Consider the following 57671-nt stretch of genomic DNA (forward strand, 5'->3'; position numbering starts at 1 on the left):
GTACATGCGATATATTCTTTATTTAGCATGTAAATAATATTCTTTATAGCAAATAAATATCCTATTTATTAAAAAAACCGTTCATACTATTTTTTATACCGTTTATCGGTGGATGCTATTATTGAGAAATCTAAATATTTTATGACGATATATTTTATTAAAAGCATACTCAGTCAATCTTTGAATGCTCAATTTCTTAGAATATTTGACATTGATAGTGCAAATTTTTATGACGCTATTATTTATAGCTAGCCATAGTTGTGGTCACCGCTCTTGCCAGTGCAACCATAAACGCATATCTAATTCGAGCTGATGATACTCAGGCTCCATATGACAACACAGTTGATAAAACGCCTTGTTATGATCGTGCTCTTTAAAATGCGCGAGCTCATGCACCACAATCATCCGTAAAAACTCTGGCGGTGCGTCTTTAAATAGACTGGCCACCGTGATGCTGTTATGGGATTTAAGCTTGCTGCCTTGCACGCGAGATTGGGTGGTATGGATACCTAGCGCATGTTTTAAGACCTTTAATTTACTGCTGTAACTGACATGTGATAGCGGGCCAATCTTACGCATATACTGGTTTTTTATCTCATTGATATAGTGATAAAGCGCCTTATCACTTTGTACTTGATGCTGGGTGGGATATTTTTTATCCAAATACTCACCCATCCTACCGTCGCTTATCATTTGCGCGGCTTGCGTTTGAACCTGCTCTGAGTAATGCGCTATGTATTTTAACCTCGTCACAACAATATCCTTTGCTTGTGTAAAAACTTATCCGCTTGTTTGATAGATTTTACCTTATATTGGCTATATGTTATCTTTCACTTATGCTGTTTCTCGCTTGTTTTGTTCGTCATAAAAAACCCCATAAGCTGTAGCCAACTTATGGGGTCATTTCTTATAACATTTTCTTATAAAGACAGTCACTTGTCAGCTATCGTGCATATGGATTGATAGCTGATAAGTCTAAGCCATTAACGCTCTAAATGTAGATACTGCAAATGACGCTCATACTGATTTAAGATATCGACCAATACTTGCTCTTTGGTATAACCGACCAAGTCATACTCTTGCGAACCTTCACTTAAGAACACCTCAGCACGGTAGTAGTACTCGGCGTGCTTGGTTGACGTATTCAATGTAAAGTTAGGTCGTTCAGCTTTGATCAAATTGACTTCATAAATAAAATCATCTTCATCGCCATGACCAACGCGCAGTTTTAGGCCGTCTACCTGACCACTGTCTTTATCCATACCGGCATCGATATCTTCACCAATACTCGCAAGATTATGCGCATCTAACGAGGTTTTGAGACCGCCTGCTTTGAACTCTTTTTCGACCTCAGTCATCGCTGGCATCACAACCGTTTTCAAGAATTTTTCGACCTGCGCGTGTCCTGGGAAGCTAACAATGCGTTGCAAGCGTGCTTTCCAACCTTTGCCGCTATCAAGTACATTGGCGGTACCAATCGTGCTAGCTTTGCGCTTATTGCCCTCTTCTTTCAATGACTTCCACATGGACATCATGTAAAGCACTAGAATCAGAGAGAACGGCAAGCCTGCAATCACAGAGACGGATTGTAATGAGGCAAAACCGCCCGCAAACAATAAGCCTAACGTGATAAGACCTGTCGCCGCTGCCCAAAATAAACGTAACCAAACCGGTGCATCGGTGTCATTAGTCATGCCTCTTGAGCTTAGGTTCGCAAGTACCAACGCGCCTGAGTCAGCAGAAGTCACAAAGAACACTAAACCGATGATTACACCTGCAAATGATAGGACTTCGCTATAAGGGAAGTACTCAAATAGCGCAAACATACCCATCGCGGCATCATTGACAGCAGTTTCACCAAGCGCCGTTGCACCATTAGCGACCAGATCTATCGCAGTGTTACCAAAGATAGAAAACCATGCAAAAATAAAGCCCAATGGAATGAACATCACACCAAAGACAAACTCACGCAGCGTGCGACCACGGCTAATACGCGCGATAAATAGACCAACAAACGGTGCCCAAGCGACCCACCATGCCCAGAAAAATATCGTCCAACCTGATTTCCAGTCGGCACCAGCAGTACCGTCGTAAGCGTAAACATCAAAGGTTTTATAAATAATGGTTTGGAAGTATTGACCAATATTTTGGGTAAAAGTGTTTAATAAATATACGGTATTACCCATCACGAGTATGGCAAGCAATAGCAATATTGATGACAGCATATTGAATTCAGATAGACGACGTACGCCTTTTTCGACACCCGTCATCGCAGAGATCGCTGCGGCAATGACAACGCCTACAATGATAAGCGCTTGAACCATTTTGCTAGATTCAATACCAAACACATGGGTCAAGCCAGCATTGGCCTGTAAGACCCCGATACCCAGACTGGTCGCAATACCCATCAATGTACAGACGACACCAAAGGTATCAATACCATCACCCAACCAGCCTTTGATCAAGCGTTCACCAAATATCGGTGTTAGCGGTGAGCGTAGCGCGAGCGGCATGTTTTTGCGATAAGCGAAGTAAGCCAACGCCATACCAATCAGCGCATAGATACCCCAACCATGTAGACCCCAATGCAAGAAAGTCTGGGCGAGCGCTTGACGCATGGCCTCAGCACTCGCAGGTTCTAGTCCCGTATGCGGCGTTAAATAATGCATCAATGGCTCTGACGCACCAAAAAACAGTAAATCAATACCGATGCCCGCTGAAAACAGCATGGCCGCCCACGCTAAAAACGGAAACTGTGCTTTTTCGTGATCCTGACCTAGCTTGATATCACCATACTTAGAAAAACCGACAAACAAAGCAAAGATGCTATAAGCGGCAACCACCAACATATAGTACCAGCCAAACTTATCTGATACCCAAGCCATGCTTGAGCTAAGTAAGGTCTCACTATAATCTGGAAAAACAATGGTCCAGATTATCAATAAAATAGAAATAATAGCCGAACCTAAAAACACAGTTTTATTTAGGCTCAAAGGTTTCGTCACATCTTGTGATGGCGAACTGTACATAAAAGACCTCAAATAGGTAAATTAAACAGTGTCCGATATTGCTTTGTCCGGCATAGCATTATGACTTTTAACCACATAACGTATACATAACCGCATGACGCACAAAGCAGTACCAATGAATAAAAGCGAATAAAATGATAAACAGCGCCTATCGTAACGACTTGCATCGCTCTACTACATCAGCGCTGATAAAAAAGGCCTTTACGTGAAAGGCCATTACTTTGAAGTTATCTTATATCGTTATTTATTCAGCAGCGCATCTCGCCCTGCCTACCTGCCCAGCCGCTTAGCTTACATCGTTGAGAGGTAATCGCGCATTGGCTCAGAGCGTAGCGGTGCTCCATTGGCGACATAATAATCTGCTGTAGAGCGAGGCAGTTGTACGCCTTTCATTTTATCAACGATTTTTTCGGCCAGCATAATGGTGGTGGCATTGAGATTGCCGCTAATAATATTTGGCATAATAGATGCATCGACGACTCGCAAACCATCGATACCATGTACTAGCCCTTCGCCATTGACGACCGAATCATTATCTTCACCCATGGCACACGTACACGACGGATGATATGCCGTCTCGCCATGCTCGCGCACATAGTCATCTAGCTGCTGATCGGTGACCAAGTCTTCGGTTGGTGAGATGGCAGCACCGCGATAAGGGTCCAGCGCAGGTTGATGCATGATCTCACGCGTGATACGCATCGCCGCACGGAACTCCTGCCAATCCTGATCATGTGACATATAGTTAAATAAAATACTTGGATGCGCACTTGGGTCTTTTGAGGTCAGCTTGACGCGACCACGACTTGGTGAACGCAATGAGCCAACATGGGCTTGAAAACTGTGCGAATCACTGGCACTACGGCCATCATAACGCACGGCAAGCGGCAAGAAATGATACTGAATATTTGGGTGCGTGAATTTCTCATCCGTACGGATAAAACCGCCACCTTCAAACTGGTTGGAAGCTCCTAGACCTGTACCATTGAACAACCACTCTGCACCAATGGCAGGTTTATTCCACCATTTGTTGGCAGGCGCAATCGAGACTGGCAGCTTACATTCATACTGCATATACAGCTCTAAATGATCCTGCAAGTTATTACCAACGCCCGGTAAATCTAGTATTTCAGTCACACCAGCGTCTCTAAGCCATTGACCAGGGCCAATACCAGAGCGCTGCAATAGCTGCGGTGAGGCAATCGCACCAGAGGACACCACCACTTCACGAGAGGCATAAAACTTTTTGGTTTGGCCTCCATGCTCTACCTTGACACCGACGGCACGCTTACCATCAAATAAGATCACATCGGTCAGCGCACCAGTCAAGATCGTGATATTGCTACGCGGCTTGGCGCGATCCAGATAGCCTCGAGCCGTTGAAGCGCGGCGACCATTTGGCGTTACAAAGCGATCCATCGGACCGAAACCTTCTTGCTGATAGCCGTTTAGGTCTTCGGTACGCGGATATCCTGCTTGTACGCCCGCTTCAATCATGGCTTGGAACAGAGGATTGACGCCTGGCTTTGAGGTAGTCATCTCAACAGGGCCGCCCGCACCGTGGTAGTCATTTTCACCAACATCGCGGTTTTCTGACTTTTTAAAATACGGTAGGCAATCTAAATACGTCCAATCTTCCAGACCTTTGATTTTTGCCCAGTCATCATAATCCAGCGCATTACCGCGGATGTAGCACATACCGTTGATAAGCGATGAGCCGCCAAGCCCTTTACCGCGACCACAGTCCATGACACGGTTGTTCATATATGGCTCAGGATCTGTCTTGTAGCCCCAGTTATAAGTCGTACCTTGCAGCGGCATTGCAAGCGCCGCTGGCATTTGAGTACGAAAATCCAATCGATAATCTGGACGACCAGCTTCTAGTAGCAATACTTTGATATTGGCATCTTCGGTCAAACGCGTGGCCAGCACATTACCTGCTGACCCTGCACCAACAATAATATAATCGTACTCAGGGGTGGTTGATGTCATAACATACTCCATAATATTGAAAAATATAAATCGGTTGGTAGCAGTAAGGTCAAATGCACAGCGTCATCAGGCCCAAACTGCCCTCGTTTTTCTCAATACCAATCATTAAAAGACCGATTCAAACGCACCCAACTCTACTTGGATAGATTTGGTTTGAGTATAATGCTCAAGCGCCTCAACCCCGTTTTCGCGGCCAATACCTGAGTGCTTATAGCCACCGACTGGCATCTGTGCCGCTGACTCACCCCACGTGTTCAACCAGCAGATGCCCGCCTCGATCTGAGCGATGACGCGATGCGCGCGATTTAGATCCGCAGTCACCACCCCAGCTGCTAAGCCATAATCGGTATCATTGGCGCGGCGGATGACTTCCTCTTCGGTCTCGTAGGTCAATATTGACATAACTGGACCAAAGATTTCCTCACGCACGATGGTCATATCGTCGCTGCAATCTGTAAATACGGTCGGCTCAACAAAGGCACCATTTGCCAGTGCATCTGTTGTGACGCGTGCGCCGCCCGTTAGTAGACGTGCGCCGCCCTCTTTGCCTTGCTCGATATAGCCGAGCACTCTTTCCATATGTGGGAAGCTGACCAATGGACCCATGTTGATGTTCTCATCCACCGGATCGCCCAACTTAATACGCTCAACACGCGTTAAAATGGCTTGCTCAAACTTTTCTTGCATCGCCTTAGGGACAAACACTCGCGTGCCATTGGTACATACCTGACCGGTACTATAAAAATTCGCCATCATAGCGATGTCAGCCGCGGTATCGATATCGGCATCATCAAATATGATCAATGGTGATTTACCACCAAGCTCTAGCGTCACATCTTTTAGAGATGAGCTTGCTGCGCTCGACATGACCTTTTTACCAGTCGGTACGCCACCTGTGAATGATACTTTGGCGATATCTGGATGATTGGTCAGCGCTTGGCCTACTTCGTAGTTGCCTTGTACAACATTGAACACACCATCTGGCAGGCCCGCTTCTGTCAAAATCTCAGCCAGTTTTAAAGCGGTCAAAGGGGTGACTTCTGATGGCTTAAAGATCATCGCATTACCAGCAGCCAATGCAGGTGCTGCTTTCCACATGGCGATCTGAATAGGATAGTTCCATGCACCAATACCAGCGACTACGCCAAGTGGCTCGCGGCGAGTATAGACAAAGCTCGTATCACGCAGTGGAATCTGACGACCTTCAATCATGGGCGCAAGCCCTGCATAGTACTCAATGACATCGGCTCCAGTCACGATATCGACATACTTTGTCTCAGAGTAAGCTTTACCTGTGTCTTTGGTCTCAAGTAGTGCCAACACATCGTTGCGCGCACGCAATATTTCAACGGCTTTTGAGAGAATACGACCACGTTCAACAGTCGTCATCGCCGCCCAGATTTTTTGACCTTTATGTGCCGCTTTTACCGCGTCATCAATCTGCTCATTGCTCGTTTGCTGAATGGTTGCTAATACCTCACCAGTCGCAGGATTGATATCTTCAAAAGTGGCGAGCGTGTCATCGACCGCCAAGTAACGACCATTAATATAAGCGGTTTGCACTTTTTCTAAATCGATAATGTCTGTCAAATTGTTGATATCTGTCATAAATTCTCCTTAGGACGATGGGCAAAAGCCGCTACATAAAGGCTCTTACCATATAATGTCGTCATTATTTAATTTTGTGAATATAGTTTTCGTAGTTTTTCATTGGCTAAATGTTTATTAGTTCGAACTTGTATCAAAGTCACGGTGCGTCATTTTTATCAACCGATCGTGTAATGACTGCTTGTCCGCTATATGAATGCCTGAAAAGTCCGAGAGCCAAATCCCATCAGCCGTCAGACGAACCATGCTTAGTGTTTCAGTATCGTCAGTGGCTGCGTGTTTCTTTAGTTGAGCATTGGCCCATTTGGCCCACAACTCACGTAGCTCGCTATCACCTAACATCAATACATATAATGTTGCTTGATTATCGTATTCTGCTTGCGCTTTTTCGCCCAAGCTGATGGTTGCATCTATATAGGCACGGGTAAAAGAACCATAACTCACAGGGTCACTAGCCATGGCGGCATCTACTTCTGCCTCAAATTTCGCCATCGCATCATTAAACACTTCAAGCACAAGGGCGTTTTTGGTTGCGAAATGATGCATCACGCCACCCTTTGTCACGCCTACGGCATCAGCGACCGCCTGAAACGTTACCTTCGTCAGTCCTTGCTCAAGCGTTATCCGTGCTGCCTGATCAAGTAAGGCACGGCGAACCACTTCTGGCTGTTTTTTGCGCTTATGAGCATTTTCCACTTCTATATTCATATTAATGCACCACAGAGTTAGACAATAAATTCATCACAACAACACCGCCGACGATCATAGCGATGCCAACCACTGCTGCCGTATCTAGGTTTTGCTTGAATAGCACCAATCCTGCGAGCGATGTCAGCACAATGCCCAATCCACCCCATAATGCATAGGCAATACCTAAAGGGATGACCTTGAGTGTCTGTGCCAACAAGTAAAATGAGAGCGCGTAAAGCGCACCCATCATCAGCGTCGGCCCCAAACGGGTAAACTGCTCTGACTTTACTAAAAAAGTCGTGCCAATCACCTCGCATACAATAGCGATCGTCAGATAACCGTAAGCAATCGTCGTGGGACTCATCGTTAGCACACCGCCTTTATCCAAGCATTTGCTAATGAAGTATAGCAAAGAAACCATATGGTAGGTATTTTATAGCAATATTCCAGCAATGTGAAGGGCTGTCTTGCGTCTTTATTGTGTCAAACCGTGTAGTGATCGTCTTAGTAGCAAGATATTGCTACCTTTATAGTTAGTTCGATCCGGTTAGGTTGGTAAGCATGTAAATATTGCACCAATTACTCTTTTCAAAATCTGATGTTTTCTATAAATGTAGGTAGCGATTGGAGCAAATAAGTAACCTTGCATTATTCTTGGGTGAATAAAGAGGCTGAAATGCCCTATCTAGCAAGGGATAAGCGCCTATTTCTACTAATTGCGACAATATTTATAATTAATCGCATAATAAGGTTGACAGCCTCTAACGACTTGGCTAAAATGTGCCCCACATAACGCAAACAAGCCAAGTAATTACTGCTTTATAAAGCTTGAAACACTTGCAGTTATGACAGCTTATTCTCCAATAGCTCAGTTGGTAGAGCAACGGACTGTTAATCCGTGTGTCCCTGGTTCGAGCCCAGGTTGGAGAGCCATATACTAAAAACCTTCATCACTATTTGATGAAGGTTTTTTTATTGTTGCCGTTTTCGCATTTGTCTATAATAATATTCGCATGGCGGCTGTGTTCTTTTAGGCATTTTTGTTGTATGGTAAGATGAGTTCTGATTGGGTTCGTTTTTGTTTGAGTGTTTTACTCCTACTCACTAAAAATAATGGTTTATTATGATACCTGTACGTGTAAAAAATAAGTTTTCTGATCATCCGCAAAAAATCATGCGCCCGATCAGCATTCGTTTGTCTGAAGAAATGATTGGCCTATTGGAAGCGACAACGTCAGAATTGGGCTTTAAGCGCATTCAAGGCCTTATTCGTCTTTATATTCGTCAAGGCTTAGATCGTGACCATCAAGATTACACGCTCGCTCATGACGAGGTATTTATCGAAACGCTACGTAAGCGCGGCGTCAGTCAGCGTATCATCGATGAAGCAATCGTAGTAACGCACAATAACAACATCTCTCACTCTTTATCTGAGTTGCAAGACAACGATCAATAACCAATGTTGAACATGACAAACTAAAAGTCATTATGCGGCCAGATATATGCGACCAAATAGTAGCCGATAACGACATTTATAAAAAAGACCAAGTTTGCTAACGCAAGCTTGGTCTTTTTTTGTGGCTGTTATCCAGAGCTATTATTCAGAGTAAAACTTTATTAAAACTTTTTATCTTTATACATTTTTTTCATACTTCACAGCACTGATTTTTTGACACTATCGTCAGTTTGCTACGGTAGTTAGCCATAATTAAACAAAACCTCTCCTTAAACGAGGTATATTAAGAATAACAGTCGCGATTGTTCGTCAGGTTTTACCATAATAAAAATGTATAGGGAGGTGTACGATGATGAATTTACAAAATCGTTTTAATAAAACTTTGTGTTTGAGCATTACGGTGGCGATGCTAGCGATTGCACCTGGCTGCTCATCACCACAAACTGACCCCAGCAAAACAACCATACCGACTGATTCTGACCATTGGCAAAAAAAGCTAGGACAAACCTTTGAGCAATTGCCTGCGGCCGATCAGCAAGTGCTGAGCCGATATATGCTGCGAATGAAACTCAGCGAGGCTTATGAATCAGGCGCCATGCCGCGTACCACGATTGAGCAAGCCCTAATACAACAGCGTGAGTACGAGCGTTTGCATCCCAATAATCCAACGGGTAAAAAGAGCCCTATCGTGACTGGTCAGGCGGCAAATGCGACAGCACAGAAATACCCTGTCGCCCTATTACCAATTAAGACCAGTGACAGTGATAGCTTAAACCAAGTCAAAATGCAGTTCATGCTATCTAATCATGGCGATGTCGCTATACAGAGCTTCAAAGGCGTGCTCAGCATGAAAGATGCCAACCTTACGCAAGGTAAAAGCTTCAATGTTCCCTTGATACAATTCGATCCAGCTATCGAGCCAGAACAATCTGGCAAAATCATTATCGAGAGTAGTATTGAGGACATCAATGTCATGCGTGCAATCAAAAACCCCAACGGCATGACAATCGAGATTGAGGAAGGCAAACTGATATTAGCAGATGATCAAACCGTTGAGTTTGGCAGCTCACTGGCAAAATAGCCGTACAACGTACTATTTAAGATTTTGTAGAACATGTGACTCAGTCTTTATATCTCAGTCTTTCTTTATATATAGCAGCCCTATAAAAAAAGCCCCAATCATTGCTGATTGGGGCTTTTTCGAATTTGGCGGAGACGGAGAGATTCGAACTCTCGAAGGGCTATTAACCCTTGTCGGTTTTCAAGACCGGTGCATTCAACCGCTCTGCCACGTCTCCATTGGTGCATCATTATATAGATATCATTTTATAATGCAAGCCCCTAATCTAAAAAAACTCAATTAATTTTAAAATACTTTTAAATTGGTGCATTATCGCTTGCTGTACGCCAGATGTAAGCACATATCGAGCAGCCTGTTGGCATACCCCCATTCGTTATCATACCAAGCAAAGACCTTGTACTGCTCGCCTACTTGCATGAGCTGCTGACCATCAATGATCAGCGACTCGGTCTGATGAATAAAATCACTGGATACTAAGGGCTCGTCGGTATATGCCATGATGTCATGCAGATGCGCTTGACTGGCTGACTTGAGCGTCTCACGAATATCCTCAATACTGACATCTGGCGTGTCAAATACAAAAGTCACATCGATTGCTGCCACATCGATAGTAGGTACACGTATCGAGTGCCCATTTATCTTGCCTACCATGGCTGGTAGGACACGCTCCGTCGCAGCGATACTACTAGAAGTCGTTGGGATAATATTATAGCCAGAAGCACGCGCCCGTCTTGGGTCTCGATGCGCCTGATCGAGCACGGTTTGATCAGCGGTGACCGCATGAATCTCTGTCATCATGGCAGATTTAACACCAAACGCTTTATCAAGCGTATCAATCAGCGGCACCAATGCCTGCGTGGTACAAGAGACACTAGAGATAATCGGTAGATCAAGCGTGAGTGCATCGGTATTCACACCCATGACGATACAAGCGTCCACGTCATCGAATGGCGCTGCACCAATGATTACTTGCTGTGCGCCAGCCTCAATATGTAGAATGGCTTGCTCATACGAGCGAAAATGCCCCGTACACTCCAGCACCACATCGACGCCTAGCGACTGCCAAGGCAAATTTTGTGGATTGGGCTCTGATAGCATATTGATGCAATACGTCAAATTATTTTTGGTCAGACAGAGCTGAGTTCTACTATCCTCATCTGCCCCACTTTCTACAATTTCAGCATTGACGCCCAACCGACTCAGGCGACCATGCGTGCTATCAAACTTTAATAAGTGCAGCAAAATATCTGCTGGCGCCAAATCATTGATGGCGACCACATGAATGGCACGTCCTAACACCTCAAAGCGCTCTAGCAAGGCTCGCAGAACATTGCGCCCTATACGACCAAAGCCATTGATAGCGACTCTCAGTGGCTGTGAGTGTTCACCAGTAGTACGATACGTCGCCGCTATCGGGTCAGAGGTCAACTGGTAGGTGGCGCTAGAAAAATCAGGCATAAAAGATATCGCTATAAAGGGATATAAAGAATGAGCGTTGTCGCTTTAGACACGCTCTAATAGTTGGTTCAATATTAGTTTTTCAAAAAAATCTACAGGGTCATAAAAATTTATCATGTCATAACAAACTATCTTGTCATAAAAAATTACGGCGTGATAAAAATCAGTGCCAAACGAATGGTGTTGTAATCGATGCTTTGTTTAAGATGATCAAATATCGGACGCAGTTTGATACTACCATCATCATTAAAATCGTTTGGATTGTTCGCGACTTTGATGGCGACATAAGCATTGCCAACCGCTGTCATGACCTCATCCTCTGGACGTAGATGATCGCAGGCAAGGCTTGGGTCTTGCGATTTTAGCTCGCCGATATGGCGCATGATCGTCGATTGCGACAGCTGACGCGCTTGCGAGATTTCCGCTATGGTCAAACTTTCTTCCAATAGCACTCTGGTTGCACGCAAGGTGCTTTCTGACTTATCAGAGACCTGATTGCCTAGTTTTTGCTTTTTATCGATTTGCGCTTGCTGCTGCTCACGGCGCTTTTTTTGCAGCGCGGCATAGGCGTCAATCACGGATTTACTCAGTGTACCACCTGACTTTAGGACAAACTTCTCATGGGCCTGCTGCATGCTTTCTTCATCGAGCATCGCATAGTTGGCATCGGCTTCTTCAGACAATACCAAAAAACGCTTGTCTGCGCCGCGTGCCAGCGGATCAAGTTGCAAGCTCATGTCATTCATACCTAATAGCTGCAATCCTGCCAGTGATTTGAGGCGCGATAATGCCACGTAGCCTTGTCCTAGCTCAAAGGTACGTGACAGGTCGATTTCAGCGGCATCAAGGGTCATGCCTTGCGATTTATGAATCGTAATCGCCCATGCTAGACAGAGCGGCACTTGTAAATAACTTGCCAGCACATCACCCGTCTCATCTTCGATGATCCATTCTTCAGGCTCAGCAATGACTTCACGTCCTGAGTTTAGCCTGACCACAGGCATTTTTTGTGTCGTTGTTTTTTTTGCTTTTGGCTTCTCGGCTTCTTTTTTAGCAGCGCTCTTTTTGTCTTTGGTCGTCTTTTTATCAGTGGCTACGCTAGTATCTTCACTGTCACTACTGCTATCATCTTCAATTAGCGCATCACTACTGTCTTTACTGTCATCTATTTTGACCGCAGCAAACCCAATCAGCTCACCCATCGTCCCATTAGACACGCCAAGCTCGGCATTGTTTTTGATAAACATCACCTTTGCACCCACTTTGAGAATCAGCTCGTCTTGGGTACGTACGGTCTTTTTTAAGGTCTCAACCAGCTTACTGTCACCCGTGGTCGTCGCCTCAAAGCGCATCATCTCTCCGTCTAGCAATGCCAACTCTTTGTCATTAATTTTATTGACGTTAAGATTGTGCGTATAGAGACGAGTGCGTTTGATATCGACGCTTTGATCGTACGTACTCTCTAAGGCGGCAATCGCCTCAAAGGTCACTTCCTGACGACGGATTTGATTGAGAATATCATCCAAATCAAGCCCGCCATTTGCCGCTTCACTGACTTGTCTATGCTGCTCTGACAGATAGCAAATATGGAACTTGGCATCGAGCCACGCCTCAGACATAAACGCGAATTTATCACGATTCGTCTCACCTTTACTGCCAATCGGTGGTAACTGAAAGAAGTCTCCTGCGACAACGACTTGTATACCACCAAAGGCTTTGTTATTTTTGCGGACATGCTTGAGGACTTGGCTAACCAAGTTAAGCTGCTTGGCATGTAGCATTGATATCTCATCGATAACCAATACCGCTGTATCTTTTAGTCTGTCTGCTAAGAACTGCTTGCGTGATAAATTTGTCAAATCTCGATCAGACAGCTCATCTTTGATACCGATACCTGACCAACTATGAATCGTTGTGCCGTTCATGTGCGTGGCAGCAATACCGGTACTGGCAGTCACCGCAACAGGCACACGGCGAGCGCGTAGATAATCAATATATTGATTGAGCGTATAGGTCTTACCTGAGCCTGCTGAGCCCGTTAAAAAGACGTTTTGACCTGTTTTTAAGATATCGAGAGCAGAAGATTGACGCATAGATTCAAACCAGCCAGTAATGTGAAAAAAGAGAATAATAAAACCATCATCATAATGGAAAAAAACGCAACATTTGCCTAAAATCACCTAAAATTTGCGGGCTGTGCAACCTTGAGGTATCGACAATAAAATAAACAATTGTCAATAGAATATAGATAAAAAATGCTTTATTTTTTATAAATGCAAAAAATCAATAGCTTATCTTTTAATTTTGTCCGTAAAGTATCTGCTTTGATCATAAATACCAAGCCTATGCATTCTAGGCTTTACAGCAATAAAATCATGGCCATTAAAGCAAACTTCCTGTTATGTGTTAACTCATCAGTCATTATAAAATTTTAGTATGATTATCAGCAGAAGCCGAGTAGTATGGAACGCGTACAGAGAGCAATTGATGTTAATCAATCACAACATCAACTGATATTGTTTTGCGATAACAGATATTAGGATAGATAAAATTGCGCTTGTATTATCCGATAAAACAAACAACACAACAAGGAGTGTTTCATGCTGTATGCAAATCCCAATACGGAAGGTAGCCCTGTTCAGTTCCGCGAAAAATACGATAACTTTATTAATGGTGAGTGGACCGCTCCTATCGATGGAGAGTATTTTGATAACACAAGCCCCATCGACGGCAAGATTATTTGCCAAGTCGCCCGCTCAAAAGAAGCCGATATCGAAAAAGCCCTAGACGCGGCGCATGCTGCCAAAGACGCATGGGGCAAAACCAGTGTTACTGAACGTGCCAACTTGTTACTCAAAATAGCTGACAGCATGGAAGCCAATCTAGAAGCGATTGCGATTGCCGAATGTTACGAAAACGGCAAGCCTGTTCGTGAGACACTCGCAGCCGACATCCCTCTAGCCATTGATCACTTCCGTTATTTTGCCAGCGCCATTCGCGCACAAGAAGGCGGTATCAGTCAGATTGACGAAGACACTGTGGCTTATCATTTTCATGAGCCACTTGGTGTCGTCGGTCAAATCATTCCTTGGAACTTTCCTATCCTAATGGCCGTTTGGAAGCTAGCACCTGCCCTTGCTGCTGGTAACTGTGTCGTTCTAAAGCCAGCCGAACAAACGCCAGTTTCTATTCTGTTCATGTTAGAGACCATCGGTATCGCTGACATTTTGCCAAAGGGCGTGCTAAACGTCGTCAATGGCTTTGGTGTCGAAGCGGGTAAACCACTTGCCTCAAACCCTCGTATCAATAAAGTTGCCTTTACAGGTGAGACCACGACTGGCCGCCTCATTATGCAGTACGCGAGCGAAAACATCATTCCAGTGACGTTAGAGCTTGGTGGCAAAAGCCCTAACATCTTCTTTGCCGATGTTATGGATGAGGACGATGACTTCTTGGACAAAGCGGTCGAAGGTCTAGTGATGTTTGCACTGAACCAAGGTGAAATCTGCACCTGTCCATCGCGGGCACTCGTTCATGAGAGCATCTATGATGAGTTCATCAAACGCTGTATCGCCCGCGTTGAAGCCATCAAGATGGGTAACCCATTAGATACCGACACCATGATTGGCGCGCAAGCCAGCTCAGATCAATTAGAGAAAATTCTATCTTATCTTGATATCGGTAAAAAAGAAGGCGCAAAAGTGCTCGTCGGCGGCGAACAAGCCAAGCACGATGGCGACTTGACAGACGGTTACTACGTCAAACCAACTATCTTTGAGGGCACCAACGATATGCGCGTGTTCCAAGAAGAGATCTTTGGACCTGTCCTTGCCGTGACTACTTTTAAAGACGATGACGAAGCCATGCAGATTGCCAATGACACCTTGTATGGTTTAGGCGCTGGCGTATGGACACGTAGCGTACACAAGGCATATCGCTTCGGCCGTGGTATCCAAGCAGGCCGCGTATGGACCAACTGCTATCATATTTATCCATCACATTCGGCGTTCGGTGGTTACAAACAATCTGGTATCGGACGTGAAAACCATTTAATGATGCTCGACCACTATCAGCAAACCAAAAACATGCTGGTGTCGTACAGCCCTAAAAAAATGGGCTTCTTCTAAACCATCATTGCTAATCATGGAGCGGGTTATCACAAGTGTTACATAGCCCGCTCGCTACAACGATCTAAATAAAAAAACTGAGACGAATTTTTATATCCTCTAATGCGCTTAGGCGCACAGCTAATGCGCTTAGGCGCACAGCAGGAAAAATTTGTAGCAGTCTTGCGTTCAAAATAAGGTGTTTGCATGTTTTGAACGCAATATCGTAACAACTTTTTATATCGACATTTATCAATCACCCATAAAAGAGAGCTTATTATGACTAACAAAATGAAAGCCGCTGTATTACATGAGTTCGGTCAAGACTTAAAAATCGAAGAAGTCGACATTCCAACCGCAGGTGCTGGGCAAATAGTTGTCAAAATGCACGCCTCAGGCGTCTGTCATACTGATTTACATGCGGTTGAGGGGGACTGGCCTGTTAAGCCAAGCCCACCATTTATCCCAGGCCATGAAGGTGTTGGCGTGATCACGGCGGTCGGTGACGGCGTAACTCATGTCAAAGCAGGTGACCGCGTTGGTGTGCCATGGCTATACTCTGCTTGTGGTCACTGTACGCATTGCTTGGGTGGCTGGGAAACCTTATGTAAAAAGCAAGAAAACTCTGGTTACTCAGTGAACGGTAGCTTTGCAGAATACGTCCTTGCAGATGCCGACTATGTTGGCATTATTCCTGAGAGTGTCGACTCCATTGAGATTGCCCCTGTTTTATGTGCGGGCGTCACGGTATATAAAGGACTTAAAATGACCGACACCAAGCCAGGCGACTGGGTTGTTATTTCAGGTATCGGCGGCCTTGGTCACATGGCTGTACAATATGCCATTGCCATGGGGCTCAATGTCGCTGCTGTTGATATTGATGACGAAAAACTTGAATTCGCCAAAAAGCTGGGGGCAACAGTGACGGTAAATGCCAAAAATACAGACCCAGGCGAGTTGCTACAAGAAAAAATCGGTGGCGCTCATGGCGTGTTAGTCACTGCAGTATCATCAAAAGCTTTTGATCAAGCCTTAACCATGTTACGTCGCGGTGGTACTTTAGTATGTAACGGACTCCCCACTGGCGACTTCCCGGTGTCAATCTTTGATACTGTACTCAATGGTATCACCATACGCGGCTCTATCGTTGGCACACGTCTTGACTTACAAGAGTCGCTAGATATGGCAGCGGCTGGCAAAGTCAAAGCGACCGTCAAAGCTGAGCCGTTAGAGAACATCAATGATATTTTTGAGCGGATGCGTAATGGCAAAATCGAAGGTCGTATCGTCATCGACTATAATCAATAACGGATAGTAAAATGACAGTGTTATAAGCTTATTACATAGTTATTCCAACTGTCAATTATCAGCCGAAGGTCGTATCTTTTTAGTCATATGCCAGTTGTGATGTGTCTGAAGATGATGCGACCTTTTTGATTTGACTGTGGCATACTGATACTAGAGAGCAATTATATAAACCATGGATGGGCCATAAGAAGGAGTACGATATGAAACTGGCAGCAACAGAGTCGTGTAAGGCGTTGATTGAGCTACTAAAGTCCAAGCATGGTGATTTGATGTTTCATCAATCAGGCGGCTGCTGTGATGGCAGCTCGCCCATGTGCTATCCATTAGGAGAGTTCAAAGTGGGTGGTCAGGATGTGCTGGTTGGTGAGCTTGCTGGCTGTCCATTTTATATGGGACGCGCACAATACAATCTATGGCAGCATACCGATTTGACCATTGATGTCGTCAAAGGACGCGGTGCTAGCTTTTCACTAGAGATACCTGAAGGTAAGCGCTTTATCGTTCGCTCAGAAGTGTGTTCAGTATCAGATGATATATCATAAATTCCAAACGATAAGCTGAGTATCAACATACCAGCGTACTTTCCTATACTCGTGTAAACCTGTACTGATATAAATAGATACCGCAGAGTCATTTATATTTTATTATTTCCACAAAATAATGGATAAGGTAAAGCTTAAACTATTTTGATTAGCATGGACGCTATAAGGAATATGACATGGAATCTGACACACTATTTGATTACGTCATCGTCGGCGGTGGGTCTGCAGGTTGTGTATTGGCGAGCCGCCTCACCGAAAACCCAAACATCAGCGTTTGCCTATTAGAATATGGCGGTGATGGTAAGGATCTTGCGATACGTGTACCTGCTGGATTGATTTTGATGGTTCCTGGCAAGCCGCTCAAATTGAACAACTGGTGCTTTCACACTACGCCTCAGACGCATCTCAATAACCGTCGCGGTTTTCAGCCACGCGGGCAATGCTTGGGCGGCTCCTCTGCCATCAATGCCATGGTGTATACGCGGGGCAGTAGGCTAGATTATGAGCGCTGGGTGGAACAAGGCTGTACCGGCTGGGGATTTAATGATGTGCTGCCCTACTTTATTAAAGCCGAAAACAATATTCACGGTAGTGATGCCTTGCATGGTGATAGTGGACCGCTGCATGTTAGCGACTTATTGAGTCCGCGAGACATCTCAAAAGCCTTTGTAGAAGCTGCTGTTGCCAATGGTCTCGACCATAACACCGATTTTAATAGCGAAAAACAAGACGGTGCAGGGTTATATCAAGTTACCCACTTTCATGGTGAAAAACAAGGCCAACGCTGCTCTGCTGCTGCGGCTTACTTGCACCCTGTGCAAAACCGTCCGAATCTCACCGTGATCACCCATGCGCAAGCCAACCGCGTCATTATCGAAGACCATCAAGCCACTGGTGTCATCTACGAAAAAGATGGTGTGAAGCATACCGTTCAGGCGCGTCATGAAGTCCTCTTATCAGGGGGTGCATTTGGCTCGCCCAAAGTCCTGATGCTGTCCGGCATCGGTCCGGCTGAGCATCTAAAGTCGCATGGCATTGATGTCGTGGTAGACGCACCTGACGTCGGTGGCAATCTACAAGATCATTTGGATGTCGTCTTTGATTACGAGGTCAATACCACTGATGTCATCGGCATCGGTCTGGCAGCCATGGCGACATTGCCTAAAAGCATTCGGCAGTGGAGAAAAGACGGTACAGGGATACTATCTACCAATTATGCAGAAGCGGGTGCCTTCTTTAGTGTGGGCGACGCGCCAAAAGAGTGGCCAAATACCCAGTTGCATTTCGTCATCTCGCGCGTGATTGAGCATGGTCGCGATTTGAGGCGTGGCTATGCCATTTCTTGCCACAGCTGTTACCTGCGCCCTGAGAGTCGCGGCACCGTGAGACTAAGCTCAGCTGATCCTTCTGACGCCGTACTGATTGATCCCAACTACCTCTCACATCCAAAAGACGTCGAGCATATGGTGGCAGGTGCCGAGCGTACTCGCGCTATTATGCAAGAGGCCGCACTCACCAAGTACATCACCGAAGACTACCCCGCCCCTTATATCGAAAAAGACGGCATGCTCGGTTATATCCGCAATAAGTCAGACACTATTTACCACCCCGTAGGCACTTGCCGTATGGGTGCAGATGATAAGTCAGTGGTTGATTTGGAATTAAAAGTACGCGGTGTGGGTGGATTAAGGGTTATTGACGCTTCAATTATGCCGACACTCATTAGTGCCAATACCAATGCGCCAACGATTATGATTGCTGAAAAAATAGCAGATCTTATTAAGGCAAAACATGGTGATGCTGAGGTAGTCACTACGTAGATTAGGATCCCCTCAATTTCTCATAACCTCAATATCTCATAAATTGGTGTACACAAAATGTAACCAATTTATTTCTGATTGTTTTTATTGAGTAAAATTATAATTAAGGATTAATACATTATTGCGTCTCATTCCCATTGGTACCACAGGGATAGATAGAAAGAAACAATAATTGATATTATTGATCAAAATAATATCAAAACGAGCAGAAACCCATGTTTTTTATAAAAATTAGTTCAAATATTTCTTGCATTGCGGCTATTTATGAGAGTATATTCGAACAACTATTCATATCGTTATGTTTTTAACTACATCAATTAAAGTTATATCAACTTTATTTTTGTATTATTTTGTAAAAATATACCGTTAGAATAAATACTCAAAGCCAGTTTAGTGCTTGCTCATTATATTTCTCGCACATTGTATTCATGGTCGAATACAAACTAGGTAAATATATGAGTGACTACCTATCATTACATGGGACGTAATAATGCAAAAATCACTCTTTAAACTTACGATGTTGGCCGCGCTTATCTTGGGTGTAAGCGCCTGTAGCGGTGACAACAAAACCACTGATGAATCTGCTGTCAGCTCAGATGCCAAAGCTGCCAAGACCTTACTTTATTGTTCAGAAGGTAGCCCTGCTGGTTTCGATCCCGCACAGTACACCGCAGGTACAGATTTTGATGCGAGCGCCTACCCTATTTATAACGGTTTGGTACAATTTAAAAGAGACGGTACTGAGATTCAGCCAGGACTCGCTGAAAGCTGGGATATTAGCGAAGATGGCAAGACTTACACCTTTAATCTACGTAAAGGCGTCAAGTTCGGCAAAACCGATTATTTCACACCAAGCCGTGACTTTAACGCAGACGACCTTATTTTTACCCTAGAACGTCTCACCAACCCAGATTATGAATTCAACAAAGCCTATCCCGCTGAGTTCCCATATTCAGTTGGCATGGGACTGCCTGATATTATTTCTAACATTGAAAAAGTTGACGATTACACGGTAAAAGTCACTCTAAGCGAGACCAACGCACCATTTTTACAGAACTTAGCGATGCCGTTTGCCTATATCAATTCTGCTGAATATGCAGATAAATTAATGGCTTCAGGTAATGCCGCTGATCTTAATACCAAACCAGTTGGTACAGGTCCTTTCGTCTTTACGTCGTACCAAAAAGACGCGCAAATTCGTTATACCAAAAACCCAGACTATTGGGACAAAGATAACATTTACATCGATAACCTCGTATTTGTTATCACCAAAGATTCAGCGGTTCGTGCGCAAAAAGTTCAAGCAGGTGAGTGTCATGTATCGGCATATCCAAAACCTGCCGAAATTGAATCAGTCAAAAAATCTGGTAAAGCCACCGTTCTTGATCAACCAGGCTTTAACGTCGGCTATGTGGGCTACAACGTCGAAAAACCGAAGCTTAGTGATCTTAAAGTTCGTCAAGCATTAGATATGGCGATTAATAAAGACGCGATTATCAATGCCGTCTATCAAAGCGAAGGTCTCAAAGCGACCAACCCGATGCCTCCAACGCAGTGGGGTTACGACGAATCGCTTAAAGATGCGCCTTATGATGTCGAAAAAGCAAAAGCGCTGATCAAAGAAGCAGGTGCTGATAACATGAGCATCGACTTGTGGTACATGCCAGTCCAACGTCCGTACAACCCCAATGCCAAGCTAATGGCTGAAATGTTGCAAGCAGATTGGGCGAAGATTGGCGTTAATACCAAGCTTGTAACCTATGAGTGGGGCGAGTATCTAAAACGCGCTGCTAAAGGTGAGCCTGATGTGATCTTGGCAGGTTGGACTGGCGACAATGGTGATCCAGATAACTGGCTAGGTTCATTACTGTCTTGTGACGCCGTCGGTGGTAACAACTACTCACGCTGGTGTAATAAAGACTTTGATAATTTGGTCATGAAGGCGCGTCAGGTGACCAATCAAGATGAGCGTGTGGATGACTATGTACAAGCTCAGCAGATATTCAAAGAGCAACTTCCTTGGACGACAATGGCGCACTCGGTAGTAACCGTATTCACTGCACCAAACGTTGTGGATTTCAAAATCAGTCCACTTGGTGCTGTACGCTTCGATGGCGTGAAGGTCGAATAGCCTTAGCTAATTAAGTCCGGTACGACATGCACTATTATTTAATTTGTATTCGGCTGGCTCAGAATCTCTGTTCCAGCCGTATTTATATGCGTTGAATACTTTTTATTTAAGTGCTTATCATTTAAGTATTTGTCACTTAAGCGCCTTTCACTCAAGTGCCTTATGACTTAAATGCATGGTCACGGACGACTTCATTCATTGCTACCACTCCACTCATTGAATCACAACTACTGAGCAGCCCATGCTACTTTATATTCTGCGCCGTATTGCCATTCTCATTCCTGTCTATCTTGGCCTCACGCTATCGACCTTTACGTTGATTCGTCTCGTACCGGGCGATGCTGTTGAGATCATGATGGGTGAGCGTATGGTCGATCCAGAGCTACATGCCCGCGCCTTAGAAAGGCTCGGATTAGATAAACCACTCGTTGTCCAATATTGGGACTATTTGACGGGTATATTGACCGGTGACTTTGGTCAGTCTTTCCGGACTCGTTCTCCCGTATTACAAGACTTTTTCGCTCACTTCGTACCAACCTTAGAGCTGGCGTTGTGCGCGATTGTCATTGCTAGTGTCATTGGTGTGAGCTTAGGTATTTTTGCCGCCTTACGCCGTGGTACTTGGATTGACTATACCCTGATGTCAGGAGCACTGGCAGGATACTCGATGCCGATCTATCTATTGGGACCTATCCTAACTGGTATATTCGCTCACTATCTTGGCCTTTTACCCGTTGCTGGGGTAATTTCTGTCGCACAGTTCTTAGACGTCCAGCCACTATACGGTTCATGGTTACTCGGCTCTCTCACCTCAGGAGAACCGGGCGCATTCTGGAATGTGGTTAAACACTTTATTTTACCATCGATTGCACTATCGACCATTCCACTCGCTATGATCGCGCGGATGACACGCTCTGCGATGCTGGAAGTGTTAGATGAAGACTATGTGCGTACGGCCAGAGCCAAAGGCTTATCACCCCGCCGCGTGATAATGATACACGTGATGCGTAATGCATTGATTACCGTGGTTACTGTCGTTGGCTTGCAGATGGCGACGTTGCTTGCAGGCGCGATTATCACTGAGACTATCTTTAGCTGGCCGGGCGTTGGTAATTGGCTCCTCGATGGCTTTTTCACTCGTGATTACCCCATTGTGCAAAACGGTATTTTGTTGGTCGCCACCGCCTTGATTTTGGTCAGTTTATTTATTGATATTTTGTATGGTCTGATCAATCCGCGTATTCGACATACCTCTTGATGTCACAATGTCACATTGATAAATACTCATATTATAAATAGTGATGATTGGCGCTGAAGTGATATTTTAGCAATGCTTAGTACTTTTTTAGGAACAAAATTCTAAAAACTGTCACTGCGCTAGCCACTATAGGAACTGCTCATGAAGCCTTCTGTTCTCCCCTCTGATGTCAATCTTATGGCCGCCACACCGCCATCATCTTGGCAGCTATTTTTATCGACGTTTTGTCGCAATAAAGGCGCAGTACTTGGTTTTATTGTATTGGCATTGATGGTCATCATTGCCATACTCGCGCCCACTATTGCACCCCATGACCCTTATGAATTGTTTACTGGTCAAGAGCAGCTGCCGCCAGCCTTCTTGAGTGGCGGCGATGCGATGTTTTGGCTAGGCACTGATGATGCTGGGCGAGATACCTTGTCTCGGGTGATGTATGGCGCGCGTTATTCTTTATTTATCGGTCTGAGCGCGACGACCCTTGCTATGCTAGTCGGTATTTCATTAGGACTTAGTGCCGCATTTTGGCCCAAGGTTTGGGGTAAAGCGGTCATGCTGGTCAATGATATTTTGATGTCATACCCCAGCTTACTACTAGCGATCATCATTGCTGCTATCTTAGGGCCATCTATGACCAATACGATTATTACCATCGCTTTGGTCTGTACGCCGCCCTTTATTCGTCTGACTCGCGCCACCGCGATGGTAGAGTTGCAACGTGAGTACTTTATCGCCTCGCAAGTGATGGGTGCTGGCGTACTGCGCCTATTGTTTATCACTATTTTGCCCAACTGTATGGCACCGCTTATCGTACAGGCAACGATGATTTTTTCTTCTGCTATTTTAGAAGCGGGTGCGATTGGTTTCTTAGGCTTTGGTGTACAGCCACCTGATGCTGAATGGGGCGCGATGCTCGGTACGGCTCGTCAATACATTCAAAGCAATGTTTGGCTCGCTATTTGGCCAGGTGTCGCTATTTTCTTGGCTGCATTGTCGATTAACTTGACGGGTGATGGCCTGCGTGACGCGCTCGATCCCAAATTAAAGCAGGTGACCTAAGATGACTGACACCTTAATTAAAACGCCTACCACTCATACTTCTATGAATGGCACATCAACAAAAGACGCGCCGTTGTTATTAGACATCGAAAATCTGTCGGTCACTTTTGGTCAAGGAAAGCGTGCCTTTCGTGCTGTAGATGATGTGTCTTTAAAAATAACACAAGGTGAAGTCATCGCTGTTGTGGGTGAATCCGGCTCAGGTAAATCGGTCACGATGATGGCGCTGATGGGGCTATTGCCGCCGTCTGCGACCGTCCGTGCCAAGCGAGTGATGTTTGATAATAAAGACATGATCAGTATGCCTGCCAAAGAAAAACGCGGCATCATTGGCAAAGACATCTCTATGATTTTTCAAAACGCGATGTCTTGCCTCAATCCAAGCTTTACCGTTGAGATGCAGTTGGGCGAAGTACTGCGCAAGCATCTTGGTTTACGCGGTGCGGCAGTACAGGCACGCATATTAGAGCTGTTAGAGTTGGTCGAAATGCCTGACGCCAAAAACCGACTCAAAGTCTATCCGCATCAACTCTCAGGCGGTATGAGCCAGCGCGTTATGATTGCGATGGCGCTGGCTTGCGAGCCAAAACTACTCATCGCTGATGAACCGACCACCGCACTTGATGTCACTGTACAAGCGCAAATTATGGATTTGCTCGGTCGTTTACAACGTGAAAAACAAATGGCGATGGTTTTGATTACCCATGACCTAGGCCTTGTCGCACAAAACTCACGAGATGTCGCGGTCATGTATGCTGGACAAGTGGTGGAAACCAGTACCGTGCCAGAGATTTTTCAACATCCTGCACACCCTTATACAGAGGCGCTATTACAAGCTATCCCTGAGCTGGCTATCGGACAAGATCGATTGAATAGCTTACCCGGTGTTGTACCAAGCCAATATGATCGCCCAAGCGGTTGCTTATTGTCTCCTCGTTGCCCGTACAAAGAGCCAACGTGTGATGTACCACCGCCTATTTTGGATACACCAAATGGTAAGGTACGCTGTATTCATGCTGATCCCTCTTCTCGCACCCCTATCTCTCACGCTGCTATTTTGGAGTCACAAGTATGAGTAATAAAGTGGTTTTAAAGGCAGACAATTTGCACAAGCATTACCCAGTATCACAAGGGTTAGGTAAACCAAAAGCGTATGTCAAAGCTCTAAACGGTATCTCATTCGAGCTTGAAGCTGGGAAGACACTGGCAGTCGTTGGTGAATCCGGCTGCGGCAAATCCACCCTTGCCCGCCAGTTGACGCTGATCGAAGCGCCTACGCAAGGCGAGTTATTTATCAATGATGAAGGCACCACTGGCTATAGTAGAAAGGCGCTTAAAGACTTACGTACCGAAATTCAAATGGTCTTCCAAAACCCTTATGGTAGCTTAAATCCGCGTCATACTATCGCCTATCAATTGACGGAGCCGTTGGATATTCATACCAATCTGTCTAAAGAAGAAAAGCGTGACAAAATCAACGAGATGATGAGAAATGTTGGCCTACGTCCTGAACATGCTGGGCGTTTTCCACATATGTTTTCGGGTGGTCAGCGCCAGCGGATTGCCCTTGCCCGTGCCATGATGCTCAATCCAAAAATTGTCGTCGCTGATGAGCCGACCTCCGCGCTCGACGTATCGATTCAAGCGCAAGTCTTAAATCTGTTTATGGATTTGCAGGATGAGTATCGTACCGCTTACGTCTTTATCTCACACAACTTGTCAGTCGTACGTCATGTCGCTGATGATGTAATGGTGATGTACTTGGGTCAAGCCGTCGAGCACGGGCCGAAAGAAGCCATTTATAATGCGCCAAAACATCCGTATACCATCGCTCTATTGGCGGCTGCCCCAACAGTAAATGGTCATAAAAACGATCTAACGCTGCAGGGAGAACTACCAAGTCCACTCAATCCACCAAGTGGCTGTGCACTGCATAAACGCTGCCCATATGCCACCTCGCAATGTAGCGAAATAGAGCCGCAACTGCGCGAATGGGATGGTCGATTGGTTGCTTGTTTACGCTTGGAAGAAATATATGGTTAAGGTGACTAACGGCTAAGTAATATTCACCACACCGCGACATTTAGGAAATTGGATACAACCAAAAAAGGTCTGACCTTGATTCAGGCCTTTTTTTGCTACTCTCTTAATCATCTCACCGTTACACCTTGGACAGGTTGGTGTTTGAATTAAATCAGCTGTATGGTCTATCACCTCAACTGTCTCAGAGGAACTCGCTGCTAGTTCAGGCTCTAAAACCTCAAACGGTGTAAGAAACACTTTATCAGCCATATCATGTGGTGTGATTTTCTGCTGAGTATTCAGACTATCAATCGGTAATTCGCTAGATTCAACCTCAGTTTGACCAGACCATCGCTGCACTTCTCTACTTTTCAGCGTGGCTCGTTTAGCGGTTTCTTTTGCTATCGGCTCTGGTATAGGCTTACTGGCAGTTTTAGCAATTGGTTTATCAATAGCATTACTGCTAGGCTGTTTGTTTGAGGGGCTATGCTTGTCTTTTAAATAAGCTTTATGCTCTCTATTGGTACGCCAAGACTTACTAAATCTATTGCTATCAATCTGCTCAACGATGGACTCAACCTCGTCTTCAGTCAGTATCTTATCTTGCTTCTTCTTCACATAAGATACCATACCACCTGTCAATACGTGTTCGGGTAGCTCATCACGGGTTTTTAGCTCGCACTCACCGATGAAAGCAATCATCGAATGAAAATAGCTCAACTCCAATCCTAATAAATCTGCAAGCGTCTTAATATGCAAGTAGTTTTGGCGCAATGGGTTTTGGAATTTGTATTTGCTTCCATTTGGGAATACTTGTGTCCACTGTCTTTGTTTCTCGCTACCATATATCCAGCCTTTGTAGTTTTTGGTTTCGATGACAAAGATACCGTATACAGAGACGATAATATGGTCGATTTGAGTGCTACCGCCATTTGCTCTTGGCAAGGTAATACCGTTTAGTCGGTGATAAACGTTTTTTTCAAGCTTAAGCCACATGGCAACGTTGATGACGGTTTCGCCTAGGAAACCTTTGAAGCTGGATTTTAGGGACATTGTTTCTTACTCTATCGATAGTATCTACTTAATTGGCACTTACACCAAACATTCATTTAATATAACCAGTAAACTGACCTTTTAGCGACTCACTCCATTGTCTGATATAGTCCATTTGCTTATTTACTGTAGTTAATTTATCTAGATCATCATAATGGTTAAAAGTCCCAACTCTGTTAGTGCCTCGCTTTCCCATTTCAACGATATAGCCAACTTTTCATTGTGACATTTGCTGACCCATACTTGAGCACACAAAATCTAATCTACATCCATTGATACATATAACAATGCTTTTAGGCTCTAGTAGCGCCCTTAGTCCGAATAGTGCTGTATAAAAATCACTACCTTGAAATTTATACCTACCAAGTCCGGCCAATACAAGAGTTAGTCCAACATTTTCAGCAGAATCCGAATAGCTTTCAAATATTAACTCAGCACTTTCTTTAATTTTATTGTTATAGATAGCTACTTTTTGATGCATGATATTCATCTTTGTGTCCAGCCTATATAATTTTTTCTTTCGGATTATAGACATCTTTTTCAAGCTTTAGCCACATGATGACGTTGATAACGGTTTCACCTAGGAAACATTTGAAGCTGGATTTCAGGGACATAATAGCGATCTTTAGAATGGTTATAGAATGTGCTAAGCGCAATAACAAAACTCTTTAAATTTAATTGATCAGTACTCTCTTACGATGCTTTAAAGGCTTGGCATAAGCAGAAGAACATGATCTGATATGTTTATAAAAACTCTTATAAACCCGATCATACTCTTCATCAAGCTGTTTAAGTGCATCTAAAGTACTATCGTTAGGGTTAATTTCATATTCATACTGTGCATTTATCAGGTCTCCTCCTGCATTTAAAAACAACTCATATTTTTTCTCAAGCTCTGGAAAATATAAAGCTATCAATATTTCTATCTTGCCACCTTCTCTGTAAAATTCATCAACATCTAAAGCTTCATCGCAATTGCTTGAAAAACTTTTGGATTGAACTTCCTGAATAATGGCTGCAAAATCAACTAGTCTAAAAACTACTTCCTCAAACTTTATTCTTAAAAAGGCTTCATACTCTTTTTTGCGTTCAGATCTCTGAGTAATGAGAATACCGCATAGTCCAAATATTCCGATTATGCAGGCTGCTATCAAGCCTTCACTTAGTTCAATCTGTTTTAGCCATGTAATAGCGTTTGTCAGCTCGATACTATCCATCTAATTTTTCCAATTCTGTAGTTATATAATTTATTTTTATATGAGAGCTGCACAAGAAATAAAACTTATCTTTGTAAGCAATCAATCTATTCTAATTTACCACTAAATCATTATATTGAGGCACAGAATTTAGTACTGGTTGCAGCAGTTATTTTACCAATAACCATATTGATAAAAGCAGACCAAAAGAAAAGCCAAAAATTAAATCACAAAAAAAGCCACCAGATTTCTCTGATGGCTTTTTTTTAAATACTAATTAAGTCAGGCTAATTAAACCAAACTATTCACCGCTTCAATCACAGCGTCAGTCGTGATACCGAACTCTTTATACAAGTCGCTAGCAGGAGCAGATTCGCCATAAGTCGTCATGCCGATGACTTTGCCATCTAGACCAACGAACTTATACCAGTAATCTACATGCGCGGCTTCTACTGCGACGCGAGCACGGATGTTGGCAGGCAATACCGCTTCGCGATAGCTAGCATCTTGCTCAACAAAAATCTCAGCACATGGCATAGACACCACACGTACGCCAACGCCATTTGCGCTCAACGCCTGATACGCTTCCATCGCTAGGCCAACTTCTGAACCTGTCGCGATGATGATGGCTTGTAGCTCGCCCTGCTCTTTTGCCAGTACATAACCACCTTTGGTGATGTTCGCTACTTGCTCACTGTCACGTGCTTGATGTGGCAAGCTTTGACGGCTAAAGATCAATGCTGATGGGTTGTTTTCTGATTTGATCGCTTCTACCCACGCGCTGGCAGATTCAGTCGCATCACAAGGACGCCATGTACGTAGGTTTGGCGTGGTACGTAGGCTAGTCAATTGCTCAACTGGCTGATGCGTTGGGCCATCTTCACCCAGACCGATAGAGTCATGCGTATAGACATGGATGACGCGCTGCTTCATCAATGCGCCCATACGTACCGCGTTACGTGCGTATTCCATAAACATCAGGAACGTCGCTACGTAAGGGATAAAACCGCCATGCAATGCAATACCATTGGCAATCGCAGTCATACCGAACTCGCGCACACCGTAATAGATATAGTTGCCGTTAGCGTCTTTTTCGATGCCTTTCGCGCCTTTGAATAGCGTAAGGTTCGAGCCAGCTAGATCCGCTGAACCGCCTAGCAATTCTGGCAATAACGGCTGCAAGCTGTTGATAGCATTTTGGCTAGCTTTACGACTAGCAACATCACCGCCCGCTTCTTGCGTTTGCTGAATATAAGCTTGCGCTTGGCTGCCAAAGTCAGCGGGCAACTCGCCATTTAGACGGCGTGATAGTTCTGCGGCAAGCTCTGGATAGGCTTTTTTATACGCTTCAAAGTCTGCATCCCAGTTTTTCTGTTGTACGTCGCCTTTGGCTTTAGCATCCCATGCTTCATAGATTTCGTCAGCTAATTCAAACGGTGCATGTTTCCAAGACAATGCATCACGCGTCAGGGCAATTTCGTCATCACCGAGTGGCGCGCCATGACTGGCGGCTAGACCTTGTTTATTCGGGCTACCCGCACCGATCGTGGTTTTACAAATAATTAGACTTGGCTTAGTAGTCTCTGCAATGGCTTGCTCCGTTGCTTGCGTGATCGCATCAGTATCGTGACCATCAACATTGATCACTTGCCAACCGTAAGACTCAAAACGCGCTTCGGTGTCATCGGTGAACCAGCCTTCGACATTACCGTCGATTGAGATACCATTATCATCGTAGAAGAATACCAATTTTCCGAGCGCCAACGTGCCAGCGAGCGAGCACACTTCATGACTGATACCTTCCATCAAGCAGCCATCGCCTAGGAATGCATAGGTGTGATGATCGACGATATTGTGACCGTCGCGGTTGAACTGTGCAGCTAGGGTTTTTTCTGCGATTGCAAAGCCAACGGCATTGGCAATACCTTGTCCTAGTGGACCAGTCGTCGTTTCTACACCAGGCGTGTAGCCAAGTTCAGGATGGCCTGGGGTCTTTGAATGCAACTGACGGAAACCTTTTAGGTCATCAACGCTGACATCATAACCTGATAAATGTAGCAATGAATAAATAAGCATCGAGCCATGACCGTTTGACAGTACAAAGCGATCACGGTTGTGCCAATTAGGATCAGCTGGATTGTGCTTCAAAAATTTGCGCCACAAAACTTCGGCAATATCAGCCATACCCATTGGCGCACCCGGATGTCCAGAGTTGGCTTTTTGAACCGCGTCAAACGACAGTACACGGATGGCATTGGCTAGTTTACGTTCGCTAATTGGAGCTGGCATAGAGTGTCCTAATATTCGAATGAGTCGTATAAAGATAAGAGGAAGGTTTACTCAAAGGATAATCCACCAAAAACGCGGCGGGCGTCCTCAGTGGATAGGCTATAAAATAAAAATGCAATTTTAACATATTTGCTATGAGCCTAGCCAAAAATGCGGTGACAAGACCGTTTATATTTAGCAATGACTCATATCAGTTTTGTTAAACGATAAGCAATGACGGACTTTGATTTAAGTTATAAATAACAAGCTGCAAGTGACCTAAGTGACAGGCAGCTCATTACTTACAGTCAATTTATTAAACTGAAATAGTCTCAGCACCGCCCATAAACGGACGTAATACTTCTGGAATCGTAATGCTACCGTCAGCATTTTGATGATTTTCCATCACTGCTAGTAGCGTACGACCAACCGCTAAACCTGAACCATTTAAGGTATGCGCGAGGCTGGTTTGCTTGCCATCTTTGACACGCGTACCCATACGGCGCGCTTGGAAGTCACCACAGTTAGAGCAGCTAGAGATTTCACGATACGTATCTTGGCTTGGTAGCCATACTTCAATGTCATAGGTCTTTTGTGCGGCAAAACCCATATCGCCCGTACATAGTTGTACTGTACGGTATGGCAACTCAAGCTGCTGCAAGATATATTCGGCCTGCCCTGTCATCGCCTCTAGCAAGTCATCAGATTGCTCTGCGGTGCCAACATTAACCATTTCCACTTTTTCAAACTGATGCTGACGAATCAAGCCACGCGTATCACGCCCGTGTGAGCCCGCTTCACTACGGAAACATGGCGTATGCGCGGTGAATTTTAGCGGTAGCTCTTTGATATCCAAACGCTCGCCGCGTACCAAATTAGTCATTGGCACTTCAGCGGTTGGAATCAAATAAAAATCCATCTCATCATTATTCGTGTGATTGCTCAGCTTAAACAAATCATCTTCAAACTTAGGCAACTGACCCGTCCCTTTTAGACTATCGCTATTGACGATATAAGGCACATAGGTCTCAAGATAGCCATATTTCATGGTATGGGTGTTGAGCATGAATTGGATCAGTGCGCGGTGTAGCTGCGCCAATTGACCTTTTAGCACGTTAAAGCGGCTACCAGTCAATTTGGTCGCTGCTTCAAAGTCAAGCATACCAAGCGTCTCGCCGATATGAGTATGATCTTGAATTTCAAAATCAAACGTACGCGGCGTGCCCCACTTACGCACTTCTACGTTATCGTCTTCTGACGTACCGACTGGTACATCTGCCGCTGGTATATTCGGAATCTGTAGCGCCGCTTGAGTGAGTCGCTCTTGTAAGGTGCGTAGCTCGTCTTCAGCAGCTTTAATCTCACCGCTGACACTTTGCATCTCAGCCAATAGCTCACTGGCATCTTCGCCTGATTTTTTTAGGGCACCGACTTGCTTAGCGCCAGCGTTACGGCGCGATTGCAACTCTTCTGTTTTGACTTGTAGAGACTTGCGCTCGGATTCAATCGACTGCCAAAACTCCATATCAAGCGTGTAGCCACGAGTGGCCAGTTGCTGTTGTAAATCGCTTAAATCGCCGCGTAAGAGTTTTGGATCAATCATAATCGTTGCCTGTAACACTAAGAGTGAATAAGAAGTTTAAACATTATTAGTATAATTATTGGTCAGCTTATACTTATTGCAAAGCTTGATAACTCAATAACTACCTTGCCATGCTGCCATATTTTTTATCAAACTATATGGGTGCCGCTATCATACCAAGACCCAGCAGATTTGACCATGCTTTGAGCTTTTTTGAGCGCTTTTAGCGTGATTTTGGGCTACTACTTTCATTATTCACAGTCAGTTATGCTTACCGGAAATGCATATCCTAAAGTTCAACTTACTTTAATAAGGCTCATCTACCTTTATTAAAGCCATTAATATCGCCGCTATCAGTGAACAGAACCGCTTATATGTTTCATTTAAGAGTACTTTTCGGTAAGATAAGCGCATACCTTTATTTACCTACAGCCAAGTAGTACATCACGACTTGGCTTTGGCGATGTAAACCCAACACTTTTAACACAAGCATCTGAGAAACCTTTATGGCCCTGTATCCTTACACGCTCCAACCTGTCGCCTTAAACCTGACTGAAGCTGAATTTCTTCAAGCCCAATATGAACTGTTTGCCAGTGCCAGCCCCTCTTTTGGTCTGTCGAGCTTTAAGACCAAAGAATGGATCATTATGGCTGTGGTTGTGGTACTCGCTATTGCAGGACTGATCTTTGTAACAGGCTATTCAACCATCATTTTTTGGTTGATGCTGGTTGGTGTGGTGATTTATCTGTTGGCGCGTACTTTAGGCTTTAGGTGGTATGTAAAAAGAGAATTTGAAAAACAAATTGCTGATCAAGAGATGCCAGATGAAATGCGCCAAATGAAGCTAGGTGTACAAAAACATGGTCTAGTCATGGCGATGCCAAGCAACCAGCCTGAGATGATGAAAAACTCGCAAATGCGCGGTATGCAAATGCGTGCAGGTGCGACCCAGCAAGCGGTTATTCCGTGGACTGCTATCAAGAGCTGGGATGAGACTGACGACTATATCTTTATGATGTTTGAGATGAAAGGTCAACAAGGTAGCCAAATTCTTCCGAAACGTTTGCAAGCGCAAAAATTCCCTATCGATACGGTACGTCAACATTTACAAGAAGTGGTTCCGGTTAAAGGCTTAAATCCTGAAAACTTGCAGCCGCCAGCATAATGGCTATTAGCTCTCTCTATTGTTTAGAAAAACGATAGAGAGACTCAATTATAGTTTTATAAAATCAATCGTAAAATTGCATTTATTATATTCAACTTATTAATGATAGTTTGCTATTATTATAAGCATCAAAGGAAGAGCTAGAGCTTATATAGATATTAATAAAAGTTAAGATATTTTTATTTCTATATCAATTAACTACTACTCGTCTTTCTTTAGTTTCATATAACAACACTCACACTATAAGGACAATATTATGAGTAATACTAATAACGCTACTAACCAGATCGGTCTAGAAAAAGCTGACATGAGCGAAGTCATCGCTCAATTAAACAACCTGCTATCAACGTATCATGTGTTTTACTTAAACGTACGTGGCTATCATTGGAATGTAAAAGGTGAGCATTTCTTTACTTTGCATCCAAAGTTTGAAGAATTATACACAGCGCTGCAGTTACAGATTGATGAGATCGCTGAGCGTATCTTGACTCTTGGTGGTACACCACTTCACGCTTATAGCGATTTTGTACAACACACTAGCATCAGCGAAGACAAAAACGTCAAAGATGGTACATCTTGCGTTAAAGGCGTGGTAACTGGTTTACAAGCCTTAATCGCAGAGCAGCGTCAAGTATCCTCATTAGCAGCAGAAAGCGATGATCAAGGTACCGCTGACCTGGTCGATGCCTATGTTCAAGAGCAAGAGAAACTGGTATGGATGTACAATGCATTTTTGGGTTAATACTTTATTAAGCTGATTATATATCGCTTAAATTAAGCCAAATAATAGTAAAACTTAGAACCATAAAAAAGCACCCAGTTGGGTGCTTTTTTATTATCATTCTTTCACAAAGAACTAATTTATTGTTGAATCCATTGACGCATCTTTTCACGCTCAGCAGGCGTTGCTTGTAGCCAAATCTGCATAAATGAATCTAAGGTATTGGTAGAGGTATTCACACTCGTAGTTTGCTTGATATTGGTCGTACCAACATTGGCATTGTTTGGCATTACTGCTGGTTGATCCAATGCTGCTATCGCACGTTGGTTTTGTAGCTCGGCATCGCCCGCCCCACCGAACACACCACCTAGCGCCTTACCAAGTCCTGAAAGCAGTCCACCTTGATTACCAGCCATACCCTGTTGACTTGCGATAACCGTGTTGTTCTGCTGGATAGCGAGTGTTGGCTGCTTAGCATAATCTTTAGCGGCTTCGTAATCTTCTGGCTGGTTCGGCATCGTCAAACGATACGTTTGGTTATCTGCCAATTCCGCCGTCACGCTGACGTTACCTGAACGCAGATAATCATGCTCATCACGCAGCAAGTTATACAAGCGGTCATACTTAGCAGTGATAGCGTGTTGACCCGGCTGGAGCGTGAACTTCTTGGTTAATGGTTGAAAAGCGCTCTGCTGAACTTCTTGTCCATTGATGGCAGTCACTTTGATATGGTCATCAACCAATAGCGTCACAGCGGCTTGTGACATCATAGAGACTGAGGTCATACCCACAAACAACATACCAATAGTCAATTTTTTTAGCAAAGGAGCATTCGATTTCATAGGTTATTCCATTAATAGTGAAAGCAGGTTGGATAAAAAGTTCGTATTCTTACTGTTATTTGTATTTTTACTGCTAAAAATCAAGTGGCATCGTATGTTGGTCTTGATCCGTCGTCTCGTTGTCTACTTGCGTCTCTTGGGCTATATCAGCCAGCTCTGCTGCGAGTGTTTGCTCATCAATGGTACGTAGTGCGTCACTTATCACCGCTTTTGATATATTACTGCGGCCAAGGTTAGAGAACATTGGCTGAATATAATTAAGCACTTCCATCATTGCACCGATACGATGTGGCCCTTCAGTCAATAAATGATTGATAATCCGATCATCAAATTGCCAGCCGCGCCGACGCAAAATGGACTGAAGCAATGCCTGACGGTCTGCTAAATCATGACCAGTAGGCACTTTGAAGGCTGGTGCTTGTGCCAAACGCGTCAATAAATCTCTCAGTTGAAATGGCAAGTCACCTGCTGGCTTATTGGCCGCAAATAAAAGCTGGCGCTGACCTTCGCGGCTACGGTTGATCAGATGAAATAGCGCTTCTTGCCATTGGCTACTTTGCTCAAGCACTTCTAAATCATCGATAGCAATCAGATCAAAGTTTTCTAAAGAAGATAGTACATGGACATCGGTATGGATCAATTCATTGAGTGACAGGCAAATTGCTGATTTGTCCATTTCAATAAATGACTCACAAATAGCGGAGAGCAAGTGAGACTTACCCGTCGCAGGGCTACCAAACAGGTATAACTGACCAATGAGGCCGACATGTAATTGCCGCACTGCATCAATAATAGACATCCAACCGGGACCGGCAAAGTCGCTGAGACTTGCATCATGCTTAATGTCCAGATTGAGACTTAGCTGTGCTTCTGCCATGAATCATCAACTCGTGTTGCGTAGTGCAATATAAAAGTGCAGTAGAAAAAGGAATAAATTGCTATTCGGTACTATCCATACTACCTGATAAAAATGTGTGCAGTGGATATATAGCTTTTTTATGATGGATGAATTGCCTTAATCAGGCTAATCTTGATAAAAAAATATAGCAACGGCTGATACGATCAACACTGCGACTATATATAACATATTTGCAAAATGACTGACAAGTCTTTTACCTACTAAGCCTTATCAATCATTTGCTTTGTGCTTCCCATTTGTACGCTATCTACTCACTATATTCAATAATAGAATATTTACTTCTTCTCAAACAATAGCAGTTGTTTACGACCTTTATAAAAATCTGTCGTGCGATAATAAGCATATAGGTGGCGAAACAATACATTCAAGACAGCAGAGACCGGTAGCGCGATTAACATACCCACAAAACCCAATAGACTGGCGCCTGCCAATACCGCAAAGATAACCCATAATGGTGATAAACCAATCTTATCACCTAATAGTAGCGGCTGCAGAATATAACCTTCTGCGGCTTGTCCGACTAAAAACGCCCCAACGACCAATAACAGATAAGTCCAATCCAACCCAAACTGAAACAAGCAGGCGATGATAGCGGCCACAAATCCAATGCCAAAACCCAAGTAAGGCACAAAGCTAGCAATACCAGCCACCATACCGATGATAAGTCCAAGCTCTAGACCAATAAGCTGCAGCTGTATTGCATAAATAGCACCCAGCAGCACCATCACCAACAACTGACCTTTAATAAACGCCATCAATGCCTGATCGCACTCTTTGGCGATGCCAATGACTTGTTTGCAGTATGCTCCCGGTATCGCCATCTTCCACGTCTGTAAACGCTGATCCCAATTGAACAAAAAATAAAACGTTAAAATTGGCACCAACACGATCAGTCCTGCACTGTTAATAAAGTTCATACTTGAAGTCAGTACTTGGCTCATCATGGTACTGGCATCAGCAAACTTATAATTCGTTTGCATATACTCGACCAGCGTCTCAGAAAAATCCTTAGACTCTAACACAGGCAATTGAAAACGAGTATTGCTGTTAAACCACTCTCGTACTACTTGGTTATACCAGCCAGATATCTTAGGTAGATACTCCCAAGCGGCTTGCAGCTGATGCCACAATGTCGGTACCAACCACCAGAGCAACAGCGCCATCCCTACAGTGATGGTAGAGTAAACAATAATAATTGCGATCCAACGTCTGAGATGTTTTGACAATCGCTTTACCAAAGGATTGAACAAGTAAGCCAGCATAAAAGCAAATATAAACGGCACAATGACTGGTATCATCAGGTAGAGAAGGAACAGCGCCACAACCAAAGCGACGACGATAAATAAACGTCTGAAAAAAGGGTCGATTGGTTGGTTCATCATGATAAGTAATCCTATACGTGGGCTGATTTGAGATAGTGACAAAAATTGCGGTACTTGAGCCGTCAGGAGTCGTAAATTTAGCGTTTTATTATCGCAGAGTACAACAAAAAATCAGTCATTTTTTGTTTCTTAACCGCTTATTTACCACTTAATGCAAATCTTAGCCAAATATTGGCAAGTTGCTTTGCGAGTACGGTCTGTTTTTGGGTATAATGCGCGCACTATCTTTAAACTTTGCCTTTAAACCTTATCTCGCTGATTTTAGCGTGATTGACTCCCTTACTTTTTAATTCCAATTATCTATCCCCAACTGTGAGATGACTATGAGTGACAAGCCTTCTTTAAGCTACAAAGACGCCGGCGTTGATATCGATGCAGGCGATGCTTTGGTTCAGCGAATCAAGTCCGTTGCAAAAGCCACTACTCGTCCTGAAGTCGTGGGTGGACTTGGCGGTTTTGGTGCGTTATGCCGTATCCCAACAGGTTACACTTCTCCGTTATTGGTGTCTGGTACTGATGGTGTGGGCACCAAACTAAAATTGGCATTACAGCTCAATCGTCACGATACCATCGGTATTGATTTGGTCGCGATGTGCGTCAATGATTTGTTGGTTTGCGGTGCAGAGCCACTATTTTTCTTAGATTACTACGCAACAGGCAAGCTGGATGTTGATGTAGCTGCGACTGTGGTCACTGGTATTGGCGATGGTTGTAAACTTGCTAACTGTGCGCTTATCGGCGGTGAAACTGCTGAAATGCCAGGTATGTATCAAGACGACGATTATGACCTCGCAGGATTCTGCGTGGGCGTGGTTGAAGAAAGCGAGGTCGTGACTGGTGACAACGTTGCCGAAGGCGATGTCCTGATTGCATTGGCTTCAAGTGGCGCACACTCAAATGGCTACTCACTGGTACGTAAAGTGATCGAAGTTAGCGGTGTGGATGTTACGAGTAGCGATGAGCAACTAGACGGTCAACCTATTCAAGATGCCTTGATGGCGCCTACTCGTATCTATGTTAAAGCCATCAAAGCATTGCAAGATACCCTTGGTAGCCCAGCGCTTCATGCTATGTCACACATCACAGGTGGCGGTCTCACTGACAACTTGCCACGTGTGCTCCCTGAAGATCTAGCTGCCAGCATCGATACGAGCAGCTGGCAGTTCTCAGAGTTATTCACTTGGTTACAAACTCAAGGCAATATTGAACAAAGTGAGATGTACCGTACCTTTAACTGCGGCGTTGGTTTTGTCATCGTGGTGCCTAAAGACAAAGCTGAAGCAACGATCAAGACATTGACTGACGCTGGTGAAAACGCTTGGCAACTGGGCGAAATGGTCAAACGTGAAGCCGATGCCGTGGTATACCGTTAATGTCATTTGATAAGACAAGCCAACCCGTTAAGCCATTACGCATTGCCGTTTTGGTCTCAGGAAGTGGTAGCAACCTACAAGTGCTAATAGATGCCATGCAAGCAGGTGCACTACCGATTGAGATCGTTGGTGTTATTAGTAATCGCGACGATGCTTATGCGTTGACACGTGCGACCGATGCAGCCATTCCAGTTGCAGTATTGTCACATGTTGCTAGTGGCAAACGCATGGGTATTAAGACCTTTGAAGCTCATGCCAACGAACAGCTTGTCGCATGGCAACCTGATCTGATCGTTTTGGCTGGTTTTATGCGCGTGCTCAGTGGCTCATTTATTGATAATGCGCCTGCACCGATGATTAACTTACACCCTTCTCTATTGCCAGTTTATAAAGGGCTAGATACGCATCAGCGAGTATTGCAAGCAGGTGATCGCTATCATGGCTGTAGTATTCATAAGGTGACAGCGGAGCTGGATGCAGGTCAGGTATTGACCCAAGCCGTACTGAGTGTCGACATCAACGATACGGCAGAGAGCTTACAGTCACGGGTACAGAAGCTTGAGCACAAGCTTTTACCGTGGACGATATTGCTGCTAGCAAAAAATGTCTTGTCACTTGAGGTAGATAGCACCTCCTCACAGGCTGCAAACTACTTGCCAACCCTGCCATTGCAGTTATTTATCACTTCGTAGAATATAAGTAATGCATAACATATAGACAGATAAAACCTTTGGTTGTTTAAGCTATTTTTTACGGTATAAACAACAAAAAGCCCAGCTACTCACAGTGAGTAGCTGGGCTTTTCTTATTCAGTGACCACCTATAAAAGAGTATAAATGGTCATCCATAATGAGTTTCTATCTTCTTAAAATACATGCACTGCTTTAATGTTTACAAACTCTTTGATACCAAATCCACCATGCTCACGACCATAGCCTGAGTTCTTCACACCACCAAATGGCAATGCAGGATTGGCAAGACCGTAACCATTGATATACACCATACCAGTATCGAATTGCTCACTAGCTAGGCGAATCGCTTTTTCTTCATCTTTTGAAAATATAGCGCCACCTAGGCCATAACGACTGTCATTTGCAATGCGCATTGCATCGTCTTGGTCTTTTGCACGAATTAGCGAGGCTACTGGACCAAATAGCTCGTCGTCATAAGCAGGCTGGCCTTTCTCAACGTTCTCTAGGATAGTCGCTGGATAATAACTGCTTTTGCCTTCTGGTAGTTGACCACCAACGGCTATCGTCGCGCCTTTTTTCAAGCTCTCTTCCACTTGCTCATGCAGTTTTTCTTGCAAATCTTTGCGCGCTAATGGACCGATGTCTGAGCTGTCATCCATTGGATCGCCAGCTTTTGTACCTTCAAACTTCTCTACGATACGCTTACGGAATTCGTCATATACGCTATCAACGACAATGAAGCGTTTCGCTGCTACGCAAGTTTCACCATTATTGATTAAACGGGCTTGGGTACAGGTTTCTACAGCGGTTTCGATATCGGCGTCTTCTAGTACGATAAAGGCGTCATTTGAGCCAAGCTCTAGTACTGATTTTTTGATTGCTTTGGCCGCTTGTTGACCAACGATACGACCAGCATCATCACTACCTGTGAGCGTTACGCCGCGTACTTTGTCATTTTCAATCAATTTTTCTGATTGGTCATGATCAATCAAAATCGTACGGAACAAATCATTTGGCAATTCAGACTCGTGGAATATTTTTTCGATCAATAAGCCAGAACCTGTGACGTTTGCTGCATGTTTAAGCAGAACACTGTTACCTGCCATCAAGTTGGCAATGGCATAACGGAATACCTGATACGCTGGGAAGTTCCAAGGCTGCATACCATAGATAACACCAATTGGCTGATAAGTCACGATACCTTTTTTCATGCTTTCGATATCTCGCTCATCATCTGCAAGCGCAGCGACACCATTTTCAGATGTATAGTCACAAATTGCTTTGCAAAGATCTACTTCTTGCTGACTTTGACCATATAGCTTACCACGCTCTTCTGTCATGAGCTTAGATAGCTCTTCTTTATACTCCATTAGTTTGTCACCGATAGACTTGATGACACGACCACGTTCTTCGTGGCTCACAGTACGCCATTCTAAAAATGCATTATGTGACGCATCAACAATCTTGTTAACTTCGTCGTTGCTCATGTAATCATAACTTTTAATATCTTCGCCCGTGGCTGGGTTAACAGTAGTAATATCTGACATGTGGATGTCCTTATTATTTGATTTTATGTATTTAGTATTATTGTCACTTTTAATTATTTGGTGTTACATCGATAGGACAATTTAATAAATGAATCGATAAGTTGTTTTCTATCTGCACTTATCATAACAAGGTATTTGACCAAGAGTTTTACAATATATTGTGAAGTGTGTTGAAGATGTTAATAGTGTGACTGTCTTATTAAGAATAGCTAAATATTGAATAAGACTACATAGCAATACTAAACAAAAAAACCAGCCTAATGGCTGGTTTAGTTCGTTGAATACACCAAATACAGGTTAAACCATAATATTCAAAGTGAGTTAATTACTTACTATAAAATAATTGCTGTTTTATAAAAACTCTCATTAAAACAAGTGATTAATGACAGGTATTTCCTGTGGTGGATTTTCTTCCTCAGCCACCACTTGGCGCGCCACATGCATGATCAATTGACGCAACCAACGGTGAGCAGGATGATGCTGTAACAATGGTGACCATGCCATGGTCAGCTCAAACTCAGGAATAAAAAACGGCGGCTCTTCCATCATGATGCTGTCGTTATTGGCCTGCATTCTTGCCACACGGGTTGGCAACGTCGCTATCAAATCTTTATTTGCGGCAAGCATGGCTGGCATCTGATAGTGGCGGGTGAAGACACTAATTTGGCGTTTTTGGCCCAAGCGTTGCAATGCCTGATCAATAGACCCTAAGCCACCTGATTTTTCTGGGTTAACCCCAAATCCTACGCCCATCCCTGTTTTAGATACCCAAACATGCTGTGCTTTTAGATAGTTTTTCAGATTAAAACGATTGGCATAAGGACTTTCAGACGACAGCAAACAACTAAATGTATCACGCCATACCAAAACCTGATGAAAGCTTTGTGGTATCTCATTAAAACGATTGATCGCCAAATCAACACGCCCCTGCTCCATATCGCGATAAGAGACATCTGAGGGTGTCAAAAAATCCAAAATGACGTTGGGTGCTTCCGAACGTAACGCCTTCACTAGCTTCGGCACCAAAGTCGCCTCAGCATAATCTGACGTCATAATACGAAAAACGCGTGACGTACTATAAGGACGGAATTCAGTGCGCGGCTCTAGGACTTGAGTCAAATCTGCAAGTATCTCACGGATGCGTGGCTGCAACTCAAGGGCGCGCTCAGTCGGTGTCATCCCTTCAGATGAGCGCACCAGCAATGGATCATTAAATAACTTGCGCAGACGGCGCAAGATATTGCTCATGGCAGGCTGGGTGATACCAAGCTGCTCAGCTGCGCGAGTGACGTTTTTTTCTCGTAGCAACACATCTAGATGGACTAATAAATTTAAATCAACCCGCTGCAAATTCATATGTATTTCTCTTAGCTTTTAAAAGATAAGCACCACGGCACGCTTGGTATTATCAGTGCTGAAATGGTGATTTTCGATCTAGGACAGCATAATTTTGCAAATTTTTATTGGTTTTACCGCAAAAGATACTCAGTATAACTCAATTCCATCACCATAAGATACTGTTATAACTACATTATAACCTATAAAAATACTAAAGATAAGTATCATAAATTAGATAAATCTTGGTAAGGCAGTTATAGTGAGTTCCATAAAGGATTTGCGGTACAAACCACAAATCTGAGTTTTATGAACGGGTTATCGTCCAAAAAACAACATAGTCAAATAGTATAGTAATGGTTTATCTCGACAGTGAAACACTACCAAGTGTCAGTATAATTGTAACATCTCTTGTTGCTAATTATGACAACGCTGTTTATTAAATACTCAAACCCCTTTGATAGATGTGGGTAAGCTGAATCAACACTATAAATCAGCAATTATTTGTCAACTGCTGAGTTCAGCAATCTTCTTGTATTCATGCACAGGTTTGTTTAGGGTAAAGAAGACCTTTACGAGATATTGATACCACCACTACCGAATTTATTGACAATACAAATTATTATTTTAACGCTCAATTTATTATTTTTTACACCCTACCAAGGAGACTATAGATGTCAACTGCATATAAATCAGCGATCGACCTAGTACGTGAATTAAAGCAAAAGCACGGCAACTGGCAGAATATTAGCGAGACTGATGCCGCACGTATGATGTCACAAAACCGTTTCAAAACGGGCTTGGATATCGCAAAGTATACTGCAAAAATCATGCGTCAAGACATGGAAGATTATGACAATGATACGTCTCAGTACACACAGTCTCTAGGTGCATGGCATGGTTTTGTGGCACAGCAAACCATGTACGCCAAGAAAAAATACTTCGGCACTACCTCTAAAACTTATATCTATCTTTCAGGTTGGATGGTAGCGGCGCTACGTTCTGAGTTTGGTCCACTACCTGATCAATCTATGCACGAAAAGACGTCAGTACCTAAGCTAATCGAAGAGATCTACACGTTCTTACGTCAAGCAGATGCTAAAGTGTTGAACGACTACTTCCGTGAGCTAAACGCTGCTGAAGAAGCTGGCCAAGACACTTCAGCAATCTTAGAAAAAATCGAAAACTTTGATTCGCATGTTGTGCCAATCATTGCAGATATCGATGCAGGTTTCGGTAACGAAGAAGCCACTTACCTATTGACTAAGCAAATGATTGAAGCTGGTGCTTGTGCCATTCAGGTTGAAAACCAAGTATCTGATGCTAAGCAATGTGGTCACCAAGCTGGTAAAGTCACCGTACCGCATGAAGATTTCATCTCTAAGCTAAACGCTATCCGTTATGCATTCTTAGAGCTTGGTGTTGAAGACGGCGTTATCGTTGCTCGTACTGACTCTGAGGGCGCATCACTCACGCAAAAAATCCCAGTATCAAATGAGCCAGGCGACCTTGCTTCTAAATACATCGATTTCATCGAAATGGAAGAAGTATCTCTTGAAGATGCCAAAGAAAACGATAGCTTACTTAAGCACAACGGCAAACTAGTACGTCCAGTTCGTCTACCTAACGGCCTATATCAATTCCGTGAAGAGACTAACATTGACCGCGTTGTACTTGACTGCGTAACCGCTCTAGAAAACGGCGCTGACCTACTATGGATCGAAACACCGACTCCAGACGTAGAACACATCAAAATGATGGTTGACCGTATTAAAGAGCAACAGCCTAAAGCGAAGCTTGTATACAACAACAGCCCATCATTCAACTGGACGCTCAACTTCCGTAAGCAAGTGATCGCACAGTGGGAAGAAGAAGGCAAAGACATCTCTGCATACAATAAAGATGACTTGATGAGTGCTGATTATGACGGTACTGAGCTTGATGCAGCAGCTGACGTAGCCGCTAAGAACTTCCAACGTGATGCGTCACGTGAAGCTGGTGTATTCCATCACTTAATCACGCTACCGACTTACCACACAACTGCTCTTAGCGTTCATGAACTTGCTAAAGGCTATTTCGGTGAAGAAGGTATGCTTGCTTATGCAGCGGGCGTACAGCGTAAAGAAATTCGCGAAGGCATCTCTTGTGTTAAGCACCAAGCAATGGCTGGTTCTGACCTTGGCGATGACCACAAAGAAATCTTCTCAGGCGATAACGCACTGAAAGCTGGCGGTGGCAAGAACACGATGAACCAGTTCTAATAACTGACAGACTAGCAGTATTTATTAAAAAACCGTCCTACATCATGTAGGGCGGTTTTTTATTGCGGTTTAAATAATCAGAGAGTGGTAGACTAATAATTATCAAGCAAAACCGTAAATCAAAGCCATCAGTCAGAATTATTAGGAGCTAATATGCAAGAGATAGAGCTGAAGTTTTTGGTACCAGAGTCACGTCTAAAGGGTTTAATGCGTCAAGCAAAAGTTAAATCCTCACAAGTGACACCACTGGCTGCACACTATTACGATACCCCTGATCAGCAGCTTGCACAGGCAGGTATTGGTTTGCGTATTCGCAAAGAAGGCGATACTTGGGTACAAACCATCAAAGCTGGTGGCGATGGCATTGCCGCTCGTTTGGAGCACAATGCTGTGTTAGACGACAAACAAGTACAGGAAATGCTTGATAATAACGAGCTGATGCCTGATTTGACGATATATGCAGACACTCCTGTCGCCTCTGCGCTGGCTGAGTTTAAACTCAAAAAGTTAGCAAAAAACCTAACAAGACTGTATGTTACCGACGTCGAGCGCACCACTCGATTGCTCACAGAAGATAATAGTGACGAAACTGATAGTTGTATCGAGATGGCTTACGATCATGGAGAAATTGTCCATGGTACTGACGACTCTCAGCGAAAAACCATTCAGGAGATAGAGTTCGAATTGGTGTCAGGAGATATAGATTTTTTATTTACGACAGCCAAAACATGGTGCAAACGCTACAAGCTGTGTCTATCTACCGTGACCAAAGCTGAGAACGGTGGCTTGCTCATCAACGGACAGAACCACAGTCCAGCAGTTGGCGCTGACCTAAGCCAACTAGATGTGAATAAAGACAGTAGCATGCCCGCCTTTATACGAGCAGCCGTACATAACTGTCTATTACAGATATTACCAAATAGTAGTGCTATCGTCGCTGGAAGCATTGATCACGAGCATATTTTGCAAACACGCATCGGTATTGATCGTATGCAAGCTGCATTAACCGCATTTGCTGACTTTTCCGGTGAAATAAACCCAGAATGGCTACCGATACTAAAGCAAACCTCAACCTTGCTTGACAATTATTACCAACTCGCTCATATCGAAGCCTATATCGAACCTGAGCTACAGGCACTCGGAGCCCCTACTGTTGACTGGACAACAGATATCGAAGATATAAAAATCACACCGATCAATACATTGCAAGCCAATGACTTTCAGCTCACCTTGCTAGAGCTGATTGCCTTTACCATGAGTGACCCTAGTATTGATCCTCAAGCGGATAAACTTGCTCTCGACAAGCTAGCAAAAATTCTATCGAAACAATATAAGAAGTGCCTCAAAGCAGATAAAAAAACTGATGCAGTAAGTGATACCGAGATTGTGAGCGATGATGTAGATGTTGATACGGATATCTCTGAGGATAATCAGGACGAAGCGCTACTATGCGATCACCTAAAAGCGTTACGCTACATAAGTGAGTTCTCTGCGCCTTTGTTAAGTAAGAAAAAAGCTAAGAAGAAAACCAAACGCTGGTTAAAGCGTCTGATAAAAGCGCAAATAGCGCTAGAGCAACGCAATGATGACAATCAATATCAACAGTTTTACGCGCTAAAATCGGCGACAGATGTTAATGCACTATATGGTGCAGGTTGGTTTGCTGCAATGCTAACGAATGACCCAAGTTATATCGAAACACGTTTGGCAAAATTTAGAGACAGCTCAACATTTTGGTAAAACGTATGACTCGGTAAAGATACCTCGATAAAGATATATTACTTAATGAAAAGGACAGCTTTTATCAATGAAGCTGTCCTTTTTTATAAATAAACCATTTTATTTTTTCGCTTTGATTTTATCGTTCAATATTTATACCTTTCACTACCATCCTTAGCCGTCATCGGATTTTTTGGGCTCAAATACCGATAAATAAATATGCTATAGAAATATAGAAATAATAAGCAAGATTAATCTTAGTTAATCTGCAACGATCATTACTGGCATACCTTCTTCGACTTGCTCAAATAATTCCACGATATCTGTATTACGCATACGTATACAGCCATGTGAAAGCGGTATACCCATCGGCTCAGTATCTGGTATGCCGTGGATATAGATGTAGCGCTCATAAGTATCACAGCCGCCTTGACTGTTGCTACCTTTATTCGAGCCTTCTTCCAAACCGCTCAACCAAAGAATACGGCTCAGTATCCAATCACGCTTGGGATGTAACGTGCCAAGAGCGGCATCATACACCTCGCCAGTTGGCACACGGCCCACAAACACAGCATTCATAGGCTCACTGCCGCCTATTTTTTTTGCAATACTATGCTGACCAAGTGGCGTGCAACCGCTATCTTGCTGGCTACCAATACCATTCTTTGCCGTAGAGACGGTATATTCAGTGACCTCAGCTTGCTGCTTATGGATTGTTAATGTCTGCTTAGCAATGTTAATCACTAGATGCTTATTAAAAGTTTCATTATTCGTCATAAATGCTTCTCGCTATCAGTCATCCATAAGATGACTGTTAAGGTAATTGGTAAAACTGATTCAAAATTTCTATTATCAAGGGATTGTGTCAATGCTTTTGGCACCGTAATATAGAGGCACACTTTTTGATGCTAGCAGATTATGACGACTATTTCACCGACACGTGTGTCGATGTATGATTTTTTATATCATGATACCAAGCCTATGCTGCCACTTTTGGCTGATGCCGCACAGCTTTCGTTGCCACAAGCGAGGCTGGCAATGGATGCCAGTTTACAAGCTATTGTGAGCGCACTTCTTGCCTATCAGCAGCAACATCAAGGACAAGCACTCAGCAAAAGGCTATTTGGACGTGCTGCTGTCAAAGAGTTACGACAATACAACTCCATGAATTTTGCGACTCTCAAGGCGACGTTATATCACCGAAACGATGCGGCAGATGCCGTTTTTAATAACAGCGCCCGTGTGATAAAAATCAGTGACCATATTGCTGAAGATATTCATGCAAAAACACAGCAAGTTCAAATCTTACTCACCTCTTTATGCGTGATTGTCCTTCGAGAATTGGCTATCTTGGCAGAATACAGTCAACTCGATAGTGACGAGATGAATAAATGGTTTGCCCTACAACCACAGTTTTTGTCCGCAGCACGGTTTAGCAATGAGCAAACGCAAGCAGTGCCTACTCTTGAGTCAGAGCGTGCTAACAGCGAGCCGGCTACACTGACAGAGTCTATAGAAGACAAAGAACCTTTGGAAAATCATGCGGAGAGTGCAGAACTCAAGCTATTACACGCTGAGCAGTTATCAAGCACCCCGCCACCTTTTGATAGCCACTGGTACGAGTTGACAGGGTTCGAACCTAAAAACCATGAACCTGTACAAGACATGCAATTGGCAACGGGTAATTACCTAAAAGCCATTGGTCGCTCACCGGATAACTTGCCGCAGGGTCGTCATAACGACATGCTGGTATTTGAAGAGATGCACGCTATTGCTTTGCCACATCAGCGTTGGTTATTACAGCTGGCGAAAATATCTGATATCTATCTTAGTCGAAATCGACTGCGCATCAACTCTGAACCCGCCAATCCACCAAAGCCGCCGTTGGTAAGCTTAGGATTAATCGGTGGCAATAATGATAACACGCCAGCGACAACGAGCGAGAAGCCGATAGAATATGACGCTTCAACGCCGCTTTGGAAAAACCCTGTCATTCTTATTATTATACTTGTCATTGGTGTACTGGGGGCGCTTGCTACTCTCAAATATCAATCGCAAAAATCTGATGGCGTCGTGCTCGCCACCGAAGAGATATTAGAACAAGATATTACTGATGAACGTCAGCAACAAGATGTCGCTATTGTAAGGATGGACGATGAAGAGTCTGATATAGGAGCTGCAAAAGCTCAATAAAGACATGTGCTGTTAATAAAGTAATGTTCAAAACAGAGGCTTGATAGAAACGCATCAGCCATAAAAAAAAGAGGCGCTATTTATATAGGCCTCTTTTTTACTGCTTTCGAGCTAAATACTTAATTAACTACGTACAATCGAAATGCTTATTTAGACAAATCACGACCACGGCTAGCTTCGATAGCCAAACGTAGACCATTTAGACGGATAAAACCTTCTGCGTCTTTTTGATCGTAAGCACCCGCATCATCTTCGAACGTTGCGATTTTTTCATCAAATAACGAATCATCTGACTTACGACCGACGACGCTCACAGCACCTTTGTATAATTTTACACGTACCGTGCCGTTGACGTATTCTTGTGATTTGTCAATCAATGCCTGTAGCATCATACGCTCAGGGCTGAACCAATAGCCATTGTAGATGATTTTTGCATAGCGTGGCATGAGCTCATCTTTTAGATGGGCGGCTTCACGATCAAGTGTTAGTGACTCGATACCGCGATGCGCTTTTAGCATAATTGTGCCAGCTGGCGTCTCGTAGCAACCACGTGACTTCATACCAACATAACGGTTTTCAACGATATCTAAACGGCCGATACCATGTTTGCCGCCGATTTCATTCAGCTTAATCATGACTTCATAAGGCTTTAGTGCTTCGCCATCGATAGCAACGATATCGCCTTTCTTGTATTCTAATTCTAGATATTGCGCTTCATCAGGCGCGTCTTCTGGGCTGACAGACCAACGCCACATGTCTTCTTCTGCTTCAGTGTACGGCTCTTCTAGAACGCCACCTTCATAAGAGATATGCAGTAAGTTGGCATCCATTGAATAAGGAGATTTTTTCTTATTGCCTGCATAATCGATTGCGATATCATGCTCTTCGGCATATTGCATCAAGCTTTCGCGGCTTGATAAATCCCACTCACGCCAAGGAGCAATCGTTACCACGTCTGGTGACAAAGCGACAGCACCTAGCTCAAAACGAACTTGGTCATTACCTTTACCAGTCGCGCCATGACTGATGGCATCGGCATTGTGTTCTTTAGCAATCTCAACCAAACGCTTAGCGATTAGTGGACGGGCGATAGACGTACCGAGTAAATACTCACCTTCATAGATAGCATTGGCACGGAACATCGGGAATACGTAATCGCGGGCAAACTCTTCGCGCAAATCTTCGATATGAATGTGCTTGATACCCATTGCTTGAGCTTTGGCTCTTGCTGGCTCAACTTCTTCGCCTTGACCGATATCAGCGGTAAAGGTGATCACTTCCGCATCATAGGTTTCTTGCAGCCATTTAGCGATGATTGAGGTATCAAGACCACCTGAGTATGCCAATACGATTTTATTAATATTTTTTGGATCAAGTTGAGCCATGAAAAACTCCTGTTATGAGAATTTAGTTTTAGTAAACGCGCTAAGATCAAATCGAAAGCAAGTTAAAAAGAAATTACCTGCTCAGTGTACATCATATTTACTATAGGCAAAAGTCTAACTGCCATAAGGCGTGTGCTTTTGGCTTAAAACCTAAAAAGGGTTGAATAGTGCTCAATGAATTACGTACAGATATTTCGCCTTATATTTAGTCAACTGGGCAAATCTGTTATGATAGTCGCACAGTATTATCCTCTTTTTTCCTTTATTTGACGATATAGAGCGCTTTGACACTATGACTGATTCGATTAGAGAATTAACCATCCTTCAGCCAGATGATTGGCATATTCACTTGCGCGACGATCAGGCGTTGAGCACGACCGTACCGCACGCAGCAGGTAGTTTTAACCGTGTGATCTGTATGCCAAACCTTGTGCCGCCAGTCAAAAATGCACATGATGCGCAGGCCTATCGCGCGCGTATCATGGAAACTTTGGCAGCAAGCGATTTAAGTCTTGAGCGAAAATCAGCCTTTGATCCACGTATGACTCTGTACTTAACGGACAATACCACTGCTCAAGATATCGAGTTGGCCGCACAGTCAGGTATCGTACAAGCGGTTAAACTTTACCCTGCTGGAGCGACCACCAATTCTGCCGATGGTGTTACCAACATCAATGCCTGTGTCGATGTATTTGAAGCACTAGAAAAGCACAATTTACCACTATTGATACATGGCGAAGTGACGCAAGACCATATAGATATCTTTGATCGCGAAAAGCGTTTCTTAGACGAAGTGCTGGCACAAATCATCGTCAAATTCCCAACATTAAAAATCGTGGTAGAGCATATAACGACCAGTGATGCAGCGGATTTTGTATTGGCTCAAGGCAACCATGTTGCTGCCACTATTACCCCGCAGCATTTAATGTTTAATCGCAACCATTTATTGGTTGGTGGTATCAAACCGCACTTTTATTGCTTACCTATTTTGAAGCGTGAGAGCCACCAGAAAGTCCTGTTAGATGTGGCCACGAGTGGTAATCCAAAATTCTTCTTGGGTACCGACTCTGCGCCACATGCTACCGACAAGAAAGAAGCTGCTTGCGGCTGTGCTGGTTGCTATAGTTCAGCAACTGCCCTACCGTTATATGCCACTGCGTTTGATAGCGTTGGCAAAATAGACAAGCTAGAAGGGTTTGCCAGTCGCTTTGGCGCGCAGTTCTACGGTCTACCTCTAAACGAGAGTACCATTACGCTTGTCAACACCCCTATGCAAGTACCGAACGACTACCCTTACTTTGATGGTGCATCATTAACGCCGCTTATGGCAGGTGAAACGTTACCTTGGTCGCTTAAGATCTAGTAGCCACGCAGCCTAGCACTGACAAAGCAACTTATTATTTTTTCTATAATGCCAATGATACCTTTGTACTAAACCTCCTTAGTGCAAAGGCGTTATCGATGTTATGAAATAATGATGTGCAATTCCATATACCAGCACGACTGATAAAAGTGATTGAACTTGATATGACCAATCAAAATACAGCAACCTTACCTGACGCAGATGTCTCAAATTCTACAGATGATGACCTGAACGTAATCCCAAGTGCTGCTACTCAAGACAAGAGCGACGACGAACAAACACCCTTGAGTCTAAAAGACCGATTTCGTAAGTTTTTGCCTGTCGTTGTCGATGTTGAGACAGCGGGTTTTAACTCTCAGACTGATGCGCTATTAGAAATCGCCTGTATCCCTGTATTACTTGATGAGCATGGCGTATTTTATCCAGGTGAGGCATTCAATGCTCATGTTGAGCCATTTGAGGGTGCAAATTTAGAGCCCAGTGCCCTTGCCTTTACTGGCATCGATCCTAACAACCCAATGCGTAAAGCCATTGCTGAAGATGAAAAAACGGCCCTTCGCCGTATCTTTAAAGGCTTAAAAGAAGTACGCCGCGAAGAAGAGTGCCGTCAATGTGTTCTGATTGGACACAACGCGCATTTCGATTTGGCATTTCTAAATGCAGCTGTGCTACGTACCAATAGTAAGAACCACAATCCTTTTCACAACTTTTCAGTGTTTGATACCGTAACTTTGTCTGCACTGGCATTTGGACAAACTGTACTAGCACGGGCATGTAAGGCAGCAGGACTCGAGTTTGATGGTAAAAATGCTCACTCAGCACTGTATGACACTCAAAAGACAGCCGAGCTGTTCTGTCACATACTCAATAATTATCCTATGCTCGCTAATGCGATGCACAATGAAGAGGCTAAAGAAGCATCAGCTGATAACGATAGTGAATAAGTCACATATCATATATTGCCAATCATAGATAATAGTGCTATTTGTAATACTTGATGACTTTGACATCTTGATTTGATAATCAATAGGGATATGATTGATATCACGATAAGCAGATGGAATTATTTTGTATGATAATAAATGTCATATTTTTGGACGGCTAATATGACTACTTATGATGAATGTCGCGCTTAAGCGATGCAGTTATATCCTATAGATAGTTCAAGCTGCTCACTCTGCCTTGGTAGCGAATACTATCGAGGCCTAATAGGAGGGACTTTATTATGGATCCACAACTCAAGTTATGGGGAACCATCCTAGGCTATATGTTGCTCGCTTTAACTATTAGTGCTTGTACTTCCCTATGGATTCGGTATCATTTAAAGCGCAATGATCTCCATCCTCGCCGTGCAATTAAAAAAAGATATTTAATTTTAAAAAGACGTAGAAAAAGGCTTGACAGGAAACGCAGACGCTATTAAAATACGCACCACTTCAGCATAAATGGTGAAAGCAGTTGAAGTGTTGTTACTAGTCCCCATCGTCTAGAGGCCTAGGACACCGCCCTTTCACGGCGGTAACGGGGGTTCGAATCCCCCTGGGGACGCCACTATCTGGCGTCACTTGTTAGCACTCAATAAGACTAACAATGGTACCACCAAAACCCCCACTCATAATATATTATGAGTGGGGGTTTTTTATGTCTACTCTTAATATCCAAACTATTCTTAATATCTAAGCTATTTGTTTAAACAAGAAAGAGCCAGCATTGAATCAATGCTAGCTCTTTCTTGCTTGTCTGCTCAACTAGATATAATTAGTATTTATCTCGATGAGCAATAGTATTAACATACTGAGAATTATAAGAGAGTGGACTCCTATAATTATATTATCTATCGATTACAGCATTAGCCATAGTAATGTAGCAGCTATCATCAGGCCGAGTACCGTCTGAATTAAAAAGAATGCCTGATGTTGACCTACGACCTTACTCAACGTCACGCCTAAAGTATTATACTTAATAGGTGCCGTATCGATATTGCCTGTTCTATTCTGCTCTTCGTAATACTCTTGCAAAATATCTAAGAATTTCTGCCACTCATTAGCATTCCAATCATAAGGCTTAAATGGCATCAGTTTTTTGAGCTCAGACTCTTTAGTCATCCAGCGCTCAAGTGTGATAGAGCGTAATGACCAACTGCCAAAACGGCGCTTTGTGATTTCCGAGAAGTCTAAGATTTCTAATTCTTTATGTCGATCATCTGTTAGCAGTCGGTTTTTTAGATTTGTTAGTGCTTGTTCTGATCCTTCGACACATTGCAAAAAGTATCCATTGCCATAGCAAAGAATACCGGTAATGTTATCGGCGTGGTTACGCTCAACTGCGGTCTCTGAAATGTCATTAAGCGTGCTAGGACTTGAAAGACCAGTAGAAGTAATCCGGCTTATATATACAAGCTGGCAGAGATCTGTCGTTACTGGATTTGTCGAATCGTTGATTGTTGACAATCAGCTTCTCCCTATTATTAGGTAAATGTCGCTAAAACAATCATACTAACTTCAGAAAATATAGAGACAACATCACTAAATGTAATAATTTTCTCTGATATATTATTGATTTTATAAGTTTTTATATTAATTGTATTAAGTTAGTTACATCATAGGTTAGATTGGTCATCAAAGCAACCTCTTATTAACTAATAACCTTGCTTATATACAAAAAACATGTTTTAAATATATATTATATATTTAATTAATATATCTTAACTTCTATTGAGGCTAAAATTTGCCGTAAAATTGATGCGATATTGACAGTCATTACCTTGAGCTATCTGATATAAATACGAAGCAAATCTATAAATTTGATTAATGTGAGGATTGGATATCAAGAATTGCTGCCAGTAATATGGCGTCATCAGGATACGTAAGCTTGATGTTTTGTCGACTACCAGGCACCAAACGTATAGGTAGCTCTAAGTGCTCAAAAGCACTGGCTTCGTCTGTGATGCTGAGCTGATGTTCAGATACATAGCGTAGGACGCGTTTCAGCTGACCTAAGCGAAAAACTTGCGGGGTTTGAGCTTGCCATATGTTGCTACGGTCAATAGTGCATTTCGCATAAGGAATAAGTCTATCTTCCTCAGTAGGTGTGGTTTGCTGATAGGATGTCTTCAACGTATCGGCCACCGGTGTCGCTAAAATAGCACCATAAGGCTCCATCATCGCCGCTTTGATAACTTGATCGATATCCACACTCGGTACAGCGGGACGTGCCGCATCATGAATGAGTACTAAATCCGAATCATCGCCGCCTGACTGACTGATGGCCTCTACCCCTGCCTGTACTGATTGCCAACGCTCGGTCCCGCCAACTGCGTAATATATAGGAAGCTCAAACTCTAGCTCCTGCGCTGTGCTGTCGTCTGCTGCTACGACCAACAGACATTTATTAATATAATCGCTATGGCTAAGCCTAGCCACGCTGTGCTGCAATAACGTCTGACCTTCTAGCATTGTATATTGCTTGGCGATAGACGCACCAAAACGGCTGCCGCGACCAGCTGCGACGATCATGGCATGTGTATTAGGGGTTTTATTCATAGTGTGATACTCATGGTTGAACCCATGACGATATATTTAAAGAGAGATAGTGAAAATGATAAGAATGACGGATGGCTCTATAATCAATGATAATGCTTGATATCACATCGTACAGATCGATAGCTATAGTTTAATAGCTACTATGTGTCGTTGGTGCAGTTGATACTTGGACAAAAGTTTCATTTGGTTTGATTAAACCCAAATCTAAGCGAGCGTGCTCCTCCACCGCCTCAAGTCCAGTTTTTAGATCTTGCACATCGGTACGTAATAGATTGTTTGCTGCAACTTGATTGTCATTTAAGCGTTGTTGCTCTTCAATTTGAGCCGTCAACTTGTTATGTTCAAAATGGCCATTTTCTCCCAGCCAATACTGATATTGCAATCCCAAAAGCACTGCAACGGCTAAAGCAAGTAGTATAAATTGGCTAAAATATTTCATAAGGTGACAACGCCAAACAACATAGAAAGAATGAGATTAAAGTTTTAAGATGATTAGGCGATACACAAATGATTATATATCGCCTAGATTTAATGATAAATTCGGCTTTCAAGCTTAGACTTTTTGACGCATATTACACGTTAAAAAGCCAAGTCAGTCTGTTAACCACGTAGACCAATAAACTCTTCACGGCCACGATAGCTTGCACGTACTTGCTGCTCGATGCGTAGCAATTGGTTGTATTTAGCAACGCGATCTGAGCGGCATAGTGAGCCTGTTTTGATCTGACCGGCAGCGGTACCAACTGCTAAGTCTGCAATGGTGCTGTCTTCGGTTTCGCCTGAACGATGCGAGATGATGGTTGCATAGCCATTTTTCTTCGCCATATAAATCGCATCTAGCGTTTCTGACAATGTACCGATTTGGTTGAATTTAATCAGAATTGCATTGGCAATATGCTTATCGATACCTTCTTGCAAGATTGTAGGATTGGTCACGAATAGATCATCACCAACCAATTGGACTTTATCACCAATCTGCTCGGTCAGATACTTCCAACCATCCCAATCTGACTCATCAAGACCGTCTTCGATAGAGATAATCGGATATTGACGTGCCAGCCCAACGAGGTAGTCTGAGAACCCTTGGCTATCAAAAGCTTTGTTGCCTTCGCCTGCCAAGACGTATTGACCATTTTTATAAAATTCACTAGCTGCACAATCTAGCGCAAGATGAATGTCTTCGCCCGCTTTGTAGCCAACTTGCTCGATCGCTTGCATAATGACGGTGATGGCTTCTTCGTTGCTACGTAGATTGGGTGCAAAACCACCTTCATCGCCGACAGCGGTATTTAAGCCTTGTGATTTCAACACAGACTTTAAGCTGTGGAAAATCTCTGTGCCAGCACGCAGCGCTTCTGAAAAGCTGGTAAAGCCAACTGGCTCAATCATAAACTCTTGAATATCAACGGTATTGTCCGCGTGCTCGCCACCGTTCAAGATGTTCATCATTGGCACAGGCATGGTCAATGACGTCTGATTACGCAAGTTAGCAATATACTGATGCAATGGCAGACTCTGTGACTTGGCAGCCGCTTTGGCAGTAGCAAGTGACACCGCTAGCATGGCATTCGCACCCAAGCTTTCTTTGTTTTCTGTGCCGTCTAGCGCAATCATGGCATCATCAATGGCTTGCTGTTCAGTCACATCTTTATCAATCAAAGCACTACGAATCTGACTGTTGACGTTAGAAACGGCTTTTTTGACGCCTTTACCCATATAGCGAGATTTGTCGCCATCACGTAACTCAAGCGCTTCACGTGAACCTGTTGATGCGCCACTTGGCGCCGCAGCACGGCCGACAGTGCCATCAGCTAAGATCACATCAGCTTCGATAGTGGGGTTGCCGCGCGAGTCTAAAATTTCACGAGCGCGAATGTCTTTAATTGCGGTGACGTTGTTGGTTTCTTCAGCGTACATAATGTCTGTTAATTCCTTTGGTCATGCCAAGTTTGTGAGATAAATAACGGCAGCTAGCATACAAAAAAGATAAAGAAAAATATCATATAGCCAATACACCTAGAATCCCTTCAAACCTTTCCGCCATATGACTATATTTGCATATGATGGAAAGCTTATTGAACAGATTAACGGTTGGCTATCGTGCTTGGCATCATAGCATATATTTTATCAAACTTCCCTTATCTTACACTGACTTGCGGTCATAAATATCATCATAGATAGGTATATCTCATATAATTTTTTGGTCTGCGTTGATGAAATATCAGTGCTAATACAGTAATTATTATTTCGCTAAACGCGTTTTATTGGTGTGCGGGGCAGATACCGTATTATCTAGCTCAACCTCTGTTTTAAAGCGTGTCAATCGTAGCGCATTCATCAAAACTGAGATAGAGCTAAGCGCCATAGCTGCCGCCGCAATCATCGGATTCAAAAACCCAAACGCAGCAAGTGGAATTCCAAGACAGTTATAAATAAAGGCAAAAAACAAATTTTGCTTAATATTACGTAGCGTTGCTTGGGCGATTTTTTGCGCGGCATCAATATGCATCAAAGACTCACCCATCAAACGGGCAGAAGCACTGTGCTGCGCGACATCAGTCCCTTCAAACATCGCAAAACTGGCATCAGCGGTGGCCATTGCTGGCGCATCATTGACGCCATCTCCTGCCATCGCCACCTTATGCCCAGCCGTCTGCAATAATGCAATTTGGCTTGCTTTGTCACGTGGGCTCATCTTGCCATAAGCCTTATCAATGCCCAGCTGCCCTGCCACATGGTCGACAACGGACTGCTTATCACCACTCATCAAGATCACATTGATACCAGCATCTTGTAGCGCAGTGATTGCTTGTGGCGTGTCCGCTTTCAAGTCATCAGCTAGTGCAAACGCGCCTAGTGGTTCATCATTAATACTAATCGCAACGGTACTGGCAATTTGCCATACTTTTGGCATAAATCTTGGCAACGTCAAGTTCGCAAACTCTGCCGTGCCAACTTTTATCAGCCCAAGCCCTTCGATATTCGCTTGTATACCAGCACCTTTTATCACACTGACATCAGTCACGTTGAATAGAGATAATTGTCGGTCTTTAGCAGTATTGATCAGAGCTGTTGCTAGTGGATGACTGGCGTGCGCCTCGACACTGGCTGCAATTTGCAATACATCGTCAACGGCCAGTGACTTATCCACCATGACCTGATCAACGATAGTTGGCTTACCAATGGTCAGCGTGCCCGTCTTATCGAGCACTACTGTATCAATATTGCCTGCCGCCTCGAGACTTTGTGCGTCTTTGAACCAAACACCGTGACGCGCAGCAACCCCCATACCTGCCATGATGGCTGCTGGCGTGGCTAGACCAAGCGCACAAGGACAAGCAATAACCAATACTGATACGGCGTGCATCAAGGCAGTATCGATCATGCCTGTCAGCCACCATGTTAGGCCAAAAGTAACCAAAGCAATGGTCACTACAATTGGCACAAACACTGCGGTCACTCTATCAGCCAGCCTCGCCAAGTTAGCTTTTGAGCCTTGCGCATCACTCAATGCTTGTACCATATCACCAAGCTTGGTGTCACTACCCTTGGCACTCACACGATAGAGCAAACTA

At 43.7% G+C, this 57671-nt stretch carries 45 protein-coding genes and 3 tRNA genes (1 of these 48 running past the window's edge); 22 read left to right on the forward strand and 26 right to left on the reverse strand.

The window, feature by feature from the left end; translation table 11 throughout:
* Positions 1-264: 264 nt before the first annotated feature.
* The 6 genes from JMX83_RS05220 to JMX83_RS05245 form a co-directional block, all read right to left on the reverse strand.
* Positions 265-753 carry a M48 family metallopeptidase gene (locus JMX83_RS05220; RefSeq protein ID WP_201599492.1) on the reverse strand — a complete coding sequence of 163 codons (489 nt, stop codon included), beginning with the start codon at positions 751-753 and terminating at the stop codon, positions 265-267.
* A gap of 230 nt (positions 754-983) precedes the next feature.
* Entirely contained in the window at positions 984-3029 is a 2046-nt protein-coding gene (gene betT, locus JMX83_RS05225; protein WP_201599493.1) for a choline BCCT transporter BetT, read from the reverse strand.
* A gap of 291 nt (positions 3030-3320) precedes the next feature.
* Positions 3321-5021 carry a choline dehydrogenase gene (gene betA, locus JMX83_RS05230; RefSeq protein WP_201599494.1) on the reverse strand — a complete coding sequence of 567 codons (1701 nt, stop codon included), beginning with the start codon at positions 5019-5021 and terminating at the stop codon, positions 3321-3323.
* 105 nt (positions 5022-5126) lie between these two features.
* On the reverse strand, positions 5127-6629 hold the full coding sequence (betB, locus tag JMX83_RS05235; RefSeq protein ID WP_201599495.1) for a betaine-aldehyde dehydrogenase: 1503 nt from the start codon (positions 6627-6629) through the stop codon (positions 5127-5129).
* A gap of 117 nt (positions 6630-6746) precedes the next feature.
* Positions 6747-7337, reverse strand: a complete 591-nt coding sequence (locus JMX83_RS05240; protein WP_227675741.1) for a TetR/AcrR family transcriptional regulator — start codon at positions 7335-7337, stop codon at positions 6747-6749.
* 1 nt (position 7338) lies between these two features.
* Positions 7339-7683 (reverse strand): DMT family transporter, encoded by a 345-nt coding sequence (locus JMX83_RS05245; protein WP_201599578.1) that lies wholly within the window; start codon positions 7681-7683, stop codon positions 7339-7341.
* Positions 7684-8176: 493 nt separating this feature from the next.
* Between JMX83_RS05245 and JMX83_RS05250 the strand changes: the two genes are divergently transcribed.
* The 3 genes from JMX83_RS05250 to JMX83_RS05260 all read left to right on the forward strand — a co-directional run bounded on the left by JMX83_RS05250 (position 8177) and on the right by JMX83_RS05260 (position 9856).
* Positions 8177-8252: transfer RNA gene (locus JMX83_RS05250), tRNA-Asn, on the forward strand.
* A gap of 190 nt (positions 8253-8442) precedes the next feature.
* A complete protein-coding gene (locus JMX83_RS05255; protein WP_201599496.1) occupies positions 8443-8775 on the forward strand; it encodes a CopG family transcriptional regulator in 333 nt (110 codons plus the stop codon).
* Between the two features lie 349 nt (positions 8776-9124).
* On the forward strand, positions 9125-9856 hold the full coding sequence (locus JMX83_RS05260; RefSeq protein ID WP_227675742.1) for a hypothetical protein: 732 nt from the start codon (positions 9125-9127) through the stop codon (positions 9854-9856).
* 126 nt (positions 9857-9982) lie between these two features.
* On the opposite strand, the gene JMX83_RS05265 is transcribed toward JMX83_RS05260, so the two are convergent.
* From JMX83_RS05265 to JMX83_RS05275, 3 genes are all read right to left on the reverse strand, one after another.
* Positions 9983-10073, reverse strand: a tRNA-Ser gene (locus JMX83_RS05265).
* Positions 10074-10165: 92 nt separating this feature from the next.
* Positions 10166-11314 carry a type I glyceraldehyde-3-phosphate dehydrogenase gene (locus JMX83_RS05270; protein ID WP_227675743.1) on the reverse strand — a complete coding sequence of 383 codons (1149 nt, stop codon included), beginning with the start codon at positions 11312-11314 and terminating at the stop codon, positions 10166-10168.
* Positions 11315-11460: 146 nt separating this feature from the next.
* Complete coding sequence (locus JMX83_RS05275) at positions 11461-13407, reverse strand: AAA family ATPase (protein ID WP_201599497.1); 1947 nt, start codon at positions 13405-13407, stop codon at positions 11461-11463.
* A 507-nt stretch (positions 13408-13914) separates the two neighbouring features.
* On the opposite strand from JMX83_RS05275, the gene exaC reads away from it, so the two are divergent.
* The 9 genes from exaC (at position 13915) to JMX83_RS05320 (ending at position 25578) form a co-directional block, all read left to right on the forward strand.
* Positions 13915-15441 carry an acetaldehyde dehydrogenase ExaC gene (exaC, locus tag JMX83_RS05280; RefSeq protein ID WP_201599498.1) on the forward strand — a complete coding sequence of 509 codons (1527 nt, stop codon included), beginning with the start codon at positions 13915-13917 and terminating at the stop codon, positions 15439-15441.
* A 258-nt stretch (positions 15442-15699) separates the two neighbouring features.
* Positions 15700-16728, forward strand: coding sequence for an alcohol dehydrogenase AdhP (gene adhP, locus JMX83_RS05285; protein WP_201599499.1), 1029 nt, complete (start codon positions 15700-15702; stop codon positions 16726-16728).
* A 200-nt stretch (positions 16729-16928) separates the two neighbouring features.
* The gene (locus tag JMX83_RS05290) at positions 16929-17270 is read left to right on the forward strand and encodes a DUF779 domain-containing protein (protein WP_201599500.1); all 342 of its coding nucleotides are present in this window, start codon (positions 16929-16931) and stop codon (positions 17268-17270) included.
* A gap of 176 nt (positions 17271-17446) precedes the next feature.
* Positions 17447-19090: a GMC family oxidoreductase gene (locus tag JMX83_RS05295; protein WP_201599501.1), complete on the forward strand. Its 1644-nt coding sequence runs from the start codon at positions 17447-17449 to the stop codon at positions 19088-19090.
* Positions 19091-19580: 490 nt separating this feature from the next.
* A complete protein-coding gene (locus tag JMX83_RS05300) occupies positions 19581-21221 on the forward strand; it encodes an ABC transporter substrate-binding protein (RefSeq protein ID WP_201599502.1) in 1641 nt (546 codons plus the stop codon).
* 241 nt (positions 21222-21462) lie between these two features.
* On the forward strand, positions 21463-22479 hold the full coding sequence (locus JMX83_RS05305) for an ABC transporter permease (RefSeq protein ID WP_114700462.1): 1017 nt from the start codon (positions 21463-21465) through the stop codon (positions 22477-22479).
* Between the two features lie 141 nt (positions 22480-22620).
* On the forward strand, positions 22621-23535 hold the full coding sequence (locus JMX83_RS05310; protein ID WP_114700463.1) for an ABC transporter permease: 915 nt from the start codon (positions 22621-22623) through the stop codon (positions 23533-23535).
* 1 nt (position 23536) lies between these two features.
* The gene (locus JMX83_RS05315; RefSeq protein WP_265089495.1) at positions 23537-24610 is read left to right on the forward strand and encodes an ABC transporter ATP-binding protein; all 1074 of its coding nucleotides are present in this window, start codon (positions 23537-23539) and stop codon (positions 24608-24610) included.
* Positions 24607-25578 carry a peptide ABC transporter ATP-binding protein gene (locus tag JMX83_RS05320; protein WP_201599503.1) on the forward strand — a complete coding sequence of 324 codons (972 nt, stop codon included), beginning with the start codon at positions 24607-24609 and terminating at the stop codon, positions 25576-25578. Before JMX83_RS05315 ends, JMX83_RS05320 begins: the two co-directional genes overlap by 4 nt.
* Before the next feature lie 12 nt (positions 25579-25590).
* Here the strand turns inward: JMX83_RS05320 and JMX83_RS05325 are convergent, their stop codons facing one another.
* The 5 genes from JMX83_RS05325 to serS form a co-directional block, all read right to left on the reverse strand.
* Positions 25591-26610: an NERD domain-containing protein gene (locus tag JMX83_RS05325; RefSeq protein ID WP_201599504.1), complete on the reverse strand. Its 1020-nt coding sequence runs from the start codon at positions 26608-26610 to the stop codon at positions 25591-25593.
* A gap of 217 nt (positions 26611-26827) precedes the next feature.
* Positions 26828-27100, reverse strand: a complete 273-nt coding sequence (locus JMX83_RS05330) for a hypothetical protein (RefSeq protein ID WP_201599505.1) — start codon at positions 27098-27100, stop codon at positions 26828-26830.
* 184 nt (positions 27101-27284) lie between these two features.
* Positions 27285-27827: a hypothetical protein gene (locus JMX83_RS05335; RefSeq protein ID WP_201599506.1), complete on the reverse strand. Its 543-nt coding sequence runs from the start codon at positions 27825-27827 to the stop codon at positions 27285-27287.
* Between the two features lie 270 nt (positions 27828-28097).
* Positions 28098-30095 (reverse strand): transketolase, encoded by a 1998-nt coding sequence (gene tkt / locus JMX83_RS05340; protein WP_201599507.1) that lies wholly within the window; start codon positions 30093-30095, stop codon positions 28098-28100.
* 295 nt (positions 30096-30390) lie between these two features.
* Positions 30391-31677, reverse strand: coding sequence for a serine--tRNA ligase (serS, locus tag JMX83_RS05345; RefSeq protein ID WP_201511076.1), 1287 nt, complete (start codon positions 31675-31677; stop codon positions 30391-30393).
* A gap of 485 nt (positions 31678-32162) precedes the next feature.
* Here serS and JMX83_RS05350 point away from each other — a divergent pair, with 485 nt between their 5' ends.
* Both JMX83_RS05350 and JMX83_RS05355 read left to right on the forward strand, forming a co-directional pair.
* Positions 32163-32822 carry a YcxB family protein gene (locus JMX83_RS05350; RefSeq protein WP_058025884.1) on the forward strand — a complete coding sequence of 220 codons (660 nt, stop codon included), beginning with the start codon at positions 32163-32165 and terminating at the stop codon, positions 32820-32822.
* A 256-nt stretch (positions 32823-33078) separates the two neighbouring features.
* Positions 33079-33564, forward strand: coding sequence for a Dps family protein (locus tag JMX83_RS05355; protein WP_201599508.1), 486 nt, complete (start codon positions 33079-33081; stop codon positions 33562-33564).
* Between the two features lie 119 nt (positions 33565-33683).
* Here JMX83_RS05355 and JMX83_RS05360 read toward each other — a convergent pair whose 3' ends face one another.
* The 3 genes from JMX83_RS05360 to JMX83_RS05370 all read right to left on the reverse strand — a co-directional run bounded on the left by JMX83_RS05360 (position 33684) and on the right by JMX83_RS05370 (position 36686).
* The gene (locus tag JMX83_RS05360) at positions 33684-34385 is read right to left on the reverse strand and encodes a DUF2057 family protein (protein WP_201599509.1); all 702 of its coding nucleotides are present in this window, start codon (positions 34383-34385) and stop codon (positions 33684-33686) included.
* 73 nt (positions 34386-34458) lie between these two features.
* On the reverse strand, positions 34459-35262 hold the full coding sequence (gene hda / locus JMX83_RS05365) for a DnaA regulatory inactivator Hda (protein WP_093071321.1): 804 nt from the start codon (positions 35260-35262) through the stop codon (positions 34459-34461).
* Between the two features lie 317 nt (positions 35263-35579).
* Positions 35580-36686, reverse strand: coding sequence for an AI-2E family transporter (locus JMX83_RS05370; protein ID WP_201599510.1), 1107 nt, complete (start codon positions 36684-36686; stop codon positions 35580-35582).
* 323 nt (positions 36687-37009) lie between these two features.
* On the opposite strand from JMX83_RS05370, the gene purM reads away from it, so the two are divergent.
* Together purM and purN are read left to right on the forward strand one after the other, a co-directional pair.
* Positions 37010-38059 (forward strand): phosphoribosylformylglycinamidine cyclo-ligase, encoded by a 1050-nt coding sequence (gene purM / locus JMX83_RS05375; protein WP_201599511.1) that lies wholly within the window; start codon positions 37010-37012, stop codon positions 38057-38059.
* A complete protein-coding gene (purN, locus tag JMX83_RS05380; protein ID WP_201599512.1) occupies positions 38059-38751 on the forward strand; it encodes a phosphoribosylglycinamide formyltransferase in 693 nt (230 codons plus the stop codon). The genes purM and purN overlap by 1 nt, the downstream gene beginning before the upstream one ends.
* A gap of 173 nt (positions 38752-38924) precedes the next feature.
* Here purN and JMX83_RS05385 read toward each other — a convergent pair whose 3' ends face one another.
* Complete coding sequence (locus JMX83_RS05385) at positions 38925-40298, reverse strand: NAD-dependent succinate-semialdehyde dehydrogenase (RefSeq protein ID WP_201599513.1); 1374 nt, start codon at positions 40296-40298, stop codon at positions 38925-38927.
* Positions 40299-40664: 366 nt separating this feature from the next.
* Positions 40665-41654 (reverse strand): LysR family transcriptional regulator, encoded by a 990-nt coding sequence (locus tag JMX83_RS05390; RefSeq protein WP_058025743.1) that lies wholly within the window; start codon positions 41652-41654, stop codon positions 40665-40667.
* Between the two features lie 653 nt (positions 41655-42307).
* Here JMX83_RS05390 and JMX83_RS05395 point away from each other — a divergent pair.
* Together JMX83_RS05395 and JMX83_RS05400 are read left to right on the forward strand one after the other, a co-directional pair.
* On the forward strand, positions 42308-43894 hold the full coding sequence (locus JMX83_RS05395) for an isocitrate lyase (RefSeq protein WP_201599514.1): 1587 nt from the start codon (positions 42308-42310) through the stop codon (positions 43892-43894).
* Between the two features lie 153 nt (positions 43895-44047).
* Positions 44048-45634, forward strand: coding sequence for a CYTH and CHAD domain-containing protein (locus JMX83_RS05400; protein ID WP_201599515.1), 1587 nt, complete (start codon positions 44048-44050; stop codon positions 45632-45634).
* 240 nt (positions 45635-45874) lie between these two features.
* Here JMX83_RS05400 and JMX83_RS05405 read toward each other — a convergent pair whose 3' ends face one another.
* Positions 45875-46390: a L,D-transpeptidase gene (locus tag JMX83_RS05405; RefSeq protein ID WP_201599516.1), complete on the reverse strand. Its 516-nt coding sequence runs from the start codon at positions 46388-46390 to the stop codon at positions 45875-45877.
* A gap of 141 nt (positions 46391-46531) precedes the next feature.
* On the opposite strand from JMX83_RS05405, the gene JMX83_RS05410 reads away from it, so the two are divergent.
* Positions 46532-47806, forward strand: coding sequence for a hypothetical protein (locus JMX83_RS05410; RefSeq protein ID WP_201599517.1), 1275 nt, complete (start codon positions 46532-46534; stop codon positions 47804-47806).
* A gap of 146 nt (positions 47807-47952) precedes the next feature.
* On the opposite strand, the gene JMX83_RS05415 is transcribed toward JMX83_RS05410, so the two are convergent.
* Positions 47953-49191, reverse strand: a complete 1239-nt coding sequence (locus tag JMX83_RS05415; protein WP_201508967.1) for an argininosuccinate synthase — start codon at positions 49189-49191, stop codon at positions 47953-47955.
* 292 nt (positions 49192-49483) lie between these two features.
* Between JMX83_RS05415 and pyrC the strand changes: the two genes are divergently transcribed.
* The 3 genes from pyrC to JMX83_RS05430 all read left to right on the forward strand — a co-directional run bounded on the left by pyrC (position 49484) and on the right by JMX83_RS05430 (position 52105).
* Positions 49484-50554, forward strand: coding sequence for a dihydroorotase (gene pyrC / locus JMX83_RS05420; RefSeq protein WP_201599518.1), 1071 nt, complete (start codon positions 49484-49486; stop codon positions 50552-50554).
* 164 nt (positions 50555-50718) lie between these two features.
* A complete protein-coding gene (gene rnt, locus JMX83_RS05425) occupies positions 50719-51498 on the forward strand; it encodes a ribonuclease T (RefSeq protein WP_227675744.1) in 780 nt (259 codons plus the stop codon).
* Positions 51499-52029: 531 nt separating this feature from the next.
* Positions 52030-52105, forward strand: a tRNA-Glu gene (locus tag JMX83_RS05430).
* A 290-nt stretch (positions 52106-52395) separates the two neighbouring features.
* Here JMX83_RS05430 and JMX83_RS05435 read toward each other — a convergent pair.
* The 5 genes from JMX83_RS05435 to JMX83_RS05455 form a co-directional block, all read right to left on the reverse strand.
* A complete protein-coding gene (locus JMX83_RS05435; protein WP_201599519.1) occupies positions 52396-53004 on the reverse strand; it encodes a BLUF domain-containing protein in 609 nt (202 codons plus the stop codon).
* A 357-nt stretch (positions 53005-53361) separates the two neighbouring features.
* Positions 53362-54096: a 2-C-methyl-D-erythritol 4-phosphate cytidylyltransferase gene (gene ispD / locus JMX83_RS05440; protein WP_201599520.1), complete on the reverse strand. Its 735-nt coding sequence runs from the start codon at positions 54094-54096 to the stop codon at positions 53362-53364.
* A 130-nt stretch (positions 54097-54226) separates the two neighbouring features.
* On the reverse strand, positions 54227-54535 hold the full coding sequence (locus tag JMX83_RS05445) for a septum formation initiator family protein (RefSeq protein ID WP_058024088.1): 309 nt from the start codon (positions 54533-54535) through the stop codon (positions 54227-54229).
* Between the two features lie 161 nt (positions 54536-54696).
* Positions 54697-56013: a phosphopyruvate hydratase gene (gene eno / locus JMX83_RS05450; RefSeq protein WP_201599521.1), complete on the reverse strand. Its 1317-nt coding sequence runs from the start codon at positions 56011-56013 to the stop codon at positions 54697-54699.
* Positions 56014-56338: 325 nt separating this feature from the next.
* A protein-coding gene (locus JMX83_RS05455; RefSeq protein ID WP_201599522.1) for a heavy metal translocating P-type ATPase crosses the window boundary here: on the reverse strand, positions 56339-57671 show its 3' portion. It continues 1025 nt past the right edge of the window; 1333 of the gene's 2358 nt are visible here — the last part of the coding sequence; its start codon lies beyond the right edge, outside the window; the stop codon is at positions 56339-56341.

This window comes from Psychrobacter piscatorii (assembly GCF_904846415.1).
Lineage (GTDB): Bacteria > Pseudomonadota > Gammaproteobacteria > Pseudomonadales > Moraxellaceae > Psychrobacter > Psychrobacter piscatorii.

Bases quoted from the DNA above. Each gene is read 5' to 3' on its own strand.
- betT (WP_201599493.1), bottom strand. From the start codon at position 3,029: ATGTACAGTTCGCCATCACAAGATGTGACGAAACCTTTGAGCCTAAAT.
- betA (WP_201599494.1), bottom strand. From the start codon at position 5,021: ATGACATCAACCACCCCTGAGTACGATTATATTATTGTTGGTGCAGGG.
- betB (WP_201599495.1), bottom strand. From the start codon at position 6,629: ATGACAGATATCAACAATTTGACAGACATTATCGATTTAGAAAAAGTG.
- JMX83_RS05240 (WP_227675741.1), bottom strand. From the start codon at position 7,337: ATGAATATAGAAGTGGAAAATGCTCATAAGCGCAAAAAACAGCCAGAA.
- JMX83_RS05245 (WP_201599578.1), bottom strand. From the start codon at position 7,683: ATGAGTCCCACGACGATTGCTTACGGTTATCTGACGATCGCTATTGTA.
- JMX83_RS05255 (WP_201599496.1), top strand. From the start codon at position 8,443: ATGATACCTGTACGTGTAAAAAATAAGTTTTCTGATCATCCGCAAAAA.
- JMX83_RS05260 (WP_227675742.1), top strand. From the start codon at position 9,125: ATGATGAATTTACAAAATCGTTTTAATAAAACTTTGTGTTTGAGCATT.
- JMX83_RS05270 (WP_227675743.1), bottom strand. From the start codon at position 11,314: ATGCCTGATTTTTCTAGCGCCACCTACCAGTTGACCTCTGACCCGATA.
- JMX83_RS05275 (WP_201599497.1), bottom strand. From the start codon at position 13,407: ATGCGTCAATCTTCTGCTCTCGATATCTTAAAAACAGGTCAAAACGTC.
- exaC (WP_201599498.1), top strand. From the start codon at position 13,915: ATGCTGTATGCAAATCCCAATACGGAAGGTAGCCCTGTTCAGTTCCGC.
- adhP (WP_201599499.1), top strand. From the start codon at position 15,700: ATGACTAACAAAATGAAAGCCGCTGTATTACATGAGTTCGGTCAAGAC.
- JMX83_RS05290 (WP_201599500.1), top strand. From the start codon at position 16,929: ATGAAACTGGCAGCAACAGAGTCGTGTAAGGCGTTGATTGAGCTACTA.
- JMX83_RS05295 (WP_201599501.1), top strand. From the start codon at position 17,447: ATGGAATCTGACACACTATTTGATTACGTCATCGTCGGCGGTGGGTCT.
- JMX83_RS05300 (WP_201599502.1), top strand. From the start codon at position 19,581: ATGCAAAAATCACTCTTTAAACTTACGATGTTGGCCGCGCTTATCTTG.
- JMX83_RS05305 (WP_114700462.1), top strand. From the start codon at position 21,463: ATGCTACTTTATATTCTGCGCCGTATTGCCATTCTCATTCCTGTCTAT.
- JMX83_RS05310 (WP_114700463.1), top strand. From the start codon at position 22,621: ATGAAGCCTTCTGTTCTCCCCTCTGATGTCAATCTTATGGCCGCCACA.
- JMX83_RS05315 (WP_265089495.1), top strand. From the start codon at position 23,537: ATGACTGACACCTTAATTAAAACGCCTACCACTCATACTTCTATGAAT.
- JMX83_RS05320 (WP_201599503.1), top strand. From the start codon at position 24,607: ATGAGTAATAAAGTGGTTTTAAAGGCAGACAATTTGCACAAGCATTAC.
- JMX83_RS05325 (WP_201599504.1), bottom strand. From the start codon at position 26,610: ATGTCCCTAAAATCCAGCTTCAAAGGTTTCCTAGGCGAAACCGTCATC.
- JMX83_RS05330 (WP_201599505.1), bottom strand. From the start codon at position 27,100: ATGAATATCATGCATCAAAAAGTAGCTATCTATAACAATAAAATTAAA.
- JMX83_RS05335 (WP_201599506.1), bottom strand. From the start codon at position 27,827: ATGGATAGTATCGAGCTGACAAACGCTATTACATGGCTAAAACAGATT.
- tkt (WP_201599507.1), bottom strand. From the start codon at position 30,095: ATGCCAGCTCCAATTAGCGAACGTAAACTAGCCAATGCCATCCGTGTA.
- serS (WP_201511076.1), bottom strand. From the start codon at position 31,677: ATGATTGATCCAAAACTCTTACGCGGCGATTTAAGCGATTTACAACAG.
- JMX83_RS05350 (WP_058025884.1), top strand. From the start codon at position 32,163: ATGGCCCTGTATCCTTACACGCTCCAACCTGTCGCCTTAAACCTGACT.
- JMX83_RS05355 (WP_201599508.1), top strand. From the start codon at position 33,079: ATGAGTAATACTAATAACGCTACTAACCAGATCGGTCTAGAAAAAGCT.
- JMX83_RS05360 (WP_201599509.1), bottom strand. From the start codon at position 34,385: ATGAAATCGAATGCTCCTTTGCTAAAAAAATTGACTATTGGTATGTTG.
- hda (WP_093071321.1), bottom strand. From the start codon at position 35,262: ATGGCAGAAGCACAGCTAAGTCTCAATCTGGACATTAAGCATGATGCA.
- JMX83_RS05370 (WP_201599510.1), bottom strand. From the start codon at position 36,686: ATGATGAACCAACCAATCGACCCTTTTTTCAGACGTTTATTTATCGTC.
- purM (WP_201599511.1), top strand. From the start codon at position 37,010: ATGAGTGACAAGCCTTCTTTAAGCTACAAAGACGCCGGCGTTGATATC.
- purN (WP_201599512.1), top strand. From the start codon at position 38,059: ATGTCATTTGATAAGACAAGCCAACCCGTTAAGCCATTACGCATTGCC.
- JMX83_RS05385 (WP_201599513.1), bottom strand. From the start codon at position 40,298: ATGTCAGATATTACTACTGTTAACCCAGCCACGGGCGAAGATATTAAA.
- JMX83_RS05390 (WP_058025743.1), bottom strand. From the start codon at position 41,654: ATGAATTTGCAGCGGGTTGATTTAAATTTATTAGTCCATCTAGATGTG.
- JMX83_RS05395 (WP_201599514.1), top strand. From the start codon at position 42,308: ATGTCAACTGCATATAAATCAGCGATCGACCTAGTACGTGAATTAAAG.
- JMX83_RS05400 (WP_201599515.1), top strand. From the start codon at position 44,048: ATGCAAGAGATAGAGCTGAAGTTTTTGGTACCAGAGTCACGTCTAAAG.
- JMX83_RS05405 (WP_201599516.1), bottom strand. From the start codon at position 46,390: ATGACGAATAATGAAACTTTTAATAAGCATCTAGTGATTAACATTGCT.
- JMX83_RS05410 (WP_201599517.1), top strand. From the start codon at position 46,532: ATGACGACTATTTCACCGACACGTGTGTCGATGTATGATTTTTTATAT.
- JMX83_RS05415 (WP_201508967.1), bottom strand. From the start codon at position 49,191: ATGGCTCAACTTGATCCAAAAAATATTAATAAAATCGTATTGGCATAC.
- pyrC (WP_201599518.1), top strand. From the start codon at position 49,484: ATGACTGATTCGATTAGAGAATTAACCATCCTTCAGCCAGATGATTGG.
- rnt (WP_227675744.1), top strand. From the start codon at position 50,719: ATGACCAATCAAAATACAGCAACCTTACCTGACGCAGATGTCTCAAAT.
- ispD (WP_201599520.1), bottom strand. From the start codon at position 54,096: ATGAATAAAACCCCTAATACACATGCCATGATCGTCGCAGCTGGTCGC.
- JMX83_RS05445 (WP_058024088.1), bottom strand. From the start codon at position 54,535: ATGAAATATTTTAGCCAATTTATACTACTTGCTTTAGCCGTTGCAGTG.
- eno (WP_201599521.1), bottom strand. From the start codon at position 56,013: ATGTACGCTGAAGAAACCAACAACGTCACCGCAATTAAAGACATTCGC.